This is a genomic window from Chryseobacterium sp. CBo1, from assembly GCF_001693475.1.
Classification (GTDB): Bacteria; Bacteroidota; Bacteroidia; order Flavobacteriales; family Weeksellaceae; genus Chryseobacterium; species Chryseobacterium formosense.
This window is the reverse complement of record NZ_MAUH01000008.1, coordinates 1-57,671: the sequence shown is the minus strand read 5'-3', so window position 1 is coordinate 57,671 and position 57,671 is coordinate 1. Positions and strand designations below refer to the sequence as shown.

Annotated in this window: 52 protein-coding genes (1 of these 52 running past the window's edge); 26 read left to right on the top strand and 26 right to left on the bottom strand. The window is 34.4% G+C overall.

What is annotated here, in order from left to right:
* The 7 genes from hutH to BA768_RS06790 form a co-directional block, all read left to right on the top strand.
* Positions 1-154, top strand: the final stretch of a protein-coding gene (hutH, locus tag BA768_RS06820; protein ID WP_065720207.1) for a histidine ammonia-lyase. It extends 1,367 nt beyond the left edge of the window; the window shows 154 of its 1,521 coding nt (coding positions 1,368-1,521); the start codon falls outside the window, past its left edge; the stop codon is at positions 152-154.
* 46 nt (positions 155-200) lie between these two features.
* The gene (fabG, locus tag BA768_RS06815) at positions 201-932 is read left to right on the top strand and encodes a 3-oxoacyl-ACP reductase FabG (RefSeq protein WP_065720206.1); all 732 of its coding nucleotides are present in this window, start codon (positions 201-203) and stop codon (positions 930-932) included.
* 51 nt (positions 933-983) lie between these two features.
* Positions 984-2,204, top strand: coding sequence for a beta-ketoacyl-[acyl-carrier-protein] synthase family protein (locus BA768_RS06810; RefSeq protein ID WP_065720205.1), 1,221 nt, complete (start codon positions 984-986; stop codon positions 2,202-2,204).
* Between the two features lie 4 nt (positions 2,205-2,208).
* Positions 2,209-2,463 carry an acyl carrier protein gene (locus BA768_RS06805; RefSeq protein WP_034676871.1) on the top strand — a complete coding sequence of 85 codons (255 nt, stop codon included), beginning with the start codon at positions 2,209-2,211 and terminating at the stop codon, positions 2,461-2,463.
* Positions 2,464-2,616: 153 nt separating this feature from the next.
* Positions 2,617-3,501 carry a lipid A biosynthesis acyltransferase gene (locus BA768_RS06800; RefSeq protein ID WP_065720204.1) on the top strand — a complete coding sequence of 295 codons (885 nt, stop codon included), beginning with the start codon at positions 2,617-2,619 and terminating at the stop codon, positions 3,499-3,501.
* Between the two features lie 344 nt (positions 3,502-3,845).
* The gene (locus tag BA768_RS06795; protein WP_065720203.1) at positions 3,846-5,381 is read left to right on the top strand and encodes a phytoene desaturase family protein; all 1,536 of its coding nucleotides are present in this window, start codon (positions 3,846-3,848) and stop codon (positions 5,379-5,381) included.
* Positions 5,362-7,131 carry a C45 family autoproteolytic acyltransferase/hydolase gene (locus BA768_RS06790; RefSeq protein ID WP_228388331.1) on the top strand — a complete coding sequence of 590 codons (1,770 nt, stop codon included), beginning with the start codon at positions 5,362-5,364 and terminating at the stop codon, positions 7,129-7,131. The genes BA768_RS06795 and BA768_RS06790 overlap by 20 nt, the downstream gene beginning before the upstream one ends.
* A 124-nt stretch (positions 7,132-7,255) precedes the next feature.
* Here BA768_RS06790 and BA768_RS06785 read toward each other — a convergent pair whose 3' ends face one another.
* The 18 genes from BA768_RS06785 to BA768_RS06700 form a co-directional block, all read right to left on the bottom strand.
* The gene (locus tag BA768_RS06785) at positions 7,256-8,428 is read right to left on the bottom strand and encodes a DUF2062 domain-containing protein (protein WP_065720202.1); all 1,173 of its coding nucleotides are present in this window, start codon (positions 8,426-8,428) and stop codon (positions 7,256-7,258) included.
* Between the two features lie 4 nt (positions 8,429-8,432).
* Positions 8,433-8,918 carry a hypothetical protein gene (locus BA768_RS06780; protein ID WP_065720201.1) on the bottom strand — a complete coding sequence of 162 codons (486 nt, stop codon included), beginning with the start codon at positions 8,916-8,918 and terminating at the stop codon, positions 8,433-8,435.
* A gap of 1 nt (position 8,919) precedes the next feature.
* Positions 8,920-9,294, bottom strand: a complete 375-nt coding sequence (locus BA768_RS06775; RefSeq protein WP_083206598.1) for a 3-hydroxyacyl-ACP dehydratase — start codon at positions 9,292-9,294, stop codon at positions 8,920-8,922.
* A 3-nt stretch (positions 9,295-9,297) separates the two neighbouring features.
* Positions 9,298-9,939: a hypothetical protein gene (locus tag BA768_RS06770; RefSeq protein WP_065720200.1), complete on the bottom strand. Its 642-nt coding sequence runs from the start codon at positions 9,937-9,939 to the stop codon at positions 9,298-9,300.
* Complete coding sequence (locus tag BA768_RS06765; protein WP_065720241.1) at positions 9,905-10,531, bottom strand: LolA family protein; 627 nt, start codon at positions 10,529-10,531, stop codon at positions 9,905-9,907. The genes BA768_RS06770 and BA768_RS06765 overlap by 35 nt, the downstream gene beginning before the upstream one ends.
* A gap of 85 nt (positions 10,532-10,616) precedes the next feature.
* Entirely contained in the window at positions 10,617-11,393 is a 777-nt protein-coding gene (locus tag BA768_RS06760; protein WP_065720199.1) for a polysaccharide deacetylase family protein, read from the bottom strand.
* 177 nt (positions 11,394-11,570) lie between these two features.
* Positions 11,571-12,632 (bottom strand): beta-ketoacyl synthase N-terminal-like domain-containing protein, encoded by a 1,062-nt coding sequence (locus tag BA768_RS06755; protein ID WP_065720198.1) that lies wholly within the window; start codon positions 12,630-12,632, stop codon positions 11,571-11,573.
* Entirely contained in the window at positions 12,629-13,828 is a 1,200-nt protein-coding gene (locus BA768_RS06750; RefSeq protein ID WP_065720197.1) for a beta-ketoacyl-[acyl-carrier-protein] synthase family protein, read from the bottom strand. Before BA768_RS06750 ends, BA768_RS06755 begins: the two co-directional genes overlap by 4 nt.
* Positions 13,829-13,906: 78 nt before the next feature.
* Positions 13,907-14,164, bottom strand: coding sequence for a phosphopantetheine-binding protein (locus BA768_RS06745; protein ID WP_065720196.1), 258 nt, complete (start codon positions 14,162-14,164; stop codon positions 13,907-13,909).
* Between the two features lie 145 nt (positions 14,165-14,309).
* On the bottom strand, positions 14,310-14,849 hold the full coding sequence (locus BA768_RS06740) for a 3-oxoacyl-ACP synthase (RefSeq protein WP_083206602.1): 540 nt from the start codon (positions 14,847-14,849) through the stop codon (positions 14,310-14,312).
* Between the two features lie 10 nt (positions 14,850-14,859).
* The gene (locus tag BA768_RS06735; protein WP_065720194.1) at positions 14,860-15,993 is read right to left on the bottom strand and encodes a beta-ketoacyl synthase N-terminal-like domain-containing protein; all 1,134 of its coding nucleotides are present in this window, start codon (positions 15,991-15,993) and stop codon (positions 14,860-14,862) included.
* Positions 15,993-16,412 carry an acyl-CoA thioesterase gene (locus BA768_RS06730; protein WP_083206597.1) on the bottom strand — a complete coding sequence of 140 codons (420 nt, stop codon included), beginning with the start codon at positions 16,410-16,412 and terminating at the stop codon, positions 15,993-15,995. Before BA768_RS06730 ends, BA768_RS06735 begins: the two co-directional genes overlap by 1 nt.
* Positions 16,402-17,661, bottom strand: coding sequence for an ABC transporter permease (locus tag BA768_RS06725; protein ID WP_065720192.1), 1,260 nt, complete (start codon positions 17,659-17,661; stop codon positions 16,402-16,404). The genes BA768_RS06730 and BA768_RS06725 overlap by 11 nt, the downstream gene beginning before the upstream one ends.
* Positions 17,651-18,403, bottom strand: a complete 753-nt coding sequence (locus BA768_RS06720) for an ABC transporter ATP-binding protein (protein ID WP_065720191.1) — start codon at positions 18,401-18,403, stop codon at positions 17,651-17,653. Before BA768_RS06720 ends, BA768_RS06725 begins: the two co-directional genes overlap by 11 nt.
* A 1-nt stretch (position 18,404) precedes the next feature.
* Positions 18,405-19,400 carry a BtrH N-terminal domain-containing protein gene (locus BA768_RS06715; RefSeq protein WP_065720190.1) on the bottom strand — a complete coding sequence of 332 codons (996 nt, stop codon included), beginning with the start codon at positions 19,398-19,400 and terminating at the stop codon, positions 18,405-18,407.
* Between the two features lie 2 nt (positions 19,401-19,402).
* Positions 19,403-19,807 (bottom strand): hypothetical protein, encoded by a 405-nt coding sequence (locus BA768_RS06710; RefSeq protein WP_065720189.1) that lies wholly within the window; start codon positions 19,805-19,807, stop codon positions 19,403-19,405.
* Between the two features lie 168 nt (positions 19,808-19,975).
* Entirely contained in the window at positions 19,976-20,182 is a 207-nt protein-coding gene (locus BA768_RS06705) for a hypothetical protein (RefSeq protein ID WP_034672582.1), read from the bottom strand.
* 63 nt (positions 20,183-20,245) lie between these two features.
* Positions 20,246-20,632, bottom strand: coding sequence for a VOC family protein (locus tag BA768_RS06700; protein ID WP_065720188.1), 387 nt, complete (start codon positions 20,630-20,632; stop codon positions 20,246-20,248).
* A gap of 145 nt (positions 20,633-20,777) precedes the next feature.
* Here BA768_RS06700 and BA768_RS06695 point away from each other — a divergent pair, with 145 nt between their 5' ends.
* Complete coding sequence (locus BA768_RS06695; RefSeq protein WP_065720187.1) at positions 20,778-23,690, top strand: M16 family metallopeptidase; 2,913 nt, start codon at positions 20,778-20,780, stop codon at positions 23,688-23,690.
* Positions 23,691-23,842: 152 nt separating this feature from the next.
* Here BA768_RS06695 and BA768_RS06690 read toward each other — a convergent pair whose 3' ends face one another.
* The 7 genes from BA768_RS06690 to BA768_RS06660 all read right to left on the bottom strand — a co-directional run bounded on the left by BA768_RS06690 (position 23,843) and on the right by BA768_RS06660 (position 32,236).
* A complete protein-coding gene (locus BA768_RS06690) occupies positions 23,843-25,093 on the bottom strand; it encodes a tetratricopeptide repeat protein (protein WP_065720186.1) in 1,251 nt (416 codons plus the stop codon).
* Positions 25,094-25,132: 39 nt separating this feature from the next.
* Positions 25,133-25,399, bottom strand: coding sequence for a hypothetical protein (locus BA768_RS06685; RefSeq protein WP_034672569.1), 267 nt, complete (start codon positions 25,397-25,399; stop codon positions 25,133-25,135).
* 83 nt (positions 25,400-25,482) lie between these two features.
* Positions 25,483-25,926, bottom strand: coding sequence for an ABC transporter permease (locus BA768_RS06680; RefSeq protein WP_065720185.1), 444 nt, complete (start codon positions 25,924-25,926; stop codon positions 25,483-25,485).
* Between the two features lie 126 nt (positions 25,927-26,052).
* Complete coding sequence (locus BA768_RS06675; RefSeq protein WP_065720184.1) at positions 26,053-26,484, bottom strand: hypothetical protein; 432 nt, start codon at positions 26,482-26,484, stop codon at positions 26,053-26,055.
* Positions 26,484-27,623, bottom strand: coding sequence for a beta-ketoacyl-ACP synthase III (locus tag BA768_RS06670; RefSeq protein ID WP_065720183.1), 1,140 nt, complete (start codon positions 27,621-27,623; stop codon positions 26,484-26,486). The genes BA768_RS06675 and BA768_RS06670 overlap by 1 nt, the downstream gene beginning before the upstream one ends.
* Positions 27,624-27,625: 2 nt before the next feature.
* A complete protein-coding gene (locus BA768_RS06665; protein ID WP_065720182.1) occupies positions 27,626-28,540 on the bottom strand; it encodes a hypothetical protein in 915 nt (304 codons plus the stop codon).
* A 42-nt stretch (positions 28,541-28,582) separates the two neighbouring features.
* Entirely contained in the window at positions 28,583-32,236 is a 3,654-nt protein-coding gene (locus BA768_RS06660) for an MMPL family transporter (protein WP_065720181.1), read from the bottom strand.
* A gap of 182 nt (positions 32,237-32,418) precedes the next feature.
* On the opposite strand from BA768_RS06660, the gene BA768_RS06655 reads away from it, so the two are divergent.
* The 4 genes from BA768_RS06655 (at position 32,419) to topA (ending at position 41,028) form a co-directional block, all read left to right on the top strand.
* Positions 32,419-33,420 (top strand): hypothetical protein, encoded by a 1,002-nt coding sequence (locus BA768_RS06655; protein WP_065720180.1) that lies wholly within the window; start codon positions 32,419-32,421, stop codon positions 33,418-33,420.
* Between the two features lie 3 nt (positions 33,421-33,423).
* Complete coding sequence (locus BA768_RS06650) at positions 33,424-34,563, top strand: EpsG family protein (RefSeq protein ID WP_065720179.1); 1,140 nt, start codon at positions 33,424-33,426, stop codon at positions 34,561-34,563.
* 222 nt (positions 34,564-34,785) lie between these two features.
* Positions 34,786-38,199 carry a T9SS type A sorting domain-containing protein gene (locus BA768_RS06645; protein WP_083206596.1) on the top strand — a complete coding sequence of 1,138 codons (3,414 nt, stop codon included), beginning with the start codon at positions 34,786-34,788 and terminating at the stop codon, positions 38,197-38,199.
* A 258-nt stretch (positions 38,200-38,457) separates the two neighbouring features.
* On the top strand, positions 38,458-41,028 hold the full coding sequence (topA, locus tag BA768_RS06640) for a type I DNA topoisomerase (RefSeq protein ID WP_065720178.1): 2,571 nt from the start codon (positions 38,458-38,460) through the stop codon (positions 41,026-41,028).
* Between the two features lie 147 nt (positions 41,029-41,175).
* On the opposite strand, the gene BA768_RS06635 is transcribed toward topA, so the two are convergent.
* Complete coding sequence (locus tag BA768_RS06635) at positions 41,176-41,580, bottom strand: VOC family protein (protein WP_065720177.1); 405 nt, start codon at positions 41,578-41,580, stop codon at positions 41,176-41,178.
* 239 nt (positions 41,581-41,819) lie between these two features.
* Here BA768_RS06635 and BA768_RS06630 point away from each other — a divergent pair, with 239 nt between their 5' ends.
* The 14 genes from BA768_RS06630 to BA768_RS06565 all read left to right on the top strand — a co-directional run bounded on the left by BA768_RS06630 (position 41,820) and on the right by BA768_RS06565 (position 57,424).
* On the top strand, positions 41,820-42,908 hold the full coding sequence (locus BA768_RS06630; RefSeq protein ID WP_065720176.1) for a glycoside hydrolase family protein: 1,089 nt from the start codon (positions 41,820-41,822) through the stop codon (positions 42,906-42,908).
* Between the two features lie 139 nt (positions 42,909-43,047).
* Positions 43,048-44,118 (top strand): formimidoylglutamase, encoded by a 1,071-nt coding sequence (locus tag BA768_RS06625; RefSeq protein ID WP_065720175.1) that lies wholly within the window; start codon positions 43,048-43,050, stop codon positions 44,116-44,118.
* 3 nt (positions 44,119-44,121) lie between these two features.
* Positions 44,122-45,123, top strand: a complete 1,002-nt coding sequence (locus tag BA768_RS06620; RefSeq protein WP_065720174.1) for a glycosyltransferase — start codon at positions 44,122-44,124, stop codon at positions 45,121-45,123.
* 104 nt (positions 45,124-45,227) lie between these two features.
* Positions 45,228-46,358 (top strand): glycosyltransferase family 4 protein, encoded by a 1,131-nt coding sequence (locus BA768_RS06615; RefSeq protein ID WP_034672538.1) that lies wholly within the window; start codon positions 45,228-45,230, stop codon positions 46,356-46,358.
* 31 nt (positions 46,359-46,389) lie between these two features.
* A complete protein-coding gene (locus BA768_RS06610; RefSeq protein WP_065720173.1) occupies positions 46,390-47,250 on the top strand; it encodes a polysaccharide biosynthesis/export family protein in 861 nt (286 codons plus the stop codon).
* Positions 47,251-47,252: 2 nt separating this feature from the next.
* Positions 47,253-49,745 carry an exopolysaccharide transport family protein gene (locus BA768_RS06605; RefSeq protein ID WP_065720172.1) on the top strand — a complete coding sequence of 831 codons (2,493 nt, stop codon included), beginning with the start codon at positions 47,253-47,255 and terminating at the stop codon, positions 49,743-49,745.
* Positions 49,746-49,961: 216 nt separating this feature from the next.
* A complete protein-coding gene (locus BA768_RS06600; protein WP_065720171.1) occupies positions 49,962-50,855 on the top strand; it encodes a DUF6089 family protein in 894 nt (297 codons plus the stop codon).
* 6 nt (positions 50,856-50,861) lie between these two features.
* The gene (locus tag BA768_RS06595; protein WP_065720170.1) at positions 50,862-51,611 is read left to right on the top strand and encodes an isoprenyl transferase; all 750 of its coding nucleotides are present in this window, start codon (positions 50,862-50,864) and stop codon (positions 51,609-51,611) included.
* Between the two features lie 28 nt (positions 51,612-51,639).
* Positions 51,640-54,174, top strand: a complete 2,535-nt coding sequence (bamA, locus tag BA768_RS06590; protein WP_034672524.1) for an outer membrane protein assembly factor BamA — start codon at positions 51,640-51,642, stop codon at positions 54,172-54,174.
* Positions 54,175-54,179: 5 nt separating this feature from the next.
* Positions 54,180-54,737: an OmpH family outer membrane protein gene (locus BA768_RS06585; protein WP_065720169.1), complete on the top strand. Its 558-nt coding sequence runs from the start codon at positions 54,180-54,182 to the stop codon at positions 54,735-54,737.
* A gap of 73 nt (positions 54,738-54,810) precedes the next feature.
* Entirely contained in the window at positions 54,811-55,314 is a 504-nt protein-coding gene (locus BA768_RS06580) for an OmpH family outer membrane protein (protein ID WP_034672519.1), read from the top strand.
* A 69-nt stretch (positions 55,315-55,383) separates the two neighbouring features.
* Positions 55,384-55,869 (top strand): acyl-CoA thioesterase, encoded by a 486-nt coding sequence (locus BA768_RS06575; RefSeq protein ID WP_034672517.1) that lies wholly within the window; start codon positions 55,384-55,386, stop codon positions 55,867-55,869.
* A gap of 9 nt (positions 55,870-55,878) precedes the next feature.
* On the top strand, positions 55,879-56,739 hold the full coding sequence (gene rfbD, locus BA768_RS06570) for a dTDP-4-dehydrorhamnose reductase (protein ID WP_034672516.1): 861 nt from the start codon (positions 55,879-55,881) through the stop codon (positions 56,737-56,739).
* Position 56,740: 1 nt separating this feature from the next.
* Complete coding sequence (locus tag BA768_RS06565) at positions 56,741-57,424, top strand: hypothetical protein (protein ID WP_083206595.1); 684 nt, start codon at positions 56,741-56,743, stop codon at positions 57,422-57,424.
* The last annotated feature ends 247 nt before the right edge of the window (positions 57,425-57,671 follow it).

The window sequence follows — 57,671 nt, the reverse complement described above, 5'->3', positions numbered from 1 at the left end:
TCAGGCGATTGAATATCTTGGTTTTCAGGATAAAATTTCATCAAAAACAAAAGAGTTATATGATGAGATCAGAAGAATTATTCCTGCCTTTTCAAGTGATATGATAATGTATCCGTATTTGGAGGAAGTAAAAAAATATTTAAAGACAACGTAATTATTGGCTGCTTTAAGTTGTCAATAAAATATAAAACTAAGTACATATGAAATGTGCAATTATAACAGGTGGTTCACGAGGAATCGGAAGAGCAATCTGTATAAAACTGGCTGAAGAAAAAAATTATCATATTTTAATTAATTATACTTCAAACGAAGCTGCAGCAAAGGAAACTTTGGCTAAAGTTGAAGAGTTGGGTTCTACAGGAGAAATCCTCAAATTTGATGTAGGAAATGCAGAAGAAGCCCAAAAGGTTTTAAATGAATGGCAGGAAAATAATCCAAAATCTGTTGTTGAGGTAATTGTAAACAATGCCGGGATCACAAGAGACGGTCTGTTTATGTGGATGCCGAGTGAAGACTGGAACTCTGTAATCAACACAAGTTTAAATGGTTTTTACAATGTTACAAACTTCTTCATCCAGAAGTTATTGAGAAATAAATACGGCAGAATTATCAATATGGTTTCTGTCTCAGGCGTTAAAGGAACGGCTGGGCAAACCAATTATTCTGCAGCGAAAGGTGCTTTGGTCGGAGCTACAAAAGCTTTGGCTCAGGAAGTTGCCAAAAGAAATATCACCGTGAATGCAGTGGCGCCGGGTTTTATCAAAACCGATATGACTCAGGAATTTAACGAAGATGAATTGAAAGCAATGATTCCTGCAAACCGGTTTGGTGAAGCGGAAGAAGTGGCAGATTTGGTCGTCTTTCTTGCATCAAAAAAATCATCTTACATTACAGGTGAAGTAATTAATATTAACGGAGGAATTTATTCTTAAAATTTAGAGTTATAGTTTTAAGCTTTGAATTTTAAATCTTGAATTTATAAAATGGAAAATAGGGTAGTCATTACCGGAATGGGAATTTATTCCTGCATCGGCACTTCTTTGGAAGAAGTGAAGGAATCCCTTTATCAAGGAAAATCAGGGATTGTTTTAGACGAAAATAGGAAAGAATTCGGTTTCAGATCCGGACTTACAGGCGTAGTTCCGAAACCCGATCTAAAAAATCTTCTCAGCAGAAGACAGCGTGTAAGCATGGGCGAAGAAAGCGAATATGCCTACATCGCAACACTTGATGCTTTAATACAGGCAAATATCGACCAGGATTTTTTAGACCAAAATGAGGTCGGAATTTTATACGGAAATGACAGTGTTTCTCAGGCAGTTGTAGAATCTATCGACATTGCAAGAGAGAAAAAAGATACTACATTGATGGGTTCTGGTGCGATTTTCAAATCGATGAATTCTACGGTGACGATGAATCTTTCGACCATTTTTAAATTAAGAGGAATTAATTTGACGATCAGTGCAGCCTGTGCAAGCGGTTCGCATTCTTTGGGGCTGGCTTATATGATGATTAAAAACGGTTTTCAGGAGATGATTGTTTGTGGTGGAGCTCAGGAAACCAACAAATATTCAATGGCAAGTTTTGACGGATTGGGCGTTTTTTCGGTGAGAGAAAATGAGCCACAGAAAGCTTCAAGACCATTCGATTCTGAAAGAGACGGCTTAATTCCAAGTGGTGGAGCGGCTTCTTTGATTGTTGAAAGCTTAGAATCAGCCCAAAAAAGAGGTGCAAATATTATCGCAGAAATCGTTGGTTACGGATTTTCGTCAAACGGCGGGCATATTTCTACACCAAATGTTGACGGTCCGGCTTTGGCAATGAACAGAGCGCTGAAACAATCAGGTTTAAACGCGGCAGACATCGATTATATTAATGCTCACGCAACTTCTACACCGATTGGAGATGCCAATGAAGCGAGAGCTATTCATGAGATTTTTGGAAGTGATGTTCCGGTAAGTTCTACGAAATCGATGACCGGTCACGAATGTTGGATGGCGGGAGCAAGTGAAGTTATTTACTCGATTCTGATGATGCAGAATGATTTTGTCGCTCCTAATATCAATCTGGAAAGTCCTGATGATGAGGCTAAAAAGATAAATCTTATAGCAGAGACAAAAAATCAAAAAATTGACGTATTTTTGTCAAATTCTTTTGGATTTGGCGGTACCAATTCCGCACTAATAGTTAAAAAATTTGATTAAAAACATGGAAAGAGAGAAAATTATTACTATTGTTAATGATTTTTTGGTAAACGAATTTGAAGTTGATGGTGATGAAATCAGCAATGAAGCAAATTTTAAGACAACTCTGGGCTTAGACAGCTTAGATTATATTGATATGGTTGTAGTTATCGAATCAAATTTTGGTGTGAAATTAGGCGAAGCAGACTTCAAAAATATCATCACATTCGAAGATTTCTATTCAACAATCGAAAACAAAATCGCAGAAAAAAACGGTTAATTATTGATTTAAATTTATTTTCTATTTAAAATTGGATGTTTTTCGCTGACTGAGTGAAATCAAAGATTCGAGGTGTCAAACGCCTTTGCAGTGAAAATATTTTCAATCATTTCAAAAAAATCTTTGCGAACTTTGCATTAAAAATTAGTTTTTATGAACAAGTGGAAAGGTAAATCTAAAGGCTCCATTTTGGGCTATCAGATTTTCGTCTGGTGTATTAGAAATGTCGGAATCCGAAGCTCATATTTCGTTCTGTATTTTGTTGCTTTCTACTACTTTTTATTCGAAAAAAAAAGCAATAAATACTACAGATATTACTTTCAGAAAAGACTCAATTACGGATTTTGGAAGACAAAAATTTCCCTGTTTAAAAGTTACTTCACTTTCGGAACAATTCTGATTGACAAAACTGCCATTTCTGCGGGTTTAAGAAATAAATACACCTACGAATTCGACGGAATAGAAAATCTCAGAAATCTTTTAGCAGAGAAAAAAGGTGGCGTTCTTATCAGTGCACACATCGGAAATTTCGAAATTGCTGAACATTTTTTTGCAGACATTGATTTCGATTGTCAGATTAATTTAGTCACAACAGATCAGGAAGTTACAGTCATTAAAGAATATCTGGAAAGTGTTTCAATAAAAGCGACCAATATGAAATTCATCTATGTGAAAGAAGATATGTCGCATATTTTCGAGATTAATGAGGCTTTGTCGAAAAACGAACTCATTTGTTTTACAGGCGACCGTTATTTCGAAGGTTCGAAATTTCTTGAAGCAGATTTGTTGGGCAAAAGCGCAAAATTTCCGGCCGGACCTTTCATGATTGCCTCAAGATTAGGCGTTCCGGTGGTTTATGTGTACGTGATGAAAGAAAAAAATCTTCATTATCATTTGTATGCAAGAGTTGCTCAAAACGTCAAAAAACGTGATTCACAAGGACTTTTAAACTCCTACACCCAGAATCTTGAATCAATGATTAAAAAATATCCGCTTCAGTGGTTCAATTATTTCGACTTTTGGGATGATGTAGACTGATTTTAAAGAACCAAGTTAAAAGTAAAAAGAGCCAATAGAAATTCAGCGAGATACAGATGGAAAGTTAAAATAGATGCGCTTTTAGATCTGTGAAAATCTGTGGAATCTGTGGGAAATCTTTGACTTTTGACGTACATAAATTTAACAGGCTTTTCCAAAAGCCACTTAGGTTTCCTTATAAGTAAGTAATTTTTCTTTTTGCTGAGTGAAACACCTCTGAGAACGGAAAATATTTTCAATCATTTCAAAAAAACCTTTGCGAGCTTTGCGTTTTAAACAAGAATATTTATACTAAAAGTTTGATAAACTTTTGTACCTTTTACCATTAAAACTATAATCAGAATTTGAAAAAAAACTACGACATATTGGTTATTGGAAGCGGACTAGGAGGTCTTGTTTCGGCACTTATTCTGGCGAAACAAGGCCTGAAAGTTTGTGTTTTAGAAAAAAACAATCAATATGGCGGAAATCTTCAGACATTTTCAAGAGATAAATTAATTTTTGATACCGGAGTCCATTACATTGGTGGACTTTCACAAGGACAAAACCTTTATCATTTTTTTTCTTACTTAGAAATTATGAATGACCTCGAACTTCAGAAAATGGATGTTGATGGTTATGATAAGATTACATTCGGGGATGATTCTACAGAATATCCTCATGCGCAAGGTTACACAAATTTTGTTGAACAACTAGCACAATTTTTCCCTGATGAAAGACAGAATTTGGAAATCTATTGTCAGGAGATTCAGGAGATATGCAATTATTTTCCGAGATATAATGTTGTAGGCAAAGATAATTATAATGAAGAAATTCTGCATTTGAATACTAAACGTTTCATAGAATCGATTACTTCCAATGAAAAATTGCAGGCTGTTTTACTGGGCTCAAATTTTCTGTATGCAGGAGATTCTGAAAATACACCATTTTACGTTCATGCTTTGACAGTGAATTCTTATATTCAAAGTTCTTATAAATGCGTAAAAGGAGGAAGCCAGATTTCAAAATTACTGATTAGAAAACTGAGAGAATACGGAGCCGAGGTTTTTAAGCATTCTGAAGTTTCAGAAATGATTTTTGATGATAAAGATATTCTAAGGGGAGTAAAAACATCTTCCGGAAAAGAATTTCATGCAAATCTTTTCATTTCAAATATTGAAATTCGGTCAATGATCCAATTAATTGGAGAAAAAAGACTGAAGAAATCGTTCGTTAATCGGGTTTTAAGTTGGGAACCGATTTCATCTTGTTTCAGTGTGTATTTGGTTTTAAAACCGAATGAGGTTCCGAATTTTAATTATAATATTTACCATTACTCTTCGGAAGATTTAGTCTGGAACGCTTTTAAATATAAAAAAGAAAACTGGCCTGAAACTTATATGCTTTCATCGACGCCTTCGAAGAAAAATGAAGAGTTTGCAGAAAGCTTAACGGCAATTTCTTATATGAGTTTTGAGGAAGTAAAAGAATGGGAAAATACATTCAATACGATCACAGATGAATATGAAAGAGGGCAATTATACGAAAAATTTAAGCTTAAAAAAGCAGAAAAAATGATTGATGCGCTGGAAAAGAAATTTCCTGACCTAAGAGCTTCGATTAAAAATATTTATACATCTTCTCCACTTTCTTATCGCGATTATATCGGAAGTTTTGAAGGAAATATGTACGGATATTCCAAAACCTCTGAAAATCCTTTAAAAACAATGGTTTCGCCACGAACGAAGATTAATAATCTTTTTCTTACCGGTCAATCGGTCAATATGCATGGGATTTTAGGCTGTACTATTGGTGCTTTTAATACCTGCGCAGAAATTTTAGGAAAAGAATTAATGGATGAACGATTAAAACAAATGATTCATGAGAATAATGAATTCTAAAAATATTTTTATCATCCATAGCGAAGCGAAGCGCAATGAAGAATCTAACTTAAAAAAAATAGATTTCTCCTTTCGTCGAAAAGACAGAACGTTAATCTTAATCTTTCTCAGTTTAAACCTTTGTCTCATCCTCACATCTTGTGGAATTCGAAAATCAATAGAACATCTTCCCGATGTACAACAATATTCTTTAGAAATTCCGAAAGTTGAGAAGGTCAACGATTCTACATTCAGCTTTAACCAAAATTATTTAACGAAGAATAAACAGCAGCTTTGGGAATTGTATATCAAAGGAAATCCTCTACAGTTAGGGTATAACAACGGTGCTTTGACGCAAAATTTAATGCAGAAACAGGAAGAAATTTTCTTTTCTAAGGTAGAAGGTTTTGTTCCTTCAAAATTCAAGCAAAATCTTTTGAGAGGATTTCTGAAATGGTACAACCGGAAAATGTATCTGAATGTAAGAAATGATTTTCAGGCAGAGTTGTATGGCTTATCTCATTATTCATCGGAAAAATATAATTTTATTGCTCCAAAATTTCAGAGGAGTATGTATTTGCATGGCGCTCATGATATTGGTCACGCCATGCAGGATCTGATGATGGTGGGTTGTACTTCTCTTGCTGTCTGGAATGAAAATACTGAAGATGGAGATCTATTGATTGGAAGAAATTTTGATTTTTATGTCGGTGATGATTTTGCTAAAAATAAATTAATAGAATTAGTTGAACCCGAAAATGGGATTCCTTATCTGTCGGTAAGCTGGCCCGGAATGATTGGCGTAGTTTCTGGGATGAATAAAGAAGGAATTACGGTGACAATTAATGCCGGGAAATCGAAAATTCCCTTGACGGCGAAAACTCCAATTTCTTTGGTGACAAGAGAGATTTTACAATATGCAAAGAATATTGATGAAGCAATTGAGATCGCCAAAAAGCGAAAAGTTTTTGTTTCTGAATCGATTTTGGTAGGAAGTGCAAATGACAAAAAAGCGGTGATTATTGAAGTTTCGCCTAAGAATTTCGGTGTTTATGATGTTGCTAATTCGAGCAAGGTTTTTTGTACGAATCATTTTCAGTCGGATGCTTATAAAAATGATAAAAGAAATCAGAAGCATATTGTAGAAAGTCATTCTGAATACCGTTACGAAAAGCTTCAGGAGCTTTTACAGGAAGATAAAAAACTGAATCCTGAAAAAATGGCTGCGATTTTAAGAGATCAATCGGGTTTGAAAGGCGAAAAGATTGGTTACGGCAATGAAAAAGCAATTAATCAGCTTTTGGCACATCATGCAGTGATTTTTTCGCCTGAGAAGAAATTGGTTTGGGTTTCGTCAAACCCATATCAATTGGGAGAATTTGTCTGTTATGATTTAAATGAAATTTTTTCAGATAAAAGATTAAAGAGTGGTGAATTCGCAAAATCAAATATGAATATTGCTAAAGATCCTTTTGTGGATTCCCAGGAGTTCGAAAATTATGAGATGTATAAATTAATGCAATCTGAAATAACAGATGCAATTGATAAAGATAATATTGTGTTGAGCGAAGATTTTACACTAGAATATCAATCTTTAAACCCGGATTATTGGTTGGGTTATTATTTAGCCGGAAAATATTATTACAAGCTTCATGATTATCAACGCGCTAAAACTGAATTTGAAAGAGCTTTGACCAAAGAAATTACAACTATTCCTGACAAAGAAAATGTTGGGAAATATCTGAAAAAAACGTTGAAGAAGTTGAGATAATTTGTAATTATGAGAGAAGTTTAGCCCTGATTGAGCGGCCTGTTTGAGCTCTTTTCTGGTTTTTGTGCCGCAACAAAAACCAGAAAAAGCGAGTAGCGAAAGCAGGAATAGGCTCCCAAAAAAATTAATTATTCTCCGGATTCACTTTATTTAAAAACAAAAAAGTTACAATTCCCGTAATAACAGACATTGTACTTGCTAAAATCAAACTTCCGACAACGTATTGAAGAATGTTGTTTTTTACGAGATCAAAATTCCATTCCTGATTGAGAAAATCACTGTTTCCAGATACAAAGGGCGAGCCGAGAAACAGAGAAGCCACGATAATAAAAGGAATGAATGGGGGCAGGCTCACATTCGAAGCGACAAAAGCAAGAACTTTATTCAGCTTGAATAAAACAGCCAGAGAAATCACCAAAAGGGTGTGGAATCCCCAAAAAGGAGAAAAACCAATAAACACACCGAGCGCAATTGAAAAAGCTTTGATGCGGTTTGTTCCTTCACTTTCTAAAACATCTTCTTTGATGAATCTTTTAAAGCTTTTTTTTTTGAAATTATTCACGAAGTTTCGCGGAATAATATAAAGCAAAGTAATGGTCACTAGAATTGTATTGAGAATGCTGATTCGAGTAAAATCTTTGAACGGTCTGAAGTGCGAAACCCTTTCTGCGGGGTCGTACAAGACTTTTATCGGAACATTTTTTACGGGAACGTGTCGCCAGGCTGTTCGTACAATAATTTCGATTTCAAACTCAAACTTTGGAGTAAAATATTTTTTCGGAATTTTATGTAGGGGATATAAACGATAACCGGATTGGGTGTCTTCAAGCTTGATCCCGGTTTCAAACCAAAACCAGAAATTTGAAAAACGGTTTCCGAAGCTGCTTTTTTTAGGAATTCCGTCCTGAGACATGTTGCGGTTTCCAATGAGTAAAACATCTTCATTTTCATCAACCATAGCTTCCACAAAGACAGGAATATCATCGGGATAATGCTGTCCATCAGAATCTATGGTTATCGCATAGTCAAAACCTAATTCTTTGGCTTTTCTAAAACCTGTTTTTAAACCATTGCCTTTTCCTTTGTTTTCCGGAAGATTTAAAACGTTTATTTGAGTATAGTGTTTGAGAATTTCTGAAGTAGAATCGGTAGAACCGTCATTTACAACAATAATATTTTCGGTATAATCTAAAACACCATCAATAACTCTTTTCAGGGTTTTTTCATTGTTGTAAGTTGGAATCAAAACACATATTTTCCTTTCGGAAATTGCGTCTTTAACTTCAGAAAGTATCATTTGTTTATTTTAATGAATTTTTTTCAGCTGCAGTCATTGTTTTAGACTGCATGGCAAATTTTCTGACATATGTTTTTAGTGCAGAATTTTGCTTAGAATAATTACTCAGGATAAAGGTTTTATCTTCTTTAAGATTTTTATTATACCCAACAATTTTCGGAATATTTTCCTGAACACTCATTCTGATTAATCTCAACTCAACATTGTTTGGATTTGCTTTGATAACGCTTTCCAAACTCGTTGCTCCCGATTTTACAAAAGATTTTCTTTTGTTTTTTTCAGTTGTTACTTTGGCTTCCAAAATATCTGCAGCAGCTTTATAGCCAGTGATTATAGGGTCTGAAGAAGTTTTTTTATCAGCAATTTCAATAAAGTTTTTTGTACCTTCATTGGAAGAATTTGCTTTAGAATAAGCATTTCTCAAAGCTTCTAAATCGCCACCTTGGAAAAATAGAAACAAGCCTGTCAAAAGAGATAATATCAGTTTCATACTATATTTTTGTATAATTAACCGACATTTTCAATGCAATAGTCTCGCCAAATGAGGTTGTGTTTTTTACTTTAACTTCTGTTTCACTTTCACTAATGTTAAGTGACATCGTCAATTCAGGCGTTTCAAATGGGTTGATAATGGCCATGAATTTTACGTTTGATGCCGTTTTTAAAAATAATTTTCGGCCGATAAATTCTTCAGTAAGTTCTTTCACAATCTGCATCATACAAACACCGGGTGTTACCGGATTTCCCGGAAAATGCCCCTTGAAAATATCGTGATCTTTGTTTAGCAGAATATGAGCCGTAAAACCTCCGTTTTCTGCTTTTTCATATGATTGTAAAGTATAAAAATCTGTAAGTATCGTTTGCATTGTTTATTCTGTTTCTGTTTCAGTGATTTGAAATAGTTTTATATTGATTTTAAAATCCTTGTGCTGAATTTCAATCATTTCTGCAAAAGTAGGTTTTTTAGCCTCAAATATAAAATAGATCTTTTCCTTATTACCCTTCGTGTAAACGATTTGTTTCAGTAAGCTGTTTTCCTTATTAAAACTTAGATAATATCCTTTTTTATCGGCTTTAGAATAAAATATATTGGATAAATCATTTTCAAAACTTTCATTCACAGCATATTTTTCCTTTAAAAGCTTCTGAAAGTCATTTTTCAAAAAGTTGATGACAATTTTTTTATCCAAATCAGGAAGAACATAATTGAGCTTAAAATCGTTTTCTGAAATCTCAAAATCAATTAATTTATTTCCAAAATCAGAGGTCATGACAACCCGATGAGTTTTTGCATTAATTTTTTTTAATATTAAAATTCCGCTTACGTGATTATTGTAAATATCCATCTGACATTTATAAACATAATCTTCATTGGAAGAAAAGTATAAATTTTCAACCGTTTTTTGAGAATTGGAAATAGGTTTTACGTTTGTTAATTGGTAAGTTTTACAAGAAACAAACAATAAGAAAATCAGACTATAAACTGAATTCCGAAGCAGCAATCGGCGCATTGATTTTAGTGTTTTTGAAAACAATATTGGTCGTATCACCCGAAGCTTCCATCATATTGACCTGTGAAACCGTTGATTGATTCTTAGGAAAATGAAGTTCAATTTGCTTAATATATTTCAGCAATTGTGCCGATTTCGGAGTAAATTTTGCAATATTGGAATTCGCGTTTTTAAAATAACTCACAGAAAATTCCGGATCATTGAACATTTGTCCGTTCGAACTTCCGACAATCAGTTTATTGATTTTTTCAAATGTTTTACTTTTTGCATCCACCGAAGATTTTTTCCCCTGATCGTTGATGAAAATTTTATTGTCCTTAAAAACAATGCTGTACTGATAAGGCTTTGTGTATTTCCAAGCCAGTATATTCGGTGTTTTTAAAGACATCTTTCCGTGCGTTACGATATTTTTATCCAAAAAATCCATCTTTTTGGTTTGGGTAAAATCTGTCTGTAAGGTTTTTATCTCTTTTGTTTCTGAAGAAATTTTAGTGACAAATGCTTTTGACTCCGCTGTTGACATCGGTGTGTTTTGTGCAAAAACAAAACTCGAAATTAATAAAAGAGTGCTTAAAGCTATATTTTTAATCATTGATGTACTTTTAAAAGTTGATTCTAATATTTTCATCACTAAGAACACAATAAAAGAAGACCTTACAGATTATCTTTAATGCAATTTACTTGTGTGCATTGTGCAAAAGCTTTGTTCTCTTTGTGGTAAAAATATTTTCAATGGTAAATGTAGAAAATTTTTCGTGCTCCAAAAATAACAATAATTCGACTAAAACATTGTAGGTTTTTTCTGAAGTGTCATGAAGAAGTATTATACTTCCTTTTTTTAATCCTTTGGTGACTTTTTGGTAAATTTTTTTCTCATCTTCTGTAATGGTGTCGAGTGAACGAACTTTCCAGCCGATACTTTTTTTGTGAGTTTTTTTGATGGCTTTTGCAATATTCGGATTGGTGACACCAAAAGGAGGACGGTATAAATCAGTTTTTAAATTTCCTACTTTCAACATCACTTCATCACATTTTTCGATTTCCTCAACCATTTTCGAGGTTGATAAAAAACCTGTCGCATTCGAATGTGAAAAGGTATGATTTCCGATCGTATGACCTTCGGCAATAATTCTTTGAAACGTTTCGGGATATTTTTCAACTTGTTTCCCAATGCAGAAAAACGTAGCTTTTACATTATTTTCTTTTAATAGATCTAAATATTTCGGAGTAAATTCTGTTGGACCATCATCAAAAGTCAAAGCCACTTCCTTGATTTTCGTTCTTTTATGAGTAATGCTGTTAACGAAATATCCCAGCTCAATATCAAAAGAACCCCAAGCCAAAATTGCAATAAACCCAAGGAAACAGAAAAAATACACCCAAAATGTCCCGTGAAACGAATAAATAAAAACGTTACAGAAAAGATAAAATAAGATAAATGGATAATGTTTCATCTTTTAATTGTTTTTGAGTTTTCGGTTTAAATGTCCGGTTTTTAAAGGCTAAACGGCTTTTTTTAGCATTGCTTAGATTCCACGCTTCACTTCGTGCCGCTCTGAATGACAAAGACTCTGTTTTATCTTTGCTGAGTGAAATCTTTGCGCTCTTTGCGTTAAAAGCAACTCAACAAATTAAGCTTTCCCCAACAAAACCAAACTATGATCACTTCCTCCCAAATGATTATACAAAAGAATCGTTTTAATTTCCTCTTTTTCCAAATCATTTATTCTCATCACGTCCGGAATTTCTTGGTTTTTAAGAATATGACAAGCCATAAATGTTGAAAAACCGCTTGCCGTATTGAATTCCCCACTTAAATGTTTGTAATACAACAAAGCCGAATTTTGAAATAAATCCATTGCTTTTGTATAATAAGCATCCGATTTTGCATCTCCGCTGAAACCTAAAATCACAGCATCAATATCATTTTTAGTTAAATTATTCTTAGTTAAAAAATCTTCAATAAATTGTTGAGTTTCGTCTAAATCTAATCTGCTGCTGATTTGGATATCATGTAATTGAGCATAAGAATTTTCTGTTTTGTCTTTTCCTAAAACGAAAAAACTCGCTCCTTCTCCCCAAATAACACCCTCTGTTGTAGAGTTTAGATAATCAAAGGGAAGATTTTCTTCTTTTTTAATGGTTTTGTTTAATCTGTACAATTCCATTGTTCGGTTGGTTTGCTCGTCTGTTGAACCAACTAAAATATTTTCTGCTTCACCGTCATTGATCTGCAATTTAGCATCTAAAAATGAAAATTCCAGCGACGAAGAAGTATTCACATAAGTGAAATTGTACGCGTGACATTGCAAACCTAAAGCAATTTGCCCCGCAACGGTATTGTGTGTAGACTGAATAAAGAATGTCGGAGTTAAAAACTCTTCATTATTATCAATCACATTTTTTAAAAATTTTTCAGAATCCTGGGAACAGCCCATTCCTGTTCCGACAATGATGGCGTCAGGATTTTCAATTCCGGCTTCTTTCAATGCATATTGAGATGCTACAGAACTCATCTTTACGGTTTTAGACATTCTCCTTATCATCGCAGGCGGAATGAATTCTTTATAAACAGGTTCAATCGCTTTTAAAACCTGAGTTGAATTTTCAGGCTTAAGATTTTGGAAAAAATTTTCATTTAAAGTGTCCTGAACCGATATACAGGCTGCACTGTTGATGTAAACTGGAATCATGATTTCGAGAAAATTAAAGTTGAACAGTTTCCCCCAAAACCAAATGAATTGGAAAGAACGTGGTTGATATTTTTCTCTTTGAGTTCGGTCACAGGTGCCAAATCAAATTCTTCCATCTTTGTTTTAAAATTAAGATTCGGGAAAATGACATTATTTTGAATGGCCAAAAGCGAATAAACGGCTTCAATTCCCGCCGCAGCAGCCAAAGTGTGACCTGTAAAAGCTTTCGTAGAACTGAATTCCGGAACATTATTTTCGCCAAAAATTCTAATCATAGCAATTCCTTCTGAAAGATCATTATTAGGAGTTGCCGTTCCGTGAACGTTGATATAATCGATATTTTCTTTATCTAAACCTGAAACTTTCAATGCTTTTTCCATCGCCAAATAAGCGCCTTGTCCGTTTTCTGAGGAAGCGGTTTGGTGATGCGCATCATTCGCATTTCCGTATCCTGAAAGATAACCAATTACTTTTTTATTTTCTTTTTTCACAATTTCGTCGGATTCCAAAACGATAAAAGCAGCAGCCTCGCCCAAATTCAGACCTTTTCTGTTATTGTCAAAAGGCGTGTTGTAAGAATCAGTCAAAATCATCAGTGTATTAAATCCGTTCAACGTAAACTTTGAAAGTGAATCTGTTCCGCCAACAATTACACGATCTAAAACACCATTTTTAATCAGTTTTGCACCCATCATAATGGCATTGGCTGCAGATGAACAAGCCGTACTGATGGTTGAGACCATACCTTTTAGACCCAAATAATCTGCAATTAGCAAGGATGAATTTCCTGCATCGTGTGCGTCAATATATTTTTGCTTTTCAGGAAAGTCTTCGTAAGTGTAGAAATATTTTTCGGTAACATCCATTCCACCAACGCTGGTTGAGGAAATGAGTCCGGTTTTATATTCATTAATGTCTGAAATTCCGGCACTTTCTACGGCTTCTTTTGCGGCAACCATTCCTAATAAAGAAGTTCTTGTTGCATTATTATCTTCATTTAACTGAAGTTTTTTAACAAGCTCTTTATTAGACAATTTGATCTCGCCAGTTTTGATATTTCCGGCATGACGGGTCTCAAACAAACTAATGTCTGAAATTCCGTGTTTTCCGGATTTTAACGAACTCAAATTTTCCTCAACATTGTTTCCAATGGCGGAAATGATTCCCATTCCTGTTATGGCAATTTTTTGACCCATTTTTTAATAATATATCAATGTATCAATATGACAGTTTACCAATTGCTAGACTGTTTATTGATAAATTGTTAGATTAATTTATTTCGTTCTGTTTTCTTCAATGAATTTCGCCATGGTGTCGATAGAAGAGAAAATCTCTTTTCCTTTTTTCGGATCGGCTAATTTTATTCCGTATTCTTTATCCAAAAGTACGATCAATTCCAAAGCATCAATAGAATCCAAACCAAGACCTCCTCCGAACAACGGATCTGTATCTTTGATTTCTTCTGCTGCAACGTCTTCAAGATTAAGTACTTCGATGATTTTGTGCTTTAATTCTTCTCTTAAGTTTTCCATAAATTTAATTTGAAAATATGTTAAAGAGATAATTTGAAAATGTATTATATCAGATATTGATTTGAATTAATATTCTGCTGAATAATTGCTGTATCTTGATTGTAAAATTACATTGTCAAATCAGCACATTTTCAAATTATCAAATTTATAATGTCAGCAAATATACGAAAGCATTATAACTTTCCTGATATAGCTCTACCCAACCACACAAGACTTTTTCAGCTTTTCCTGATTGCAGAATCTGTGTCGAGTAGTTATTTAAAAATTCTTCATCAAATTCGTCTAAAACAAAAAACGCATTCTCTGTCTGCATTTTATGTTTGATGCTGATTTCACCCACGCAAATATTAGGTAAGGTATAAACAAAAACGGCAGGACTCGGAAAATAATTTTCCTGAGAATTGATGCTTTCCTGATATTTAAAATCGGTGTCTAAACTTGATGACTTATTGGCAAAAACTAAAGCTGTTTTGCTGTGGTCGTCGTTTTTTAAAATCATTTCAGAAGCAAGAAAAGCGAGTTTGCTTAGATTATCCATTTTATGAAATTTAGGATAATTTAATGCTAAACTTTTATAAGCTTCCTTTGAAAATTCTGAAAAATTTTTGGTTTGAGATTCAAAAATAATTTCATTATTGAGAATTATTTTTGACTGTTCTATGGTGCAAATGTCTGTCTTCTTCATCGTTTTCATTTTAACATTTTTCTAAAACAATTGCAGCATTACAACCACCAAAACCTGACGCCGTTTTCAAGATATATTTGATTTCAGCAGGCTGATTTTCTTTTATGATATTTAAAGGTTGGGAAGTTCCCGTTTCTTTAAAGTTTTTAGATGGAATTAAGATATTATTCAAAGCACTTTCCATGGAAATAATGCTTTCTAATAAACCTGATGCGCCTAAACAATGTCCGTAGTAACCTTTCATACTGTTTAAAGGGACATTCTGTAGTTCCATTCTGTTGAAAGCGATGGCTTCCATTTCGTCATTATATATTGTCGCCGTTCCGTGTGCAGAAATAAAATCAATCTGTTCTGTGGAAACTTCGGCTTCTGTCATTGCATTTTTAATGCTCGCAAACAACCCGTCACCCGTTCTTGATGGTCCGGAAATATGGTTTGCATCATTGATGGCTGAATCTCCTAAAACTTTAAAACTAAATTTTCCGTTTTGATTTGGTTTCGAAGTGATATAAACTGCTGCGGTTGCTTCACCAATATTGATTCCGTCACGATTTTTATCATAAGGTTTACAGACTTCTGTTCCGATTGCCTGAAAAGAATTGAAGCCTGAAATTACAAATTCAGAAATTTCATCTCCGGCAACAACAAATGCATCTTTGTATTTTCCGGCCTGAATCATATTTTTGGCAACGGCAATCGCCATTACTCCAGAAACACAGGCATTTGAAACAACAATGGGTTTTGTTTTAAATCCAAAAAAATCAGCGATTTTCTGAGCTAAACGGGAAAGAAAAACGCCTTCCGGTAAAATAGTTTGATTTTTTAGTAGGCTGATATTTCCTTTTGTTGTCGATAAAATAAAAGCTGTTTCGTCTGAAATTGGATGTCTTTCTATTAAAGGCTTTAAACTTAGCAAAAACATTTTTTCCAATCTCGTGAAATCCTGATAGTCGAAGTTTTTATTAAATTCTTCATTCAGTTTTTCAGTATCAATCACCGAAGCATAAAAAGGGGCTTGATTTTCGATAATTTTATGTAAAGCGACGCCTGATTTTCCTTCCAAAAGGGCATTCCAATTGGATGAAACATCAAAACCTAAAGGAGTGACACAATTGTAATCGGTTATGTAAACTTCCTTCCTCATTATAATCCCATTTTGTCTTTCCAAGCCTGAAAAAAATCAGGATTGTATAAACATAAATTATTATCAGAATCTAAGAAAACCTGAATGGTTTCTCCTGAACAAACTAATTTATTTTCTTGGTTAAAAAGCTCGTATCGGTAAATTAATTTCGCTGACGTTGAATTCACAAAAGTTGTCACGATTTTGAAAGTTTCTCCATACTTTAATGGTAGAAAATGTTCACAGGTACTTTTTACGATAGGTGTTACAAATCCTGCTTTCTGAATGTCAAGATAGGTCAAACCGTGCTGCCTTCCGAAAGCTTCTCTTCCGTCTTCAAAATACACGATGTAATGACCGTGCCAAACAATTCCTAAAGGATCTGTTTCATTGAATCGCACGCGTACTTCTTCGGTACAAGTTAAATCTTTAGACTGCATTCTGTTTTCTTTCGTAAAATAATGAAATAGCGACCATGCCAACATAAAATAAAAATAAGAAAATCAATTCCTTTGAAATTTCGCCGATTCCGCTGTTTCTTAAAATAATATCGTAATAAGCATTTAATCCCCAATTCATCGGAGAAAAGGCGGCAATTTTCTGCATAAATTCAGGCATTAAAAATACCGGAACCCAGATTCCTCCGACTGCTGCCAAAACAACAACCGAAGTTGCGCCAAATGGAGCGGATTGTTCCTGTGTGTCGGCAATTGTTCCCAACAGAACTCCGAATCCTATTGCGGCTAATCCTGCAAATAAAGTGACAATGATGAGATTAAACATTTTTCCGGTCACATCAAATTGAGGCAAATCCATATATGGGAAAAGATAAACTCCAACGGCAACCATCAGTAAAAACTGGATGACGCAAATAATCAGATACGTAAATGTTTTTCCTAAAATATGAATGTAATAAGGAGTAGGACTTACACGAACTCTCACGCTCGTTCCCTGACTTTTTTCTTTAACTAAATTAATCGACAAAGGCACAACAATGAAGAAAATAGCAAACAACGCCCAAGCCGGAACATTGTGTTGCACTGAGTTTGGTTTGGCTTCCAAAGCTGATTTTGGAACGATTTCTTTAAAAGTAATCAAACTCTTATTATCCAAATCTTCCGTCGTTCCCAACTGGTCTTGGAATGCTTTGTAGATTTTTTTATTTTCAATCTCAAAAACCATTTTATTAATGGCATTCATCACAGAATTTTTGAATCCGGCATTGGTCGCGGGGTCAAAATACAGATGAATATCTTTAGCTTTTGAGGCTGTAACTTTTGTTGCTGTTGAATCGGATTCCAGATCAAAAGAACTGACAATCGTCTGAACTTTCGAGTCGATATTTGAATTGATATCTTTCGTCAGATTCTGTGGAATTACAATTGCCATTTGATATTCTCCGGAAAACACAGCTTCTTTAGCCGAGTTTTCATCGTATTCCGTTAAAAGCTGAAAACTTTTGCTGGCTTTCAGTTCAGATTCTATCCTTTTTGAAATTTCAGAATGGTCGTTGTCGATGAAAATTATCGGAATTTTTGAACCTTCCAGATTTTTAAACGTCGAATCCTGAATCAGTGTAATGGTAATTATCAGCAGCAAAGGCATTAAAAATATAATGACAATTCCTCCGATATCGCGCTTCAGTAAAAGGATTTCCTTAAAAAAACTTCTCCACAATTTATACAACATCTCTCAGTTCTTTTCCGGTTAATGATATGAAAACGTCTTCCAGGTTTTCTGCATTGGCTACTCTTTGCACCAGTTCTTCAGGCGTTCCGGTTGCATGGATTTTTCCGTGGTCAATAATCGCAATTTGTGTACAAAACTCTTCCGCTTCCGATAAATGGTGCGAAGTATAAATGATGCACGTCCCTTTTTTATTTAAATCTAAAAGATAATCGATAATTGCTTTTTTAGACTGCACATCAACACCAACTGTCGGTTCGTCCAGAAACAAAACCTTCGGATTGTGAAGCGTTCCTGCAATCAGGTTGCAGCGGCGTTTCATTCCTCCCGAAAACTGGTCGACTTTTTTATCTGCAAATTTCGATAAACCCATCAATTCCAAAGATTCATCGATCGTATCTCTTAATTTTTTATGGCTTAAACCATAGAGACTTCCAAAAAACATCAGGTTTTCTCTGGCTGTTAAAGTAGGGTATAATGCATATTCCTGCGGAACGACACCAATAATTTGTTTCAGTTTTGTGCTGTTTTTCTGAGGTGAAAATCCGTTGATGGTAAAACTTCCTGAAGTTGGTTTAATTAAACCTGAAAGCATAGAAATCAACGTGGTTTTTCCGGCTCCGTTGGGTCCGAGAATACCGTAAATTTCGTTTTTGTTGATGTTCAAAGAAATATCATTTACAGAAAATTCTTCTGCATTTTTATATTTCTTGTAAAGATTTTTTATTTCTATAATATTCTCCAAACTAGATTGCTTTTCTCAGTTTTTTGTAAAAAGATTCTTCCAGATCGGCAATATGCAACATCGATTTTGAAAGCTGATTGTATATATCACTTTTTGAGTTTCTGTTTTTATAAACTCTTGCAATATCTACGGCAAAATCTCTCCAAAGATCACCAATTGCAGTAATTTCTTTAGATAATCCTTTCAGTTCGTCATTTTTAAGAATGACAGCAGCTTCCTGTAAGAAAGCACCATATATAAACCTGAAACCGCCGCCACCGGTTCCGATTTCTTCCTGCATTCTGATGAGCTGTCCGAGATAATGATTGGTTACTTTTGTCCCTTTTTTATCAGCCCATTTCGGGATATTTTTTGCCACCCAACGCATGGCTTTGACACCAATAATCGGAACGGGAGCCAGCATATTTTTGCATGTATCTTTAATTCCTTTTTTTATAGCTTCTTCGAGATTTATAGTTTCCGGAATGTACGTCGGGAAATACATATGACCTTTTGGTGGAAGTGCACCTTTAGCGTACCTTACTTTTTCAAGTTCAGCTTCCGTAAGTGACGTTGCGAAATCCATTACTGGGTCACTAATCAGGAATCTTCCGTTTTCTTTGCCATAAACAACAAGATTGTGCGCATTGAAATGGAATTTATATTCTTCGGGAAAATAAGTCAGGTTGAAAACACCAACCTGTAAACCTGTCGGGATATTTTGTTCTAAATTTTTCTCTAAAGCGGTTTGTGCATCTTTCGGATTGGAGAATTTTTGTCTTTTAATTTTAATTCCCAGTCTTTTTGCTGCTTTGCTGAAAATCGCTCCCGGCATTGGTCGGTAGCTGAATCCCGGTGCAAAATTCACTTTTAAGAAAGGTAAATACACAAAAAACAATCCGGAACCGATTCCGAAAATCATGGGCTCGCTGAGTTTTAAACCTCTGTTGAGTAAAAGATTGGAGGCAACACCGTTTTCGCAATGTGCGGTCTGATGGTGTTCGAAATTGATTTGCATAATTATTTACCGTCGAAGTTTTTTAATTCGTCTACCGAAATTCCGAATGCATCTGCATATTTTTTCAGGGTAGAATCGCTGAGTTTTTTAAAAATATTGGGTTTTGCGTGTCTTTTTACAGTCCATTGCCATTTGTCAACATAGGCTGCAAGAACCTGTAAATCCATTTTATTTAATTCCATAAAATAGATAATCGGACTTACGATTTTGTTGGCAACATTTTGTCTGGCTTCTTCAATACGCTCATTAATGAGCTCCATCGATTCTTCGAGCGCTGCTTTTTTGGCGTCCCAACCAATGCTGTTTGCTGTGGTGTAATTATCATTTTCATCGGTCACATACAACACTTCGGTCATATTGGCTGACTGTAAATTACTTTCGTCCTGAGGAAGATCTTGCTTTTTCACCCGAAAAAAATTCTGTTAATTATAGTCTTAATAATTGGCTAAAATAGTAAAAATGCAGGACATAGTATTAAGTGAGTTTTTGAGTTATTTTAAATTAAATAAAGAGATTATTGTTAAAATAAAAGCGCAAAAGAAACTTTTGCGCTTGGTCCTAATATTTTTTTAAAATTAATTACGTATTTTCTGAAGCTTTTTGGCTAAAGAATTTGTTGTGAAATAGAATGTTGTTATTAGTAAAAATAAAATGCTCAGCATCGCAAAATATTCTGTAAATCTCATAGTCATACTTGGTTCTTTTGGATCGCCATCCATTAAAAAGCCGACAGTAGTAAGCATTGAGGATATAATAAAGATGGTTGAAATTTTCTTTTTCATGGTGATTTTTTAAAGTTATGTTAAAACAACGCAAACTTTTATATTTTATTACATAAGTTTGATTTACATCATAAAAATGTTAAACTTATGTCCGTCCGGATCAGCGAACATAAAGCCATAATAGTTGTCACCAAATTCCTCAGGATTTGAGATTAATTTACCTTCGGAATTTTTAATTTTTTCTGACCATTGATCAACTTCTTCTTTAGTTTCTGCAGAAATGGTAAAGATAATTTCATTAGATTTTTCGGAATCTGATATTTCTAAACCCAAATTTTTACTTAAAACTTCTTTTTTGAAAAAGTGAATGATGAAATTGTTTTCTCCAAAGAAAAAGCTTGTAAGGTCGTCCGATCTTCCATTAGATTTAAAACCTAAAGCAGTGTAAAATTGTGTAGTACGTTCCAAATCTTCTACACCAAAATTTGCCCAGATGATATTTGATTTCATGTTTAAATTAATTAGGATTAATATTCAATTATCTGCAATTTTTGTTCCTTGAGAAAACAATTGTAATAGGTCATGAATTTATTGCTGTAATTTGTAACAATGTATATATATCAACCTACTAATATTACTACAACAATCAATTCATATGAAGAAATTTTTTATTTCGGTTTCGCTTTTTTGCACAATCATTGCAATGGCGCAGAAATTTGAGACACAAAAACAGACTGATGCGCAAGGATACAGCTTCGAGACTGTAAAAAATGATCAGGCGGGTGTAAGAATTTACACCCTGAAAAACGGTTTGAAGGTATATATTGCCAAAAACGATGATGCACCAAGAATTCAAACGTATATTCCGGTAAGAACGGGTTCTAATAACGATCCGAGTGATAATACAGGTCTTGCTCATTATTTGGAACACATGGTTTTCAAAGGAACTTCACATTTGGGAACTCAGGATTGGGCAAAAGAAAAAGCTTTATTGACTCAGATTTCAGATCTTTACGAGCAGCACAAAGCTGAAAAAGATCCAGAGAAGAAAAGAGCACTTTATAAAAAAATTGACGAAGTCTCTCAGGAAGCTTCAAAATATGCGATTGCCAACGAATATGACAAGGCAATTTCTTCTCTGGGAGCAACAGGAACTAATGCTCACACGTGGTTAGACGAAACAGTTTACAAAAACAATATTCCTTCAAACGAGCTTGAAAAATGGCTTAAAGTTGAAAAAGAGCGTTTTTCTGAATTGGTTTTAAGACTTTTCCATACAGAATTGGAAGCGGTTTATGAAGAATTCAACAGAGCTCAGGATAACGACGGACGTTTGGTAAACTATGCATTAATGGATGCGCTTTTCCCAAAACATCCGAATGGTCAGCAAACGACAATCGGAACTTCAGAGCATTTGAAGAGCCCTTCAATGCAGGCTATACACAAATATTTCGATACATACTATGTTCCTAATAACATGGCAGTAGTTTTGGTTGGAGATTTAGATTTCGACAAAACGATTAAAATGGTTGATCAGTATTTCGGTTCATTCAAATACAAAGAATTGCCGATGAAGAAAATGGTTTCGGAAGAGCCAATGACTTCTATTGTAACAAGAACAGTAAAAAGTCCGTCAACACCGAGAATGACCATGGCCTGGAGAACAGATTCAGACGGAACCCAGGAAGCCAGACTTGCGAACGTTGTGGCTGAAATTTTAAGCAACAATGGGGATGCAGGTTTAATTGACCTTAACATCAATCAAAGACAATCGACTTTGGGAGCAGGAGCTTATGCTTCGGCTTTGAAAACCTACGGTTCATTCAACATGTATGTTACTCCGAAAGAAGGGCAGAGCTTTGATTCAGCTAAAAAATTACTTTTAGACCAGATCGATTTGGTTAAAAAAGGTCAGTTCCCGGATTGGATGCTAAAGGCAATCGTGAACGATATGAAAGTTCAGCGTATGAAAATGTGGGAAACAGCAGATGGTTTGGCAACTACGCTTTATGGTAATTATATCAGTGGAAGAACTTGGGAAGATGAGCTTGATGACATCAACAAATATGAGAAAATTACAAAAGCGGATGTTGTAAAATTTGCGAATGATTTCTTTAAAAATAATTATGCTGTTGTTTACAAAGAAAAAGGCGTAAATGATAAGCTCGTTCGTGTAGAAAACCCGGGGATTACACCAATTAAACTAAACAGAGAGGTGCAGTCTCCTTTCCTTAAAGATATTTTAGGGACAAAAGTTGCGGATATTAAGCCTCAGTTCATAGATTACAAGACGGCGATTGCAACGACTCAGATTAAAGATAAAAAAGTAAGCTTCGTTGCTAATAAATACAACAAAGTAGCTCAGGTAGCTTATATTTTCCCTTTCGGAACAGATAATGACAAAGAGCTTTCTTTAGGAGTAAGTGTTTTACAGTATTTAGGAACTGATAAATACACTCCGGAGCAATTGAAAGAAGAATTCTACAAATTAGGAATTTCAAATAGTTTCAGAACAACAAATGATCAGACTTTCATTACTTTAACCGGTCTTGAAGGAAACATGAAGAAAGGTATTGAGCTATTGAACCACTGGTTGAAAAATGTAAAAGCAGATCAGGAAATCTACAACCAGACCGTAAAAACAATTCTTGAATCGAGAGATGTTGCCAAAAAGGATAAGAACAGAATTATGGCAGCGCTTTCCAACTATGCTAAATATGGAAAAGATTCTAGAATGACGGATATTATTTCTAAAGACAGACTTCAGAATATCAACGTTACTGAGTTGATGTCGAAGATCAAAACATTAAATAATTATCCTTACGAAGTTTTCCTTTACGGAGAAAACCAAAGCGATCTTGAAAAAGCGGTAAAACCATTTATTGCCAACGCAACTCTACAGCCTGCGAAAGCTAAAGAATATGCTGAACCAACAACAGGCGGAACGGTTTATTTTGCAAACTACGACATGGTGCAAATGGAAATGGCTAAAGTAGCAAAAGGAAGCAATGTAAATCTTGCCAACTTCGGTAAAGCAAATGTTTTCAACGAATATTTCGGAAGAGGATTGTCTTCTATCGTCTTCCAGGAAATCAGAGAAAGTAAGTCTTTAGCGTATTCTGCGTATGTTTCTTACGCTAATGCTTCAGAGAAGGGCCATGCAAACTACATCACGAATTATATCGGAACGCAATCTAACAAATTACCTTTAGCAGTGAATGCAATGAATGAATTGATGGCGCAGCTTCCGCAAATTCCGGCTCAGTTTGAAAATTCTAAAGGCTCGGCTTTAAAGCAAATTGCATCCAACAGAATCAACAGAACCAACATTTTCTACAACCAAATGGCATTGAAGAAATTGGGAGTTGACTATGACATCAGAAAAGATATTTATGCTGAAATTCAGAATTTAACTTTGCCTCAGCTGACTAATTTCTACAATACCGATATTAAGCCTGTACAATACAATACGGCAATCATCGGGAAAAGAGAAAACCTGAATATGGAATCTATCAACAAGATGGGAACATTTAAAGAAGTGACTTTAGAAGAAATCTTCGGATATTAATTTTCATTAATATAAATTGTTTGAAGTGAGGCAGAAATGCCTCACTTTTTTGTTCAATATGACAAAGATTGATTTTTTTGATATAATAGCCTTGTCAAGGTTCTAAACCTTGACAAGGCTATTCAAATTCTGTTTAAAATAGAAACTTTTAACTAAAATAATTTCTCCCAGGCTTTCTGAAACTTTTCAGTATAAATATAATGTTCCTTTATGAGTTCTTTCAAAAGGTTTTTTGAAGGTTTGTAATCGGTATTTTCTGTTATTTTAGAAAGTATTTTTGTTTTTTGAGCTTCATTTTTTTCTTCATTATAGATTACAGCAAGCCCAATAAGAATATCGATTTCTTTTGGATCTATTGCCAATGCTTTTTCAAAATAAGCTTTCGCTTTGACAGTATTTCCAAGGTCAAAATATCCATAAGCTGCATTAGCGATTACAGATGTGTTTTTGGGGTCTTTGATTAATGCAATTTCATAATTTTCAACGGCTTCTTTAGATTTCCCCTGCATTTGATACGTGTTACCGAGATTGGCATAAATGTATGGATCGTTGTTTCCTAAAGCGAGTATCTTCAGGAGGTCTTTCCTTGCATTTTCATAATCTTTAGCCTGGAAATAAATACTGAAACGGTTTTCATAATAGGAAGGCTCATCAGACTTAATTTCAATAGCCTTATTAAGATCCTGTAATGCTAGTTTTAGGTCTCCGGTTTCCTGATAAATAAGACCTCTGTTATTGTAATACATAGAACCAGAATCTTTTTGATTAATGGCTTCGGTAAGCAATGCTTTTGCCTTTTCGTAGTTTTTTGCTCTTTCGAAAGGTAATGAAAAGTAAAAGTAAACATCATGAAGAAATTGATTGTCCGAATTTTCCTTAATTCCGGGTAAAGCTTTTTCAAAAACAGGATAAAGATTGATCATTTCCTGATCAAGTCGCTTTTCATTCAGCAATTTCAGGTAATTATTATAGTATCGGTCATTGGTTTGGTCTAAAGTTATCATCCTGCGGTAATCCTGAAGTGCTTTTTCAGGTTCAAAATCAAAATAATAAGTGTTGCCTCTTATTTCATAAAATTTAGCATCTTTAGGATTAAGAGAAATAGCATAAGTAGCAGTTTCTATAATTTCTTTATTCCTTTTAAGTTTAATAAGAATATAACATTTCAGATCATAAAAATCGATCTTTCTCTTATCAAGCTTAATGGCGGCATTAATTTTTTCCAACGCAAGATCGTATTCTTCAGATTGATAAAGTTCGTAAGCCTCTTCATAAAGCTGAGAACTGTCATTGATAACTGCTGCTTTCATATTGTTTGACTGTGAGGCAACTGGTGCAGCTTTTTCCTGAGCAAAAGAAAATAACGCAGTAAACGATAGAATAAAGAAAAATGTTTTTTTCATATTTAAATTGTGTTTGGTTAATGAATAGAAGGATGTTGCTTATTGTCTCTTGAATTTCAATTGTATCAGTACGTATATTTCATTTTTTTGCAGATCGTTGCACCATGTTTTATCGCCTACGATTGCGTTGTTGTATAAATTCAGTTGTTCCATATTTTCTACATATTCTATTCTCTCAGAAGTCTGATATTTGAAAAAAGACAACAAATTTACCTCGTCACCTATTTGAGGAACTACAGGAAACTCGACAGAATTTTCAAATTCGAATTCAACATCGTATGAATAGAATCTTACTTTTACGCTCATAAAATTATTTTCACCAAATATAGAATTTATTCCATAAAAAAAGCCAACTTCAAAGCTGGCTTCTATATTTTATATTAAAATTTTTAAGACTCAATTTCCTGAATGAATAAACTGATTTCTGTTCGGATTAATAATTCGTCATCCAAAAAAGTTTCGCAGAAAATCTGGCAGATATTTTCATATTTTGAGATCAGAGAAGCTTTAGATATAATCTTATCGCCGACTTTTGGAGAACCAAAGACTTCAATTTTTTTGATGTTGGTGATAAAACCTATTACTTTCGTATTCGATTCAGGATTTTCGAAAAAACTCTGTCCGAGAATTGAAGATGAGGTTTGTGCAGAATGCTCAATCAATCCTGCTTCTACAAAATGATCGTTATAAACAAAAATATTATCTGAAGTAATCTCAAAAGAAGTAATCACTTTCTCGGGCGTAAGCTCAAGAATATAATCTACCATCAGCATCGGTTCACGATGAGGCAAAAAATTGTGGATATTGATGAGATTTTCTTCTTTTAACTCCATTTAATTATATTTAAATCAAACGTGTTTTTTAAAATAAACTTGGCTTGATTTTGATTTTTTCTGCTTATAAATATTCAGCATAGGCTCAAGTTGGCTCTTTTTACTTTTGCCTTTTTTCTTAAAAACCTATTTTACTACCGTTTTCATTTCAGACTTGGCAATGATTTTATCATTAATTTTTGTAATGATTTCAACCAAAGTTACTCCCATCATTTCGTTAATAATGTTCACTTCAGAAATCAGCTGATCTCCCGTTTTCGGTAAAATTTCAGCTTCAAAAGTTTTAATGGCTCCAATGTATCCTGTCGGAGCTTCTTTTCCTAAAAGATAAAATTTATATCCGGTGTGAAGTGCCACACTCTGCGCCTGATGTTCAATTAAACCCGAAGCCTGAAAAATCCCTTCATGTACAAAAATATTGTCTTCTTCTATTTCAAATCCTGAAACAAGGCGCTCTTCAGAATATTCTGAAATTCCGCTCACCATTACGAATGGAAATTTTTGCGGAATAAGACTTTTAACAAAATTCTGGTCAGAAGTTGGAAGTGTATTTTCCATTATACAACGGTTAATAAAGAGCAAGAATAAGCAAATCTTCCGCTTTCAGGAACGCAAAGCATGATTTTTTCACCTTTTTTAAGTTTCCCGGAATTCATCAATTGTTCTACGGCGATAAAGATCGATCCCGCTCCGATGTTTCCGACTTCCGAAAGGTTGTAGAACCATTTTTCCCAAGGAAAATCAAGACCTACTTTAGCAAACTCATCTTTTAGACCTTCTTTAAAATAGCCGGAAGAAATATGTGCCAAAACATGGTCGATAGAATCCGGATCAAGGTCATGCTTGGTAAATGAAGCTCTCAAACTTTCTGCCCCTTTTACCAAGATATATTTATCTAAAATTTTAGTGTCTTGTTTTAAAGCAAAAATAGATTGGTTCAGCCATTCATCCGATGGGTAATCTGCCCATGATTTTAAGCTTCCGTCTTCCTGCTTTTCACAACCAGAATACATACAAGCTTCAATTTCGTGAGCGTAAGAATAAAAATCAATCCATTCGATTTTCAGAGACGTTTCGTTTTCTCTTGGTTTATTTTCCAATAAGAAAGCTCCGGCTCCGTCAGAAAGCATCCATCTTAAAAACTCTCTTTTGAAAGCTACGATGGGTCTTTCTTCAAGAAGTTTCAGGTTTTCAGCTTCATGATTAAATTTATCGGCAGTCATCCATGCAGACATTCTTTCAGAACCTGCACAAACAGCATTGTCTTTAATCCCTGCTTTTACATTTAAGAAACCGTAATTCAAAGCATTCATTCCGGAGTTACAAAGTCCGGTTGCAGTATTAATTTCAATAGATTTCCCGATATTGAGCTCGCCATGAACCATGGATGCATGAGAAGGCTGAATCTGATCTGCAGAAGTAGTTCCTACGGACAATAAAGCCATGTCTTCTTTCTTGAAATTCTCATCGAAAAGTCCTTCCACAGCTTTTGCGGTGATTTGCGCATTGGTATGCGTAGGATTTCCGTTTTTATCTAAAGCGTAGTATCTGGTTTTAATTTTATTGTTTCTTAAAATCAGTGCTTTTGCTTTAGAAGGTGTATTATTTACTAAGCCAAGATACGTTTCCATTTCGTCATTAGAAACCGGTTCATTCGGCAAGTATGTTGAAGCTTTTGTTATAAATACGTCGTACATTTCTATTTTAAATTAATTCCTTGTAAATATTCTTTCTGTTTTTGTCTTTTTTTCCATAAAATCGGAGCAAGCAGGATATGGAAAACCAAAACGATCGGTGAGATGATCCAAATTGCTGCCATCAAATATACCTTAAAGAATTTTATCAGCAATGGTCGTTTTTCTTTTTTGTTAATAATCAGGTTAGACCAAATGGTGAAAATTTTATTCCCTACTTTTTCAACTCGTACCAGAAAAGCTCTGATTTCTACAGCTCCGTTTTTTACCAGTTCCGGTTGAAGATTGGCTAAGTTATTATTTTCAAAATGATTTTCAATAATTTTACCATATTTTCCGGCTCCGTTGATCTCTTCGTCTGAAACTCCGGCTGCAGGAAGAATTCCTGATTTTTCTTTTTGTCCGGTTGTCATCCAGCGAAGAATCGTCAAAACACTTGTATAATTGTCTCTTCGGTCTACCAATGCAATGTTTCCGACTAATTTGGCGTCGAAATTCTTTAAATAAACTTTCAGTTTTTCCTGTGAAAGCATCCACATATTTCTCGTTGCAGAAATGGTAACAACAGGAGTGTTTTTTAAAATATTCGCTGCAAAACCACTTTTCAGAAAAGAAATAATAGGAATTGACGGCGTTAAATACCAAACCTGATAACCGAAAAGAATAAGATCAAATTTTGTATTTAAAACTTCTTCAGGCGGTGGTAGAATTTCGCTTGGGATCTGAAGGTAAGATTCCGGAAATGTGTTGAAAAAAACATCACTCGGCCACGGAAAAGGAAAATCTTTTTTAAGCTGAATGTTGTAGTAAGTAACCTTGTATTCGTCTTTTTTATCTTCAAACGGCTGTGCAATATTTCTTACAATATCTTCCAATTGCCCGGTTTGAGTATAATAAATAACGAGTATATTTTTTTGCATTAATATTTTTTATGGATTACAAAAATAAGATTTTCAATTTTATTATTCATGCCTAAATATTTTTATTGATTCGGAATCAAACATTTGTTGATAATTTGTATTTTCAAAAGTCTGATTCCTGATATTCAGCAGGATAATTGTTTCAGGAAAACCAGTAATATCTTTGAGATTAAAATTTTCATCAGAAATTAAAAGAACATCTGTTTTTTTATTGATTTGAGACTGATTTTCAATGTAAAACAATTTTCTTCTTTTAACCAGATAATTATTTTCCGCAACCATTCTTTTTTCTTCATCATGAATTAAACTGAAAATTCTTCTTCCGGCTTGCTGAAGCGTAAGTAAAATATCTTTCTGCCCAAAATCATCTGCAATATGAAAAATCGTTGCATCTTTCGGAATGTGTTTGTTCAGTTCAAAATAAACCGATTTGTTTTTGTTAAAGTCTTCTTTTACAGGTTTTACAACTTTGTTTTCTTTATATAAAAAGCTTAAGAACAGTTTCTTTTTAAAATAATTTTCGTCTTCAATTTCATTTCTAAGCTTAGCAAATTCATCCCTAAAATAAGCATTGATCTTCTTTGTTCTTTCAGAATAGTTTTTACCAAAACTCATATCATCTTTATGAATTCTGTCGCCAACTTTCAGCGTGATGCTTCCGTCAAAAATTATAAAATCTCCTTTTGGCTGTACTTCAGAATTCCCATGAATATAAATCGGGACAATATCTAAACTAAACTCTTCGGCAATATAAAATGCGCCTTTGTGAAAACGTTTTACATCATTGGTGTAAGAACGCTCAGATTCAGGAAATACAACCAAAGAGTATCCCTGCTTGATTTTTTCTTTCAACTGTTCCATCCCGTTTTCGATGCCCTGAGAAACAGGATAAAAACCTAAAGCTCTTACCAGCTTTCCGAAAACCGGAGAATTGTAAACCCAGTCATTCACGAGATAAATGATTTTATGATTCACCATTCCTAAAGCCAAAGTGTCGAGAAAAGAAGTGTGATTTGCAATGATTACCGCTGGTTTGCTTAAATCTTCATTCGGATTTTGAATAACTTTTTTCTTCACAAACGGATTTGAATATAAAACCGAAGTCAGAAATTTAGCTAAAATTAGTTTGATGAAATCTAACGTTTTTCCTTTCGAACGCTTCACAAAAATACTTCCGATGGCTGAGAAAATCAATCCGCCTAAACCGTAATATAAAAATGAGAGAACGGAGTTTAAAAATAATCGTAAAGTAATCGGCGACAAACCTTTTTTTTGTCGGTTGATAATTAAAAATCTAAACCAGAACGGATATAAAGTCGACGTAATGACAATCACGGAAAACATTCCGATCAAAGCAACCAGAGCTAAAGAATGTAAAGCCGGATGCTTAGCAAAAATCAAAGAACCAATCGATAAAATGGTTGTGAAAACTGCTAAAATAATGGAGATTCTATACGTTGGAAGTTCATTTTTCCCGGTTGTATGTTCTTTCTGCATTGCTTTCGTCAGAAAAATACTGAAATCGTCTCCCACACCGAAAACCAAAGTACAGACCACGGTGCTGAAAATATTTAATTCCAACCCAAGGAAATAGAGAATTCCTGCAGTTACAACTCCCGTCAAAACAATCGGGAACATTGTAAGAAGAGATAATTCGAAATTTCTGAAGAAAACAATAATCGTCAGAATAATGGCTAAAAGAGAGTAATTAATTAAAGTATTAAAATCATTTTTCAGCAAGCCTAAAAAGTTCTCATTCATCTGTTGACGATCGATTGCCAATGCTTCGTGACTTTTTTCGACATCTTTAATGAAAGCATCTCTTTTCTTTTCCTCCACTTTTACAACATTCGAAACGGTGTAAAAACCATTTTCGTTGCTCAGGAATTCTGAAATTTGCAGGGCTTTTATTTTTTCATAATCTTTTAAGCTTAAAGTTGCATACGATTTATTTAAATTTTCCTTAAACTGACCAAAAGCAGAAGCATTGAATCCGAATTTATTTCCATTCTGAACCAGTTCAGAAATCGTCTGGTTTTTTTTCTTCTGATTCCAGAAGTTATTCCAGATTTCAACTTTTTTTTGTTGATCTTCTTTCGATAAAACAACATTGCCAAGCGAATTATAGCTCAAAACTTTACCTTCCTGCTTTTCTTTTTCTAAAAATTGACTCAGTTGAGAATTTCTTGCTAAAGCTTCACTTTCAGAATTTCCGTAAGAAATGGTGTAAATCGATTTTGAAGTAATGTCTGATAATTTTTCAAGCTTGGCTTCACTGATTTTCAAATCTTTCGGTATGTAATTCAAATCGCCAATATCTTCATTAAAACCAACATGACGGAAACCGAAAAGACACGCTATAATCATGATCGAACAGCCAATAATCAAAGGTTTGTTCTTTTCGTAAGGATAATTTCCTATTTTATCAATAAAATTCGTGCTTACTTTATCCGATTTTTCTTTCGGATGATACAGTTGCGGAACAATAATCAAAGCCGTAAAAGAAGACAGGAAAACTGTAATCGCAGCAAAAAGTCCGAGATCTTTCAACGCTTCTGAACGGACGAAAACCAAGCACAAAAACGAAACCGCCGTTGTTGCGCTGCTCAGAATAATTGGTTGTGTGATTTCCTTATAAAGCTCTTCAATATTATTGTTGTGTTTGTAATGTGTTAAAATATGAAGTGCATAATCAATCGTGATTCCGATGAGAATTGCACCTACACTGAGTGAAATTGCCGAGATTTTATCTTTAATAAAGTATAAAATCATCAGTGAAATGAAAACGGCAAAAACGGTCGGTAAAAATACAATTAGCGGAGTAAAGAAATTTCTGAAATAATACATCAGCAAAATCAACAAAACCGTCATTGAAATAATAACCGTATTCTGAATGTCTTTTTTGATCTGCTGTGCATTAGCGACTGCAATCACAGGTGAACCAAAATAGCTGATTTCAGTTTTTCCTTTGAATTCTTTGTTGAGGTTGTCTTTTATTTCATTAAGCTGATTAACGAAAATTTCATTGTTTTTGGTGTCGTTGCTTTTATTTTTCGGATCGATGAAAAGCAGAAGATTTTTTCCGTCTTTGGTAACGATGTAATTATCTTCCAGCTTGAAATCTTTGCTGATATTTAAAGCATTCAGTTTTTTGATGCCAAGGAAAGTGATTCCGAGCGGATCTTTTTTAATAAATTCCTTTGTAACCAAACTTGTCGGCGAAACCAGTGAAATATAATTGTTCTCTACCTGTTTTGCGATGCTGTCTTTATTGAGTTTTCTCTCAATTTCTTTGTAATCGTTTTTGTCGAGAAACAAAGGTAAATTCTGATTGACGAAATCAAAAGTTTCGGAAATCTCATTATCATTTACTTTCCCCTGAACCGAACCGATGTATTTTTGTAAAGGTTCAATTTTACTTAAAAACGTATCGGCAGTTTCCGAAAGCAGAAAATTGTCGTCTTTAGATTTGTTTTCGATAATGACGATGATTTTATCTGAAAAATTCAGTTGCTTCAGAACTTTTGCCGTCAAATCAGACTTATCGTTTTTCGGAATAATCTGATTAATGTCTTCTTCAAAATTAATTTTAGAAGCAAAAAAGCCACAAATAATCAAAATTCCCAAAGCTGCTGCAACGGAAATCAGTCTGTTTTTAGAAATAAAATAATATAAATGAATGAAAATGCGATGCATTGCCTTTATAAATCAAGTTGCAAATTTAAATTTTTAAGTATTAGTTCAAAATAAATAAGCAATAAGTTTTGTCTGAAAATCAATAAAATATTCGGTGTAGAATAAAAAAAACTTTTACTTTTGCAAAGTTCCCTTTAGCGTACTCTATATAATAGAGATAAATTGATTAACAGATTATATGTATGATCAAAACATTTGATGAAAAATTATCCGGATTTCTGTTTGTAGTAATTTTACCGTTTCTACTGCTGTTTATGTCCTATTACGGATTTGAATCTTCGTACACAAGACTTAAAAGTTCGGCAGAGCCACCAGAATTCTTATTTTCTTCCGTTTATTCTTATCGGGTTATTCCTAATTATCTTAGTATTTATATGACAGATTTTATGAAGGTCTGCATTGATAATTGTTCTTCTTCTATTAAAAGTTTTCTTGATAAAAATGGAACTCCATTTTATCATGGTCTTTTTCTAATGAATAGTTTTTTCTTTATTCTGAGTTCGCTGCTTATTAATGTTATTTTGAAATTTAAAGCAACTGTTTCATTTAATATTAATTTCAGACGAATTATTCATTTACTGGCGATTTTTTTTATCGTTATTACGCAATATGCACCTTCAAATTGTGATACTATTGCTCTGTTTTGTTACTTGTCTGGCATCTGGTTTACGGTAAAATATTATCATAGTAGAAGAAATTTATATTTCTATTATCTGATTGTTTTAATTGCGGTATCTACTTTAGTAAGAGAAACGGCATGTCTGAATATTGCTTTTTTCGCGTCAGTTTTTTTCAATTTTGATGATTTGAAGAGAAAGAATTATACATTTATCTGGAAAGTAATTCCTTTGCTGTTGTCATTCATGATCCCATATTTTGGATTAAGAATCTTTTTAAACAGGGAAGAGACTTCTTTTATGGAAGGAGTATATATTGTAAGCAATTTTACCAGTCCTTTTAATCTTGCCGGATTATTGTTTTCCGTCATTGTGCTTTATTTTATATATAAACTGTGCGCAATTTCTGAAAGCAGATTGGTGATAAAAAAATATTTATTCTTTTCTTTGCCCTATATTGGAATGATAACTTTGGTTGGGCTTTTCTGGGAAGTAAGATTGTTTCTTCCGCTCATACTTACAGCTATTATTGTGGCGTTTCATGATTTTAAAAATCTTTATAATTAACCGATGAGTTTACTACATCCCTATTTTCTGATTGCAATTATTTATATGCTTTTTTTTAGCGTACAGGAAGTTTTTGGAAATAAGGTTGAGAAAAAATGGTTTTGGTATCTCGGGGTTTATCTCATGATTCTTGCGGGACTTCGTGATAATGTTGGACCCGATTATGGAAGCTACGTAATGATTTACTTGTACTCTGATACGAAAGAATATATAAACATTTTTTTAAAGGCACTGCATATTGAAGGTTCTGAAAATGTAGATATAGAGTGGCTTTTTGCTTTGATCAATAAGGTGTTGCTTAATGTGTTCAACGCTCCATTTTATTTCCTAACGTTAGTTATAGCTATTTGTGCAATATTTTTTAAAGTAGAGTATACAGATGATAATACTTTTTATCCGTTTACATTCACTTTGTTTATGTTTATTCCGAACTTTTTTATTGGAGAGAGCGGGCAGATCAGACAAAATCTGGGAACTTTCATTGTTTATTTTGCTTTACGGTACATCAAAGAAAGAAAATTGTGGCTTTACTTATTCTGGATGTTTATAGCCTCGGGAATACACAATGTTTGTTATATTTTTATTCCCATGTACTGGCTTGTAAAAATTCCTCTAAACAAGTATATCATGCTTATTCTGATTATTGGTTCAATATTCGCATCCCCTTTTGAAGTGTATAGGATTTTCGGTAGTTTTCTCGATAACCTTGCTACCGATAGTATGCTTGTAGATGGTTTTAACGGCTATATGAATGAGAGTACGGAGAGATTAAACGGAGGATTTGGGATACCGGAAGTTATGATGGCTATTCTTACGTTCTTCTTGTTTACTTTCGATGATAAGATGATGGAGAAGTTTCCTTACTATGAATATCATAAAGTATATGCAGTAATAGGAGTCTGCTTATATTTTATTTTTAGAAATAACAGTATATTTTCTTCCAGAATGGCGGGTGCATTTATCGGCTTTGGTTATATCATTATTCCTAATGCGATGTATGTGGTTTCTGCCGGTACGAAAAAAATAATATACGCATTTATCATATCCCTTTTCTTGTTCAATTTTGTTGTATTTTCTGTTTTTAAGAACATTGTCGCAGGAAGATATACTATCGAACTTTATAAAAATCACTTATTGCCTTAAGAATTATTTTTCTTTTTCATTGATAAAAAATTCATCTGTGAGGATGTATTTTATAGGTCTAATATTGTACTTTTGTTCGCAAATTATTTGGAACAAAATTTTCATTCATACTTGAATATTATTATTTTTTATTTAAAATAACGTGTTTATACTTCGTTATTTTATATTTTGTGATGGTATTTTGAGTAAATGAAATAAGTTCAACTCACAAAATTTATTGTTATGAAAAAGAAATGCCTTTACAGTATTGTGGCAGCATTTTGTTTGCTGTCTGTGGATGGTTATGCTAAAAGTTTTTTACCATTAAAGAATGAATTATCTGAATTTAATATAAGAAAAGATACTTTAGATGATATTGCAGGCCGTGTAGCTGCAAAAGATTGGATGAAAGCTCCCAATAGCTATTTTTTTGATCCTTCTCTGAATAATGAAGGGCTTTATATTCCTGTCAGAAAAGCGTTTGCGATGTGGGAAGGCTATAAATTTCTTGGCTATTCCAATATTCCGAATGGCCAGGTTACAGCAGACGTCTTGTGGGAAGACCATCACGGACTGATAAAATCAGGTGCAGATTATAGTTTGGAAATCGTTGGTACAGGTCAAAATGCTAAGATAAAAGTTCCTGTTAATAAAAGTCAGGAAGGCAATGCTGTAATTGCTTTCAGAGTAAATGGTGAAATTTACTGGTCTTGGCATGTATGGGTGACCGATGATCCCACAAACGGTTCTTCATACAAGAGCTTTCCGGCCGTTAAAAGAGAAAAAATAGACGGAACTATTGAGGTTATTCCTGATGCAGAATGGCAGTGGATGGATAGAAACTTGGGTGCATTAAGTAATTCTATTACCGCTGATGACTGGAATAATAATGGCGGGTTGTTGTATCAATGGGGCCGAAAAGATCCTATTCCCACCTTGGCTCTTAGAGGAAACGATTTTTATGAAGTTTCCGGCTCGATTGGAAGAGTGCGTCACAGAGGGGCGAAAAACTTTACAAATGCCATTAATTTTGATAATCTCAGAAAATTTGTTTTGTTCTCTACTGCTACTGTGGATAACAATATTAAACTTTCCGTCAAAAATCCGCTAAGTCTTATTTATGTAAACAAGGATGATAATTCCGGACCTGCATATTACTTTAACAATCCTAACCTTATGGTTAATTGGTTCGGATCTACTCTTGCTCTCCCTAATAACAGACTGACTGAGCTTAATTTATGGTCAGACAATGCAAAAGGTAGGCTGAACTCCGATTATACCAGCGATGCAAGCAGCGCTCCCTACAGAAATAAATCATCATTTGATCCTTGCCCAAACGGATGGAGACTGCCTTCAATGTTGGTTGCCAATCAGGCTTCGGGGAATTATGTAGATAATATCAGAGTAGATTTTTCCCCTTTTGGTGTGAGGACAAATTTAGGTAAAAACACATTCGAATCTAATGGCTACTATATTTTAAAGCCAAATGATAACAATGTACCTTCTTTTATGACGGGTATTAAGTTATTTCCGAATATAGGTTTTGACTTATCTAATGTCGGTGGAAATAATATGGGAATATTTCCCGGAACAGGCCAGATTGCAATTAATGCACATGACGGTCAATATACAGATCAGCATCATGTAGGTTTGTGGACCTCTACTATGACACGTTTTTACGATACAACGCCGGCTGTAGAAGCACGTATGTTGTTTATGGTTCCCGATAAAGATCAGCCAGATATTCCTGATCCTTCATATCCTTCGATTAAAGGTAGAAATTGGTATCGACCGTTGGGTACTGCAAAAACTTCAGATGCAAATGCCTGCAGATGTATAAAAGACCCGCTGTATACATTCAATAATTATGATTTTCCGACAGAATATTTTACTCCGGTTTCTGAATATACAGTAGGTCTGAGCAATCCGAATACTTATCAGGTGGTGAAAGGTACAACAGTTTCAACAATTGAGATCCCGGTCACTAAAGCATTTTCTGTACAAAGCCAGCTTCTAAATAATTCTTCTATTTTAAATCCTTCAAGTTTTAATAATCTGAAGGCAAATGTTTTATGGGCAACAAATACAAATCTGATAAATACTGTAAATGTAATAAATCCTTCTCCTGCTTCTTTAGTGGCACTGTCAGACACTAAAATCGTTATTAATTTAGCTGCTAATCAAAGTGGAAATGCAGTCGTAACTCTTCATAACGGAAGCATAGCAAACCCTGTTTACTGGTCGTGGCATATCTGGGTTACAGATACAAGTATTGGCTCCAAAATTTATGCTACGGAAACACCAAACACTGCTGCAACCAATTATATAAACTATGTTCCAAAAGGTCATATTCTGAAAACCGAATTTATGGATAGAAACCTTGGGGCAACTGATGCTTTCCCGTTAGTTGCTAACCCGGTTTCTCCTACAGTTGATGAATATTCAAAAATCAGAGCATCTACAGGTTTGCAGTATCAATGGGGAAGAAAAGATCCTATTCCTTCTTTTCAGTATGCCGACAGGTCTTCTTACAACATATTTTTAGGAAATGTTAATCAAAACGGAGCTGTAGCATATACTACTTTACCTTCTGCAACTTATAATGATATGTCTGGAAATTATATAATTCCATATGATACCTATACAAATTCTACAAATGCAAATGTTTTAGTAAGTGATAAGATTAACGAAAAAATAGCAAAAGTTCTTTCTTATTCAGTGAAAAACCCTTTAGTTTATATGATTCCGAGCAGCTTTGCACCCTATAACAATGTTGTTTCGAATTACACTAATGGTACAGACTGGGTGTCGAATGAACCTAATGTGGCAATAGACAGATGGGGAAGAGGAGGAAAAAAATCACCTTTTGATCCTTGTCCGGAAGGGTGGAGAATTCCTGACCTGACAGATGTAGCGATTGCCAGCAATAAAGATTTCGGCTTGTCACCATGGTATAAAAAAGATAAAAATGTGGCAACAAGCTATAACTTGGTTACAGATTATCTTGGGTTACCGGTGAAAAATTCAGGGAATGCAAGTTTGGGCTATTTGTTTACTAATCCGGCTTACAATGTAGGCAATTACCCAAATTCAGGATCTCGCGGTTTCCGAAGTGTTGTAGCAAATCAAACGCCTGTTGGTACATATAATGTAAACAATTTTCAATATTCAGGAGTTTGGACTGCAGCTTTGAACTCCAACTATATAGGAAGAGCAATTAATATCTTATTCGATGCTGCTTCTAATCCCAATCGTCTCATTGCATTTCATGATAATAATGATCCGTACTTCGGAATGGGGTGTCGTTGTGTCAAAGTGAAATATAACCAGAATGGAATTGAAGAAGGGCCTATTGCTGCAATTCCTGTCACACAAGGTTCTGTAATTAAAGCCTCAAATGTTTTTACGGAAAATGAGTTAATGCTTAAAGCAATAGAAAACAAAATTGTTCTTTTCCCCAATCCCGTAAAAGATTTACTGTATATCAAGGCAACTGAAAAAAGAGATTATTTTTTTCAAATTTATAATGCAGCCGGACAGTTGGTAAAATCGGGTAAATTTGAGAATAACGTAACTGATGTTTCAAGTTTAGTTGGTGGAGTTTATTTGGTAAGAATAAATAATTCTGAAACAGTGGTAAAAATCATCAAAAAGTAAATTTTTTAACTCATTATATTTTAAAAGAACAGATATTCGTAGCTGTTCTTTTTTGTTTTTATAAAATCAAAATATCAAATTTAATGAGAGACAGTATCTATTTTATTAAAATCAAATCCTTTAATGACTTACGTAGGGCATACTTTCAGTGTTGCAGAAATTATTAAATATCTCTGAAAACTTTGTCAGAATTGCTAATTAAAATGATTTGGCAAGCCCATCTAATAAAAAAGCTTTACTTTTGCAAAAATTTTCAGTATGTCGAAAAATTTAGTAATCGTTGAGTCCCCGGCAAAAGCAAAAACTATTCAGAAATATTTAGGAAAGGATTTCGAAGTGAAATCCAGTTTCGGTCACATTCGTGATTTGCCTAAAAAAGGAATGGGAATTGACTTGGAGACGTTCAGTCCTGATTACGAAGTTTCAGCCGACAAGAAAAAACTGGTAACAGAACTTAAAGCTTCTGTGAAAAAAGCCGAAATGGTTTGGCTTGCTTCCGATGAAGACCGCGAAGGAGAAGCTATTGCATGGCATTTGGCGGAAGAATTAAAACTGAAACCAGAAAACAGAAAAAGAATTGTTTTCCACGAGATTACCAAAAATGCGATCCTGAAAGCAATCGACAATCCTAGAGATATTGATCAGAACTTAGTAAACGCTCAACAGGCGAGAAGAGTTTTAGACAGAATCGTAGGTTTCGAAATGTCTCCTGTACTTTGGAAAAAAGTAAAACCGGGACTTTCTGCAGGTAGAGTACAATCGGTTGCGGTAAGACTGGTTGTAGAAAGAGAAAAAGAAATTCGTGAATTTACTCCGAAAGCAAGTTTCAAACTTGACGGAATTTTCCTTAACAGCAGTTCTCAGGAAATTGCTGCTAAGCTTAAAAAAGATTTCGATAAAGAAAAAGATGCAGAAAATTTCTTAGAATTAGCAAAAACTACAGAATTTAAAGTTTTAAATGTAGAAACAAAACCGGGAAGCCGTTCAGCGTCTGCACCATTTACGACTTCTACACTTCAGCAGGAAGCTTCTTCAAGATTAGGTTATAATGTGACCAATACCATGCGTCTTGCTCAGAGATTATATGAAGAAGGGTACATTACTTATATGAGAACAGACTCTGTGAATCTTTCTCAGGAAGCTATTGAAGGTGCAAAAAATCAGATTGTATCAGAATACGGAGCAGAATATTCATCTCCGAGAAATTATACTACAAAATCCTCTTCGGCACAGGAAGCTCACGAAGCCATCCGTCCGACAGATTTTTCTGTAAAAGCGATTGGTGATGCACAGTTGAGTAAATTGTATCAGTTAATTTACAGAAGAACACTGGCTTCACAGATGGCAAATGCTAAAATCGAGAAAACAGTCATTGAAATTGGTAATGCAAAACTTCCGCAGCATTTTGAAGCACAGGGTGAGGTGATCATTTTTGATGGTTTTCTTAAAGCTTACGGAATTGTAAAAGCAGAAGACGAAGACGAAGAAAACAACGAAAAGCTATTACCAAAAGTAAAGGTTGGGGAAGTTTTAGACTATAAAAAAATCACCGCAACAGAAAAATTCACAAGACCAAGTGCGAGATACACCGAAGCAGGTTTGGTAAGAAAGCTTGAAGAATTGGGAATTGGTCGTCCATCGACTTATGCACCAACCATTCAGACGATTCAGAACCGTGAATATGTTGATAAAAGAGAAATTGAGCCACAGACAAGAGAAGTGGTAAAAATGTCTTTGGTGAAAGATAAAATTAAAAAAGAAGTTCTCGAAGAAAAATTCGGGGGTGACAAAAATAAATTCGTTCCGACGGATATTGGTGAAGTTGTAAATGACTTCTTAACTGATAACTTCAGTGAAGTTCTTGACTTCGGATTTACCGCAAGAGTAGAAGAAGGTTTTGACGAAATTGCAAATGGCGGCCAGAAATGGAAAGAAATGATGACTGATTTCTACTCGAAATTCCATCCGAGAATTGAAGATGTAGAAGAAAATGCAGATCGTGCAACCGGCGAAAGACTTTTGGGTGTTGATCCTAAAACCGGTAAAAATGTTCATGCAAGAATCGGAAGATTTGGTGCGATGATTCAGATTGGCGAAACGGATGATGAAGAAAAACCAACTTTCGCATCTTTATTGGCAGGTCAAAATATTGCAACGATTACTCTGGAAGAAGCTTTGGAATTGTTTAAACTTCCTTTCGATCTAAACGAAGTTGACGGACAACCGGTTTCTGTAGGTGTCGGAAGATTTGGTCCTTATGTGAAATGGGGTGAAACTTACGTGAGTATTCCAAAAGGTGAAGATCCGCTTTCTGTTGACCAAAAACGTGCAGAAGAAATCATTGGTGAAAAGAAACTGGCAGATGCGCCAATTGCTTCTTATAAAGGTGAGCCGATTACAAAAGGAACCGGAAGATTCGGTCCTTTCATCAAGTACAAAAGTGTTTTCATCAATGTTCCCAAAAGATATAATTTTGAAAATCTTTCCCAAAACGACATCAATGAATTGGTTGAGGCCAAACTGGAAAAAGAAGCCAACCGTTACATTCAACATTGGGAAGCTGAAAAAATTTCCATTGAAAATGCAAGATGGGGTCCTATTGTAAAACATGGAAAAAATATCTATAAAATTCCAAAGAAAAAAGACGACACCAAATACGAAAGCGACGAGCTGAAAGACGTTTCTCTTGATGAGGTTAAAAAATGGATTACGGCACAAGATCCGAAAGCTTTCGCAGAAAAGAAAAAAGCTGCAGCTAAGAAACCGGCTGCAAAAAAAGCAACAACAGCTAAGAAAACAGTTGCTAAAAAACCGGCGGCTAAGAAGTAATAAAAACTTTGTCAAAGATTTAAACTTTGACAAAGTCGAAAAATATAAAAGCACAGATTTTTAGTCTGTGCTTTTTTTTTTGAATTTGATAGCTTTGAGTTTGATAGCGCGGATTTGTAATCCGTGCTTCGTTTTTTGAATGATTATCTATAAAAATTTCTTTTTGGCTTCATCACTTACAGGCGTGAAAAAATTAATAAGATTTCCATCCGGATCACGAAACAATAAAGAACGATTTCCCCAAGGCATTGTTGTGGGTTCCTGAACAATTTCATGGGTTAATTCTTTAATTCTTCTGTAATCATCATCTACATTCTCAACAAAAAATTCAATGATGATACTTTTATTGGTTGAAGGTTCAGCAATTCCTTCCCCGAAAAAAGCAAGTGTTTTTGTACTTCCGATAGCCAATGTGAAAGATTTTGATTGAAGTTCTGCAAAATCTTCAGTAAACCATTTGGCTGTAATCTGCGTTGCGGCTTCAAAGAACTGAACCAATCGCTTAATATCTGCAGTAATAATTCTTATGGATACTAAATTTGTACTACTCATTTTTATTATTTTTAAATTAATACAGCTCAAATTTAAGATGAGGTTGTGACAACAGTCTGTCAGTGCGAATTTTAAAATAATTAATTATTAAAAAAAATCTCATCTTGAAGTTTTATTAAATTACTTGAGTTCGGGATAAAGCTACAAAATACAAAGCTAAACATAAAGTTAAAATAGAACCCGAAACCGCAGGATACTCAACATGAAGATTACCATTAATTTAGCTTCAAATCAATATTATGAGCACGCCTAAAAACTTCACCCGAAAAGAATTTCTTCAAACTTCAGCTTTGGGAATGATGGCGGTGGTTTTGGGTTCGTCGTTTACAACATCACTTGATTTTGCAGAGAAACCCTACTTTAAACTAAAACCAATCGGACGTTCTTTAGAGCTCGAAGGTTATTACATTTGGTGCTCTTCTCCGATTTGGGGTGAAGACGGGAAAGTCCATCTTTTTTATTCCCGCTGGAAAAAAGAAAAAGGAATGGGAGGCTGGCTCAATGGTTCTGAAATCTGTCGTGCCGAAGCCAATTCACCATTTGATAAATTTGAACATAAGGAAATTATTCTTGCTCCGAGAGGTGAAGGTTTCTGGGATGCAACAACCTGTCATAATCCATTGATTAAAAAAGTAGATGATCAGTATTTTCTTTTTTTTATGGGAAATTCCAACGGAAAAACAAATACAAAAAGAATAGGGCTGGCTGTTTCAAAAAGTCTTGAAGGACCATGGGAAAGACCCGATGAACCATTGCTTCTTCCCGGAAAAGAAGGTTCGTGGGATGATCATTGCACCACAAATCCAGCTTTTGTAAAAGGAAATGACGGAAAATACTGGCTGTTTTACAAATCGTGGAATACCAAAGAATATGAAACGCAGAAAGGTGCAGTACGAGGAAATCGTAAATATGGTTTAGCAAAAGCTTTGAAACCCGAAGGTCCTTATCTAAAAGTTTCAGAAAATCCCGTGATCGATTTTTCAAGCATGCCGAATAATGCACAACTGGAAGACGCTTTCGTCTGGAAACAAAATGGTAAATTCCACATGATCGCACGGGATATGGGATTTTTCAACCATGAATATGGTTTGCATTTAACGACGAAAGATGGTATAAAATGGACTAAGCCTGAAGTTGCTTATTTAGATTTAAAACAATATGTCACCGAACCGGAACCGCCAAAACATCTGAAGCGTTTCGGAAGACTAGAACGACCGATGATTTTGTTTGATAAAGACGGAAAAACACCAAAATATTTATTCGGAGCAACACAGGGTGGAACATTCGGAACTTCTACGACTTTTGTATTTGAGATATTAAAACGTTAGTTTTTATATTCATATAGATTATTGTTAGACCATCATCAAATTTTTGTTGATGGTTTTTTATTTAAATAATATTTAAATATTTCATACAGCAAACTCAGATTTATTTTGATATTTTTGAGCTTTAATATGTATTTGAAGCATGAATTTTGAAGATTTTATTATTTCGCCGAGAAATTTCAAAACCGAAAACTGGCAGATCGGAAGTAAAATTACCAAGGAGATAAAAGAAGACAGCATTGTTTTACTGTTTGTTTCCGATTATAGAGGAGCTAATGGTGACGCAGAAGTTCAGGATTTTACGGCTGTAAGAAAAGAGTTTTATAAATTGTCACAGTTAGATTTTGAAATTCCGATTGTTGATCTGGGAGATTTGGTTTCCGGGAAATCGGTTCAGGATTCGCACTATATTTTGCAGGAAGTTTTATCGGCTTGTCACTATAAACGAGCAATTCCTGTCATTATCGGTGGTTCTAATGATTTTGCATTTTCTCTTTTTTCTGCTCTGAATTTTCATCAGAAAAACATCAATTATACACAGATCAGCAATATCATTTCGCTGAAACAGGGTGAAGAAATCAATGAGCATACTTTTTTAAGCAAAATATTCGGCTCAAAAACGTTTTCTATTAAAAATTACCATCATTTAGGATACCAGAAGCATCTTAACGAAAATGATTCTGTAAAGCTTATTAAAGAAGTTGAGTTTGATATTGTGCGTCTTGCAGAAATGATGAATTCTACCGAGAAAACTGAGCCATTCTTCAGAAAAGCCGATTTGGTAACGGTAAATTGTGATGCGATTGAAAATTTTAGTGACGCATTTTCAATGAATCCGCAGGTGAATGGTCTGAACAGAAGAGAGATTTGTGCTTATATGAAAGAAATCGGTTTAAGTGAAAACTTAAAATCGGTAGGAATTTTTAATTATAATATTTATACCGAAAATCAGCTTAATCATCAGCTTCTGGCACAAATGATCTGGTATCTGATTGAAGGGATCAACATTCAACAGTCTCATCCGAAAGAGAGAAAATACGAGATGTTCTATGTTTTGATTGAAGACAGACAATATGCTTTTAAACGCGATACTTTCAGCAATCTTTGGTATTTCGGGGATGATGATAATATAGAAAACTGCATTCCGTGTTCAAGAAAAGATTTTGATGAAGCCAAAAAAGGCTGGCTGAGTCCGAGATTTACAAAAAGCTAACCAATGAAGAACGTTCCCTCAAAAGTTTCTGTCATTGTTCCGGTTTACAATGTTGAAAATTATTTATCGAAATGTCTCGATTCTTTGCTGGCGCAAACTTGGCAGAATATCGAAATTGTAGTCATTGATGACGGAAGTACTGATCGGTCGGCTGAAATTATTCAGAAATATTCTGAGAAATACTCTGACAAAATTAAAGCTTTTACGAAAGAAAATGGTGGTTTAAGCGATGCCCGGAATTACGGAATAGACAGGGCAACAGGTGATTTTCTGGGTTTTGTAGACAGTGACGACTATGTTTCGGAGACCATGTTTGAAGAAATGCTTGATCTTGCCGGGAAGCATCATGCTGAAATGGTGATCTGCAACATTCAGAAAGTTGATGAACATGGAAGTGTAACGCAGAAACTTACGCAAATTCCCAATATGCCTGAAAAAATTGAGTTAAATAATAATTTTTCTGTTTTTTCAGATTTAAGTTATTTTGCCTGTAATAAATTGTTCAGAAAAGAACTTTTTGCCCATAAAAGATTCAAAAAAGGAGTTCATTTTGAAGATATTCAGCTTATTCCGCAGCTTTTACTGGAGTGTAAAACTTTAGCACACACCCAGAATTTTCATTATCAATATCTCGAAAGGACAGATTCTATTTCAAAAACCCACAATGAAAGAGGTTTAGATATTTTAAAGGCAGTAGAGGATGTAGAAGAAGTTTTTCAGTCTTCTCTTTATTCTTCGGAGAAAAAAGAGCTTTTGGGTTTTCAGATTTTACAGGGAGTATACAGTTATCTGGCTTATCTTGCTTTCGTTAAAAATGAAAATCTTTTTTACAGAATGTCTGATGACCTCGATAAATTTATGAGAAAAAGAGGTGTTAAAATTAAAGATATATTGACTTACAATCGTTTTGGTAAGAATTATATTCTATCTTTGCCACTGAAAAAAATGATATTTTATCTGCTTTTCTTTGCCGGACAAAAAAAGCTGATAAGAAAATTGATGTAAAAACACATAAAATTTCGGTATTTTAAAATAAAACTTTTGAAGTGTCGATCTTTTTTAGCTTTGCTTCTCACCTCATAGAATGCAAAGGACGATAAAAGAAAAGGATGAAAAATTTTGAATTGTTCTTAAATGAAACAGGGATTTCTATTTTTTACATAAAAGTGGGCTTGGGTTTCCTGTCCTCTTTTCTGATAACTTTTTTCTCTATTCCCACGATCATTAAAATCTCGAAACGTAAAAACCTGATGGATGAACCGGGTGTGCGAAGTTCACATCTCAGGAAAATCCCTAATCTTGGTGGTATTGCCATATTTTATTCTATAGGAATTTGTACTTCTATATTTGCGTATGAGATTTTTGATCTTTATAAATTCTTATTTGCCTCTCTCATTATTCTTCTGTATATAGGCATTATGGATGATATTGTGGTCATGAGAGCTTACAAGAAACTTGTTGCACAGGTGGTTGTTTCTATATTGATCGTTATTGGTTCTGATGTAAGAATAAGAAACTTGTTTGGCATTTTCGGTGTTTATGAAATTCATTATTGGATAAGTGTCGTCGTTACTGTTATTACTTTCATTATTCTTATCAATGCCTTTAATCTTATTGATGGTATTGATGGTCTTGCAGGCGGTTATTCTTTAATCTGCAGTGCTCTTTTCGGGATCAGCTATTATCGTTTAGGTGAATATAATTATCCTTTAGTAATCTTATCTGTGGTACTGATAGGTTCTGTACTTGCATTTTTGTATTACAATATGTCGCATTATCGTGCCACAAAAATTTTTATGGGAGATACAGGTTCTATGTTGTTGGGATTCTTGCTGGCATTTACATGCATTTGCTTTATTGATATTTTTATCGATAAAAAGTTGTTTTCCGTACCTAGGTATCATCTGGAATCTGCACCGGTAATTGCTGTTGCGATTCTTATACTTCCGATTGTAGATACTCTAAATGTTATCATTGTAAGGCTTTGGAATAAAAAGTCACCATTCGAAGCCGACAAAAACCATATCCATCATAAACTTTTGAAACTCGATCTTACTCATAGAAGATCAAGCTTTTATATCATAAGCTACTATCTCGCTATTGTGGCAGTTACTTACTGTTTAAGACATACTAATGTTAATCTGCTTCTTTTTATAGTATTATTCTTAGGTTTTTTAGGAGCATATATTCCGGATTTTATTTTTATGCTGAAGAATAATAAACTTAAAACTAATAATTAAATTTCTATTTTTGCAAACTACAATTATCACGATGAAAATATTTAAGTACCTGTTTTTTTTACTAGTTCCTTTTTTGCTTACATCTTGTATTACTACAAAAGATGTGAAATACATGCAGCCGAGCGAGAGCTTGGTCATCAATGAAGAGGGTCTGATTCCTTACAATGTACCGGTTTACAGAATTACAAAAAATGATATGTTAAACCTTAATATCGTCACAACTCCAAAAGGTGATGCAGCACAATTTTATTCGGCACTCAATACTTCTGGTGGTATGAATGCCAGTGGAGCGCTAAATCCGATGACAAGTAGTGGTACTGTAGGTAATGGTGCTACCGGAGGAAACAGACTTTTTTACTTTAACGGATTAAGAGTGGATGCTAAAGGCGATATTCATGTACTGGGAATTGGCTACATTAAGGCCGAAGGGAGAACAATTGAAGAAGTAAGCACCGAGATACAGGACAAAGTAAACGAAAACTTTCAGGAAGGAAAAGCTGAAGTAAGACTAAATACAGACGGAATCACTTATTATATTCTGGGAGATATTGAAAGTACTGGTCTTACCGGTGAAAAAGTAGCTCACAAAAATATTTTGACGCTTACAGAAGCAATCTCCATAAATGGAGGTTTAAACAGAACTATAGATCGAAAGAACATTGTAGTATACAGAAAGCTTCCCGAGGGTATCAAAAAAGCTCAGATCGATCTTACCAGAGAAGATGTGATGAATTCACCTTATTTTTATGTACAAAATGGTGACGAAATCTTCCTTACTACACAGAGAAGAGCACTCAACGGATTCGGAAAAGATCCTGTGCAGACGCTTATCAGTGGAGTTTCTGTAATTACAACGGCATTATCAATTTATCTACTTATTAAAAATCTTTAATTATGATTCCAGGAAAAGAGACTTTAGTAGGTAAAAGTGAGCCACAGAAAGAAAAATATGGGTCGTTTGCTTTGTTTGATATTGAACATTTTCTACGAAAACTTTTAAAATATTGGTATTGGTTCGTATTGATGCTGTCTATTGGCTATGTGACTTCATGGTTTTATGGCAAATATTATGCGCAAAATATTTATTCTTCTAATCTTTCATTAAGTATTTCATCAGGTACTTCAAGTTATTTTACACCCAATCAGTCGATTAACTTCATTTGGGGGCAAAGTGGTAATCAGGATGGAATTTACCTTAAAAAAATGCTCTTATCAAGATCACATAATGAATTTTTGGTAAATGAGCTTAATCTTTTTGTTGATTATAAGACAAAAGGTGCCATTAAATCTACTTATTTAGATAAAGATGATTCACCTGTATTTTTCGAAATTGATAAGAAACATTTACAGCAGGTAAATTATCCTATCACTCTTACGCCAAAAGGAGATAATTCGTACGAAGTCAGTTTTCCTGATGAGGGACATTCGACAAATCTTTATTCTTATGATTTTGAAGGCTTTCAGAATGTGGAAGCATATAAAAAACCAGCTAATAAAGTTATTAAAATTAATGAGTGGTACACCTCTCCCAACCTAAGATTTAGATTGGTTCCCAATCCTGTATCACCTTCAATAAAACTGGAAAATATTGTTATCAACCTTTCTACGATAAACAATGCCGTTAATGGGATAGTGTCTACCATTGGAGTTGATTTTGATAAAGAAATCAATACCATAATGATTATTTCAAAATCAGGGTACAGTTTGAACGGTACAGTAAGTTTCCTTAATAAATCTGTTGATGAACTAAAGAAAAAAAGATTTGCGGATAAAAATACGATTGATAAAAATACACAAGATTACTTAAAAAGAAATTTAGCTGATATCAGAAAAAAATTAGATTCAAGTGCTGCTTATCTAAATTATCTTAAAGTCTCAGAAAAACTGTATGATATAACAAACAGAGACGAAAAATCTTTACAAAAAATAAAAGATTTAGAGACCAAAAAAGCTGATATTCTCAGTAAAATGAACTCTCTAAGCACAATCAAAACTAGTGTAGAATCACAGAATTTCGACAAAATGATAAGCCCTTCTGCGGCAGGATTCGATGATGGGCTTTTTACCGCTTCAGTTTCAGAGTTAAAGGCTCTTTATCTTAAGAAAAGAGAATTGTCATCTATTTATACTCCTAATTCAGAACCAATAAAAGAGATCAATAGATTAATTAACGAAGCCAAAACAAACTCATCTGGTTCTTTAAGAAATGTTTACACAGTTTACACAACAGAATTAAATAGAATAGATCAACAGATTGCCGAAGCAAGTTCAGATCTGACTTCTTTCCCTGATAAACAGAGAAAATACCTTGATGCAGAAAGAGGATACAATATTATTGAGGCGACTTACAATAGTTTACTTGGTAGACAAAATGAAAGTCAGATGAGATTGGCTACCAACCAGTCAGATATCAGTGTTATTGACCCTGCAAAAAATCTCGGACAAGGGCCGATAGGACCCAATGTTAAAGGTACTAAAATGGTAATTATCGGAGGTTTTCTAGCCATACCATTTATCTTAATTCTTTTGAGTAGTTTATTTGATAGTAAAATACGAAATATCAAAGAATTGATAAGCGCTACAAGAATACCATTATTGGGAGTTATCGGAAATAATAATGCCGAAAACATGCTTACTGTTTTAGACTCTCCAAAATCGTCTGTGTCAGAGGCCTTTAGAGGTATTAGGGCTAATATCAGATTCTTGTCTGGTGAAGATGAGAAAAGTAAGGTAATCTTAATTACATCGTCTGTTGGAGGTGAAGGGAAGACCTATATATCAATAAATCTGGCATCGGTTTTAGGTTTAAGTGATAAAAAAACGATATTACTGGGAATGGATTTGAGGAAGCCAAAAATTTTCGGCGACTTCAATATTGATAATAAGCTTGGGATTTCAAACCACCTTACCGGGGAAGCAACTATTGACCAAATTATCAATAAAACAAAAATTCCGAATCTTGATGTAGCGACCTCAGGACCAATACCTCCAAACCCATCAGAGCTTTTAATGAGTGATAGAAACATTAAGTTTATAGAAGAACTGAAAAAAATGTACGATTTCATCATCATCGACTCTCCACCGGTAGGTTTGGTTGCAGATTCTTATGAGCTGATGAAACATTCTGACGCTAATCTCTATGTAGTGCGACATGAATATACAGAAAAGTATATGCTGAAGATGATCACAGAGAAATATCATAATGATGAAATCAAGCACTTGGGACTGGTGTATAATGATTATGTATCAAAACAGGGTTATGGCTATGGTTACGGCTATGGCTACGGTTATGGCTATGGTTACGGCTACTTTGATGAGGATAAAAACTACAAAGAACCTCTGTTGATTAAAATAAGGAATAAAGTAAGAGCAATTTTTAACAGATAGATACAAAACATGCCCTCAGTAATTGGGGGTTTGTTATTTATAAAATCCGCTTCAAACTATTAAAAAAAGAATAAATTTGTTACTTTGCCGTTTACTTTATAACAAATTATATTTTTTTGTTTATTTTTAACTAAACATTAAGATTATCATTAATATAAAAATGTTTTATATTTGCAAAAATTAATTTTTAAAATAACCATAAATCCATATTCTTTTATGAATAAAAAATTATTGTTTAGCTTCCTTACCCTCTTAGGAACTGTGGTAAGTATAAAAGCGCAAAGAAATGAGGTGGGAATTCGCTTGGGAATGAGTAATCTTGTTGGTGATATAGGAAAAACCAATTATATTCTACAGCAGCCTTTGGATTTGGACAGAGCTTCAGAATGGGGCTTTCCTTTTTATGGTGGAATTTTATATAGATTTAATTTTAACCCGCACCAGACAATCCGATTAGATTTAGGGTACAATCAGGTGCAGTTTAGCGATAAAGCAGCGAAAGAAGAATACAGAAGAAACAGAAATTCGTTTGGTAAGAATAATATTTATGAAGCAAGTTTGGTTTTTGAATATAATTTCTTCCCGGTAAACAATGAACAGCTAAGTATGGTAAGCCCGTATATCTTTGGGGGTATCGGAGGAATAATGTTTGATGCTCCAAAGGCTACTCTTACTCATGACTTCAGAAGAAATGCTGATGGTGTGGCGCAGGCTCCGATCAGTGAAACGGATTTTGTTACCACTACTCAATATACAATGGGTACCAAAACAGTTGCACAAATACCTTTTGGTGTTGGTTTGAAATATAAATTCAATCATGGGTGGGCAATCTTTGCTGAAGCAACATTCAGATATACACTGACGGATCAGTTGGATCATAGTAAGATTCTTGCCAAAGATGTTGTATCCAATTATAATTCAGATATATTAAGTCCTGCAACAGGAGGATCTCTACTGCAATCAGGCAATTATTATATAGTGTCAAAGGAAAGAGAAACTGCTTACATAAATAATAGAGCAGTAGGTGATACAGATTCCAGAGACTGGATGAATACTTTCAGTTTAGGATTAACCTACTCTTTCGGAAGACCTCCTTGTTATTGTGATTAAGAAAATATGTCGTTGATAAAAGAACAAATAAATTCTGAGAATTTACCGCAGCATGTCGCTATCATTATGGATGGCAATGGGAGATGGGCAAAATCAAGAGGTGAGAAAAGAACCTTTGGTCATAAAAATGCTATTAATGCCGTGAGAAACGCTATTAATGCCTGTAATGAGATCAATATACCTTATCTTACACTATATACATTTTCCTCAGAAAACTGGAAACGACCTACTGATGAAGTAAATACCCTGATGACTTTGCTTAGTGAAACCCTTTTGCTGGAAGCCAATGAGATTTTCAGTAAAGGTTTAAGAATGCATGTGATCGGGAACTTAGATAAATTACCATCTTTGGTAAAAGATCAGCTCCTGAGAGTAGTTGATCTCACAAAAGAAAACACAAAAGGAAATTTGGTTCTGGCCATTAGCTATGGTTCCCAGAATGAGATACTGAATGCTGTAAAGAACATCAGCAATGATGTGAAAGAAGGCAAAGTAAATGTAGAGAATATTGATGAAAAATTATTTGAAAACTATCTTTATACTAAAGATTTTCCGCCTGTTGATCTTCTGATCAGAACGAGCGGCGAAATAAGAATCAGCAATTTTTTACTCTGGCAGATTGCTTACGCAGAGCTTCAGTTTTTAGATATTCTGTGGCCGGACTTTACAAAAGATACTTTTTTCCAGTGTATTGTAGATTATCAAAACAAGGAAAGAAGATACGGTCTTACAGGTGACCAAATTCAAATCCAGTAAATTTTAAGAAAAGAAAGATTACGATAAAATGAAGTTTAGATTATTACCCATCATTATGTTTGCGGCTTCTGCACATTTTTATGGACAGGTAACTCCTCAGGACAGCACAAAGGTTGATACCTCTGTTCTTGCAGAAAATCAAACAGGATCTTACACATTGAAAGATATTGTTGTAGATGGGGTAAAAAAATACACACCGGCTCAGATCTTCAGGTTTACAGGCTTGTCGAAAGGTGAAATTGTAGATATTCCCGGGCAAAAGGTTAGTAATGCAATCAAGAAGCTTTGGGATTCACAGTCTTTCTCTGAAGTTGAAGTTTATGTAGAAAGTGTTGAAGGGCAAACCGTTGTTCTTAGATTTTATCTTCAGGATCTTAAAGATCTAGGGGAGGTAAAATTTACAGGCAAAGGTATCGGTAAGTCTAAAAACGAAAAACTAGCAAAGGATAATAATTTAAAGCCTGGAACGAAGATCACTCAGAATCTTGTTTCAAGTCTTAAAACAAATATTCCTAAAGATTACATTAAAAAAGGTTTTGCTGATGCAAAAATTACCATCCAGGATAAAGTGAACGCAAGTGATCCTAATCTTGTAGACTGGACGATTAATGTTGATAAAGGAAAAAGAGTGAAAATCAGCCACATCGAGTTCGAAGGAAATGATAGTGTAACTGATAGCAAACTTAGAAAAAAAGCCTTCAAAGAAACCAAACAAAAAAGATTTGGTATCGGAGGTATCCTAAAATCTTCAAAATTTGTTGAAGAAAAATATCAGGAAGATAAAAGAAATCTTGTAAGCTATTACAACTCTTTAGGATACAGGGATGCAACGATTGTGTCTGATTCTGTATGGAGAAATAATAAAAACAACTACGAAATCAACGTTAAGCTTAAAGAAGGTAAAAAATATTACATCGGTGATATTTCATTTACCGGAAATACAGTTTATCCTACAGAATATCTTCAGAGACTTTTAGGGTATAAGAAAGGAGATATTTACGATGCAGTTGGTTTCAACAAAAAAGTAGGTGAAGACGGAGGAAAAGAAGATGATTCCGATATCAAATCGTTGTATATGAACAATGGTTACCTTTTCTCAAATGTTACTCCTGTAGAGAAATCTGTGAATGGTGATGCCATCAATCTTGAAATCAGAATCAACGAAGGTGAACAGGCTACATGGAACAAAGTAACCTGGAAAGGAAATACAACGACTCATGACCACGTAATCCTGAGAGCGTTGAGAACCAAACCGGGAGAATTATTTAAGAAAACTGAAATTAAAAGAACATATTTCGATTTAGCTTCAATGTCTTTCTTCGATCCTCAACAGATCGGCCAAGATATTCAGCCTAATCAGCAGGATAATACCGTAGATATTGGCTGGACATTGGTAGAAAAAGGTTCTTCACAGGTTCAGTTACAGGCAGGTTACGGTGGTAACAGCTTTATCGGAACTTTAGGGCTTACTTTCAACAACTTCTCTTTGAAAAACTTCCTGAAGTTTAAAGACTTCAGACCTGTACCTCAAGGAGATGGGCAGACATTGTCTATTCAGGCACAAGCCGGACAATACTTCCAGAACTATGGAGTTTCGTTTACAGAACCTTGGTTGTTCGGAACCAAACCAACGGCACTTTCTGTAAGTTTAAATAACTCAAGAGTAAATTATAGCCAGGTTTCAGGTCCGGATCAGCGACTGAATATTTTCTCGGCAACAGCTGGTTTAAACAGATTGCTAAAATGGCCGGATGATTATTTCTCGTTATACACAGGAATTCAGTATCAGAAATATAACTTCAGCAACTATCCGTTTGAATTCGGAAATACAACCGAATATTATGGTAATGCAAACAACTTAAGTTTAAATATAGGATTAAGCAGAAACTCTGCGGGTATCGATCCGATTTTCCCTACAGTGGGGTCAAACATCGAGCTTTCGGGTAAATTTACTCCGCCATATTCATTGTTCAGCAACAAAGATTACTCGACGATGAGTCCTACTGATAAGTATAGATGGATGGAGTTCTATAAAATTAAGTTTAAAGCAGATGTTTATAATGAAGTTATCGGAAAACTTGTTTTAAGATCTTCTGCCGAAATGGGCTTTATGGATGGTTACAACAAAGAACTTGGTGCTCCGCCGTTTGAAAGATTCTATGTTGGGGGAACCGGTCTTTTCGGAGGTAGATTTGATGGTAGAGAACTTATTCCTTTGAGAGGTTATGAAAATGCTTCCACTTACGGAGGACAGGCTGAAGATATTACTCAAAGAGGAGGAGGTACTATTTATAACAGATTTACGTTAGAGTTAAGATATCCGATCTCATTGAATCAGACCGCAAAAATTTATGCACTTACATTTGCCGAAGGAGGTAACGTTTGGAACTCTTGGAGCAACTACAATCCTTTCCAGCTAAAAAGATCAGTTGGTGTCGGGGTAAGAGTTTATATGGGAGCGTTTGGTCTGATTGGGTTCGACTTTGCTTATGGATTTGATAAAACGATCGATGGTAATGTTTCCGGAAGCAAGACTCACTTCTTGATGAACCAATCTTTATAAATGATATGAAAAATTTTAAAACACTTTTCACTTTTGCGGTTGTCTTACTTTTTAGTTTGACTAATGCTCAGAAAATCGGGGTTATAGATACTCAGTATATCTTAGACAAAATGCCCGAATATAAAGAAGCAGAAGCAAGATTAAATTCTCAGATCGATACTTGGGAACAAGATCTTCAGAGATTACAGTCTGAATACGAGCAAAAAAAATCAGCATTCGAAAACGAAAGGGTTTTGCTTATCGGTGATCAGCTTAAGCTTAGAGAAAAGGAAGTTTTAGATTTAGAAAAAAATATCAAAACAACGACCAGTTTAAGGTTTGGTAAAACAGGAGAAATCAATCAGCTGAGAGCAAATCTTGTAGAGCCGTTTGAAGATCAGATCTGGGCTGCAATGCGCACCGTTATAGAAAAAAATGGTTTAGGCATTGTACTTGATAAGACCAAAGACAACGTTGTTTTTTATCAGCCAAGATATGATTACACAGACAAAGTTTTAGACGTTCTGATGAAAGGTTCTGGCGATAAAGGAGACAAAAAAGAAAAGAAAACCAATAAAAAATAGTAAAAGTTTTTTCAATACTTAACTTTTACCTAAATTTAAAATCTAAAAACAAATTAATTATTTATTACCCGTTATGAAAAAATTAAGTGTATTATTTGCAGCAGTAGTGATGGTAGCGTCTGTAGGTATGGCAAAAGCTCAAAAAATTGCTACTATGGATGTTGCAGGTATTCTTAATGCAATGCCAGAAAAAAAGAAAGCAGATACAGAAATTACAACTTTTGTGAATGGAAAGCAAGCTGAAATAAAGAAAAAAGCTGACGCAGCACAAGCAAAGTATGAAGGCTATACTAAAGAAGCGCAAACTAAAACTGAAGCTGAAAACAAAGCAAGAATGGAAGAAATGCAGAAACTTCAGCAAGAGCTAGCTCAGATGGAAGACAAAATGAGAAAAGACGCTACTGCTAAGCAAGATGCTTTGTTCGAGCCTATCGAGAAAAAATTGATGGAAGCTGTAACGAAGGTTGCTAAAGCAAATGGTTATGAGTACGTAATGGACGTAAACTCTACTGGTCTTGTTTACAAAGGAGGTCCGGATGCTACTGCAGCTGTGAAAAAAGAATTAGCTCTTCCTTAATTGAAGATATTAACAAACATTTATAAAAACCACCACTACTTTTAGAGGTGGTTTTTTTATTTTTGCGCTATGGAAAAAGAAGTATCAACAACGGTAAAAGTTAGGTTCAGTGATTGCGACCCGATCGGGCATTTGAATAATGTAAAATATTTAGATTATATGTTCAATGCAAGAGAAGATCATGTAGAAACATTTTACGGTTTTACTTACGAAGAATATACTAAAAAAACAGGCTGCACCTGGATCGCAATTCAGAATGAGATCGCTTATCTGAAAGAAGTAAGATATAATAATCAGGTGGTGATCAGCAGCAAAACAATCGAAGTAGCAGACAGAACGGCAAAAGTGGAGATTCTTATGAAAAGTCTTGACGAAAAAACTGTTCATGCAGTACTTTGGGTTACGGTGATCTATTTTAATGTTAAAACAAGAAGATCAGAAATTCATCCTGAAGACATTAAAGAAACATTCGGTAAGTTCTATGTAGATTTAGAACAGAAAGATTTCCAGTCGAGAGTAAAGTTTCTGAGATCACAAAACGCAAAAAATTCATAATTTAACCAAATGAAAAAAATACTAGTAATAGGAGGTAATGGACAGTTGGGAAACTGCATCAGAAAAATTGCATCGGATTTCGAAAATCAATATGAGTTTACTTTTACAGATTCACAAACTTTAGATATTACAAACCGCGATCAGATCAATGATTTCTTTTACGATCTGAAGCCCGATTTTTGCATCAATGCATCAGCTTACACTGCAGTAGATCTTGCAGAAAAGGAAGAAGAAAAAGCTTTTGCCGTAAATGCAGAAGGCGTTGGTAATTTGGCTGAGGCCTGTGCAGATTACAAAACAGTTTTAATACATGTTTCTACCGACTACGTTTTCGATGGAGAGACCAACTTAGATTATTCCGAAGATGATTTTACAAATCCTATCGGAGTTTATGGTAAATCTAAACTGACAGGTGAAGAGCTGGCTTTAGAAAACAACCCTAAAACAATTATTCTGAGAACATCATGGCTCTATTCTGAGTTTAATAAAAATTTTGTGAAAACAATGCTGAACTTATTTTCACAAAAAGACGAACTCGGAATCGTAGCAGATCAATTTGGTCAACCTACAAATGCTAACGATCTTGCAGAAGCAATTATGACGATTATCGAAAAGCCGAACAAAATTTTTGGTGTTTTTCATTTCTCAAACTATCCGGAAACTACCTGGTTTGAATTTGCCAAAAAAATCGCTGAATTTTCAAAATCATCAGTGAAATTAAATGCGTTGACTACAGATCAGTACCCAACTCCCGCAAAAAGACCAAAAAGAAGCACAATGTCTTTAGATAAAATTGAAAAAATCTACAATATCGAACCAAAACATTGGGAAAACAGTTTGGAAGATTGCGTTAATATACTTTCACAATAAAATGAATATCAAAACTTTTACAGTCTGTATTTTTATGTTCGCTGCCGTAATGATCAGCGCACAGAATATTTTCCTTACCAAAGTTGAAAAAACAAAAGAAAATAAAGACAAATATCTTATAAAAATAGATCCGAAGAATTCTTCTGCAGAATATTTAGGAGAAATAGATGTACAGGGTTTTTCGAATGATGATATGGATGTTTTTTACAGAATCTACAATAAAGCTAAAGAAATTGGTGCAAATGCTTTTGCGTTCCAGCCTTTTGAAACGGTAGATGAAAAAAATCAGCCATTCAATCCGTCAAACTATAAGATGAAACTTTATTATATTTCAAAAGAAGAATATTCAAAACCTTCCGACGAAATATATTTGTTCTCGTCTTCTGCAAAATCTCAGACAATAAGTATTAATAAAAAAGATTATGTACTTCCGTCACGATCGTTTACTGTCCTGAAAACTATTCCGGGTGAAATTTATACCATATCTACAAAGAAATTGTTAGGTTCCACCATCAAAGTTTCGGGTAAACCAGAATCTACAGCACAATATTATCAGGTTTCGTCTGTGAAAGTGCGCTCCAATACTTTTGGCGAGCCGGGTATCAATCTTAAATCTGGAGACATCATCGGACTCGACAGATCTTTTGGCGATTTTCTCAGAATGATCTACATCGAAAACAAATAATTTATCCCCTTTATATTTCATACCTCAGACTTATCTGGGGTATTTTTCTTAGGAGCTTTTTCCCGCTCTCCTCTATATCTTTTGCTCTTCGTTGCTCATCACAAAAGGATGTCGTTACGATGGTAAGTTTGCATTAAGTGAAATTGATTAATAACTTAGTTAAAAAAATTAACCAAAAGAGTAAAAGCAGCAGGATAAAGGCAGACGCTTCATTGATACTTCGATATCGCCCCCGATTTTATTCCCC

Excerpts from the sequence above, each read along its gene's own strand:
- BA768_RS06605 (WP_065720172.1), top strand. The coding sequence starts at position 47,253 with ATGATTCCAGGAAAAGAGACTTTAGTAGGTAAAAGTGAGCCACAGAAA.
- BA768_RS06665 (WP_065720182.1), bottom strand. The coding sequence starts at position 28,540 with ATGCAAAAAAATATACTCGTTATTTATTATACTCAAACCGGGCAATTG.
- BA768_RS06810 (WP_065720205.1), top strand. The coding sequence starts at position 984 with ATGGAAAATAGGGTAGTCATTACCGGAATGGGAATTTATTCCTGCATC.
- rfbD (WP_034672516.1), top strand. The coding sequence starts at position 55,879 with ATGAAAAAAATACTAGTAATAGGAGGTAATGGACAGTTGGGAAACTGC.
- BA768_RS06735 (WP_065720194.1), bottom strand. The coding sequence starts at position 15,993 with ATGAGGAAGGAAGTTTACATAACCGATTACAATTGTGTCACTCCTTTA.
- BA768_RS06705 (WP_034672582.1), bottom strand. The coding sequence starts at position 20,182 with ATGAAAAAGAAAATTTCAACCATCTTTATTATATCCTCAATGCTTACT.
- BA768_RS06645 (WP_083206596.1), top strand. The coding sequence starts at position 34,786 with ATGAAAAAGAAATGCCTTTACAGTATTGTGGCAGCATTTTGTTTGCTG.
- BA768_RS06615 (WP_034672538.1), top strand. The coding sequence starts at position 45,228 with ATGAAAAATTTTGAATTGTTCTTAAATGAAACAGGGATTTCTATTTTT.
- BA768_RS06575 (WP_034672517.1), top strand. The coding sequence starts at position 55,384 with ATGGAAAAAGAAGTATCAACAACGGTAAAAGTTAGGTTCAGTGATTGC.
- BA768_RS06740 (WP_083206602.1), bottom strand. The coding sequence starts at position 14,849 with ATGAAGAAGACAGACATTTGCACCATAGAACAGTCAAAAATAATTCTC.
- BA768_RS06685 (WP_034672569.1), bottom strand. The coding sequence starts at position 25,399 with ATGAGCGTAAAAGTAAGATTCTATTCATACGATGTTGAATTCGAATTT.
- BA768_RS06625 (WP_065720175.1), top strand. The coding sequence starts at position 43,048 with ATGAATTTTGAAGATTTTATTATTTCGCCGAGAAATTTCAAAACCGAA.
- BA768_RS06660 (WP_065720181.1), bottom strand. The coding sequence starts at position 32,236 with ATGCATCGCATTTTCATTCATTTATATTATTTTATTTCTAAAAACAGA.
- BA768_RS06770 (WP_065720200.1), bottom strand. The coding sequence starts at position 9,939 with ATGCGCCGATTGCTGCTTCGGAATTCAGTTTATAGTCTGATTTTCTTA.
- BA768_RS06730 (WP_083206597.1), bottom strand. The coding sequence starts at position 16,412 with ATGCAGTCTAAAGATTTAACTTGTACCGAAGAAGTACGCGTGCGATTC.
- BA768_RS06785 (WP_065720202.1), bottom strand. The coding sequence starts at position 8,428 with ATGATACTTTCTGAAGTTAAAGACGCAATTTCCGAAAGGAAAATATGT.
- BA768_RS06715 (WP_065720190.1), bottom strand. The coding sequence starts at position 19,400 with ATGCAAATCAATTTCGAACACCATCAGACCGCACATTGCGAAAACGGT.
- BA768_RS06700 (WP_065720188.1), bottom strand. The coding sequence starts at position 20,632 with ATGAAATCAAATATCATCTGGGCAAATTTTGGTGTAGAAGATTTGGAA.
- BA768_RS06780 (WP_065720201.1), bottom strand. The coding sequence starts at position 8,918 with ATGAAACTGATATTATCTCTTTTGACAGGCTTGTTTCTATTTTTCCAA.
- BA768_RS06775 (WP_083206598.1), bottom strand. The coding sequence starts at position 9,294 with ATGCAAACGATACTTACAGATTTTTATACTTTACAATCATATGAAAAA.
- BA768_RS06675 (WP_065720184.1), bottom strand. The coding sequence starts at position 26,484 with ATGGAAAATACACTTCCAACTTCTGACCAGAATTTTGTTAAAAGTCTT.
- BA768_RS06680 (WP_065720185.1), bottom strand. The coding sequence starts at position 25,926 with ATGGAGTTAAAAGAAGAAAATCTCATCAATATCCACAATTTTTTGCCT.
- BA768_RS06620 (WP_065720174.1), top strand. The coding sequence starts at position 44,122 with ATGAAGAACGTTCCCTCAAAAGTTTCTGTCATTGTTCCGGTTTACAAT.
- BA768_RS06805 (WP_034676871.1), top strand. The coding sequence starts at position 2,209 with ATGGAAAGAGAGAAAATTATTACTATTGTTAATGATTTTTTGGTAAAC.
- BA768_RS06585 (WP_065720169.1), top strand. The coding sequence starts at position 54,180 with ATGAAAAATTTTAAAACACTTTTCACTTTTGCGGTTGTCTTACTTTTT.
- BA768_RS06595 (WP_065720170.1), top strand. The coding sequence starts at position 50,862 with ATGTCGTTGATAAAAGAACAAATAAATTCTGAGAATTTACCGCAGCAT.
- BA768_RS06600 (WP_065720171.1), top strand. The coding sequence starts at position 49,962 with ATGAATAAAAAATTATTGTTTAGCTTCCTTACCCTCTTAGGAACTGTG.
- bamA (WP_034672524.1), top strand. The coding sequence starts at position 51,640 with ATGAAGTTTAGATTATTACCCATCATTATGTTTGCGGCTTCTGCACAT.
- BA768_RS06800 (WP_065720204.1), top strand. The coding sequence starts at position 2,617 with ATGAACAAGTGGAAAGGTAAATCTAAAGGCTCCATTTTGGGCTATCAG.
- BA768_RS06760 (WP_065720199.1), bottom strand. The coding sequence starts at position 11,393 with ATGAAACATTATCCATTTATCTTATTTTATCTTTTCTGTAACGTTTTT.
- BA768_RS06690 (WP_065720186.1), bottom strand. The coding sequence starts at position 25,093 with ATGAAAAAAACATTTTTCTTTATTCTATCGTTTACTGCGTTATTTTCT.
- fabG (WP_065720206.1), top strand. The coding sequence starts at position 201 with ATGAAATGTGCAATTATAACAGGTGGTTCACGAGGAATCGGAAGAGCA.
- BA768_RS06725 (WP_065720192.1), bottom strand. The coding sequence starts at position 17,661 with ATGTTGTATAAATTGTGGAGAAGTTTTTTTAAGGAAATCCTTTTACTG.
- BA768_RS06610 (WP_065720173.1), top strand. The coding sequence starts at position 46,390 with ATGAAAATATTTAAGTACCTGTTTTTTTTACTAGTTCCTTTTTTGCTT.
- BA768_RS06635 (WP_065720177.1), bottom strand. The coding sequence starts at position 41,580 with ATGAGTAGTACAAATTTAGTATCCATAAGAATTATTACTGCAGATATT.
- BA768_RS06790 (WP_228388331.1), top strand. The coding sequence starts at position 5,362 with ATGAGAATAATGAATTCTAAAAATATTTTTATCATCCATAGCGAAGCG.
- BA768_RS06745 (WP_065720196.1), bottom strand. The coding sequence starts at position 14,164 with ATGGAAAACTTAAGAGAAGAATTAAAGCACAAAATCATCGAAGTACTT.
- BA768_RS06695 (WP_065720187.1), top strand. The coding sequence starts at position 20,778 with ATGAAGAAATTTTTTATTTCGGTTTCGCTTTTTTGCACAATCATTGCA.
- BA768_RS06655 (WP_065720180.1), top strand. The coding sequence starts at position 32,419 with ATGATCAAAACATTTGATGAAAAATTATCCGGATTTCTGTTTGTAGTA.
- topA (WP_065720178.1), top strand. The coding sequence starts at position 38,458 with ATGTCGAAAAATTTAGTAATCGTTGAGTCCCCGGCAAAAGCAAAAACT.
- BA768_RS06580 (WP_034672519.1), top strand. The coding sequence starts at position 54,811 with ATGAAAAAATTAAGTGTATTATTTGCAGCAGTAGTGATGGTAGCGTCT.
- BA768_RS06755 (WP_065720198.1), bottom strand. The coding sequence starts at position 12,632 with ATGATTCCAGTTTACATCAACAGTGCAGCCTGTATATCGGTTCAGGAC.
- BA768_RS06650 (WP_065720179.1), top strand. The coding sequence starts at position 33,424 with ATGAGTTTACTACATCCCTATTTTCTGATTGCAATTATTTATATGCTT.
- BA768_RS06630 (WP_065720176.1), top strand. The coding sequence starts at position 41,820 with ATGAGCACGCCTAAAAACTTCACCCGAAAAGAATTTCTTCAAACTTCA.
- BA768_RS06750 (WP_065720197.1), bottom strand. The coding sequence starts at position 13,828 with ATGGGTCAAAAAATTGCCATAACAGGAATGGGAATCATTTCCGCCATT.
- BA768_RS06565 (WP_083206595.1), top strand. The coding sequence starts at position 56,741 with ATGAATATCAAAACTTTTACAGTCTGTATTTTTATGTTCGCTGCCGTA.
- BA768_RS06670 (WP_065720183.1), bottom strand. The coding sequence starts at position 27,623 with ATGTACGACGTATTTATAACAAAAGCTTCAACATACTTGCCGAATGAA.
- BA768_RS06765 (WP_065720241.1), bottom strand. The coding sequence starts at position 10,531 with ATGATTAAAAATATAGCTTTAAGCACTCTTTTATTAATTTCGAGTTTT.